Annotated in this window: 52 protein-coding genes, 1 tRNA gene and 1 pseudogene; 35 read left to right on the forward strand and 19 right to left on the reverse strand. The window is 70.1% G+C overall.

Going from position 1 to position 55,956, the window contains the following annotated elements:
• From scpA to VLI41_RS02205, 3 genes and pseudogenes are all read left to right on the forward strand, one after another.
• The coding region (scpA, locus tag VLI41_RS02195; RefSeq protein WP_325266420.1) for a methylmalonyl-CoA mutase at positions 1-2,098 on the forward strand (2,098 nt) is incomplete at its 5' end.
• A gap of 82 nt (positions 2,099-2,180) precedes the next feature.
• Positions 2,181-3,137, forward strand: a complete 957-nt coding sequence (locus VLI41_RS02200) for a hypothetical protein (RefSeq protein ID WP_325266421.1) — start codon at positions 2,181-2,183, stop codon at positions 3,135-3,137.
• Between the two features lie 144 nt (positions 3,138-3,281).
• Positions 3,282-3,581: pseudogene (locus VLI41_RS02205) on the forward strand (DUF3574 domain-containing protein); the annotation flags it as partial.
• Positions 3,582-3,639: 58 nt separating this feature from the next.
• Here the strand turns inward: VLI41_RS02205 and VLI41_RS02210 are convergent.
• A complete protein-coding gene (locus VLI41_RS02210) occupies positions 3,640-3,888 on the reverse strand; it encodes a hypothetical protein (protein ID WP_325266422.1) in 249 nt (82 codons plus the stop codon).
• 237 nt (positions 3,889-4,125) lie between these two features.
• Between VLI41_RS02210 and VLI41_RS02215 the strand changes: the two genes are divergently transcribed.
• From VLI41_RS02215 to VLI41_RS02225, 3 genes are all read left to right on the forward strand, one after another.
• Positions 4,126-4,809 (forward strand): superoxide dismutase, encoded by a 684-nt coding sequence (locus tag VLI41_RS02215; RefSeq protein WP_325266423.1) that lies wholly within the window; start codon positions 4,126-4,128, stop codon positions 4,807-4,809.
• 46 nt (positions 4,810-4,855) lie between these two features.
• The gene (locus tag VLI41_RS02220) at positions 4,856-6,862 is read left to right on the forward strand and encodes a protein-L-isoaspartate(D-aspartate) O-methyltransferase (protein ID WP_325266424.1); all 2,007 of its coding nucleotides are present in this window, start codon (positions 4,856-4,858) and stop codon (positions 6,860-6,862) included.
• Positions 6,863-6,946: 84 nt separating this feature from the next.
• Positions 6,947-7,384, forward strand: coding sequence for a CBS domain-containing protein (locus tag VLI41_RS02225; protein WP_325266425.1), 438 nt, complete (start codon positions 6,947-6,949; stop codon positions 7,382-7,384).
• Between the two features lie 19 nt (positions 7,385-7,403).
• On the opposite strand, the gene VLI41_RS02230 is transcribed toward VLI41_RS02225, so the two are convergent.
• A tRNA-Leu gene (locus VLI41_RS02230) sits at positions 7,404-7,489 on the reverse strand.
• A 133-nt stretch (positions 7,490-7,622) separates the two neighbouring features.
• Here VLI41_RS02230 and VLI41_RS02235 point away from each other — a divergent pair.
• The gene (locus VLI41_RS02235) at positions 7,623-9,149 is read left to right on the forward strand and encodes an FAD-dependent oxidoreductase (RefSeq protein WP_325266426.1); all 1,527 of its coding nucleotides are present in this window, start codon (positions 7,623-7,625) and stop codon (positions 9,147-9,149) included.
• Here VLI41_RS02235 and VLI41_RS02240 read toward each other — a convergent pair.
• Positions 9,146-9,898: a VOC family protein gene (locus VLI41_RS02240; RefSeq protein ID WP_325266427.1), complete on the reverse strand. Its 753-nt coding sequence runs from the start codon at positions 9,896-9,898 to the stop codon at positions 9,146-9,148. The two genes, VLI41_RS02235 and VLI41_RS02240, sit on opposite strands and share 4 nt — an antisense overlap.
• An 84-nt stretch (positions 9,899-9,982) precedes the next feature.
• Here VLI41_RS02240 and VLI41_RS02245 point away from each other — a divergent pair, with 84 nt between their 5' ends.
• Positions 9,983-10,804 carry an enoyl-CoA hydratase gene (locus tag VLI41_RS02245; protein ID WP_325266428.1) on the forward strand — a complete coding sequence of 274 codons (822 nt, stop codon included), beginning with the start codon at positions 9,983-9,985 and terminating at the stop codon, positions 10,802-10,804.
• 10 nt (positions 10,805-10,814) lie between these two features.
• Positions 10,815-11,873 (forward strand): amidohydrolase family protein, encoded by a 1,059-nt coding sequence (locus VLI41_RS02250; protein WP_325266429.1) that lies wholly within the window; start codon positions 10,815-10,817, stop codon positions 11,871-11,873.
• Here the strand turns inward: VLI41_RS02250 and VLI41_RS02255 are convergent.
• The 3 genes from VLI41_RS02255 to VLI41_RS02265 all read right to left on the reverse strand — a co-directional run bounded on the left by VLI41_RS02255 (position 11,870) and on the right by VLI41_RS02265 (position 16,267).
• On the reverse strand, positions 11,870-14,080 hold the full coding sequence (locus VLI41_RS02255) for a CaiB/BaiF CoA-transferase family protein (protein ID WP_325266430.1): 2,211 nt from the start codon (positions 14,078-14,080) through the stop codon (positions 11,870-11,872). The two genes, VLI41_RS02250 and VLI41_RS02255, sit on opposite strands and share 4 nt — an antisense overlap.
• Before the next feature lie 12 nt (positions 14,081-14,092).
• Positions 14,093-15,349: a TetR/AcrR family transcriptional regulator gene (locus tag VLI41_RS02260; RefSeq protein ID WP_325266431.1), complete on the reverse strand. Its 1,257-nt coding sequence runs from the start codon at positions 15,347-15,349 to the stop codon at positions 14,093-14,095.
• A gap of 150 nt (positions 15,350-15,499) precedes the next feature.
• A complete protein-coding gene (locus VLI41_RS02265) occupies positions 15,500-16,267 on the reverse strand; it encodes a competence/damage-inducible protein A (protein WP_325266478.1) in 768 nt (255 codons plus the stop codon).
• A 167-nt stretch (positions 16,268-16,434) separates the two neighbouring features.
• Here VLI41_RS02265 and VLI41_RS02270 point away from each other — a divergent pair, with 167 nt between their 5' ends.
• The 7 genes from VLI41_RS02270 (at position 16,435) to VLI41_RS02300 (ending at position 26,084) form a co-directional block, all read left to right on the forward strand.
• Complete coding sequence (locus VLI41_RS02270) at positions 16,435-18,489, forward strand: M13 family metallopeptidase (RefSeq protein WP_325266432.1); 2,055 nt, start codon at positions 16,435-16,437, stop codon at positions 18,487-18,489.
• Positions 18,490-18,505: 16 nt separating this feature from the next.
• On the forward strand, positions 18,506-19,216 hold the full coding sequence (gene sfsA, locus VLI41_RS02275) for a DNA/RNA nuclease SfsA (RefSeq protein ID WP_325266433.1): 711 nt from the start codon (positions 18,506-18,508) through the stop codon (positions 19,214-19,216).
• 82 nt (positions 19,217-19,298) lie between these two features.
• Positions 19,299-20,063, forward strand: a complete 765-nt coding sequence (locus tag VLI41_RS02280; RefSeq protein ID WP_325266434.1) for a GNAT family N-acetyltransferase — start codon at positions 19,299-19,301, stop codon at positions 20,061-20,063.
• A 68-nt stretch (positions 20,064-20,131) separates the two neighbouring features.
• The gene (gene map, locus VLI41_RS02285; protein WP_325266435.1) at positions 20,132-20,956 is read left to right on the forward strand and encodes a type I methionyl aminopeptidase; all 825 of its coding nucleotides are present in this window, start codon (positions 20,132-20,134) and stop codon (positions 20,954-20,956) included.
• 19 nt (positions 20,957-20,975) lie between these two features.
• The gene (locus VLI41_RS02290; RefSeq protein WP_325266436.1) at positions 20,976-21,506 is read left to right on the forward strand and encodes a hypothetical protein; all 531 of its coding nucleotides are present in this window, start codon (positions 20,976-20,978) and stop codon (positions 21,504-21,506) included.
• 87 nt (positions 21,507-21,593) lie between these two features.
• Positions 21,594-22,469 (forward strand): ABC transporter ATP-binding protein, encoded by an 876-nt coding sequence (locus VLI41_RS02295; protein WP_325266437.1) that lies wholly within the window; start codon positions 21,594-21,596, stop codon positions 22,467-22,469.
• Between the two features lie 15 nt (positions 22,470-22,484).
• Positions 22,485-26,084: an ABC transporter permease/M1 family aminopeptidase gene (locus VLI41_RS02300; protein WP_325266438.1), complete on the forward strand. Its 3,600-nt coding sequence runs from the start codon at positions 22,485-22,487 to the stop codon at positions 26,082-26,084.
• A gap of 13 nt (positions 26,085-26,097) precedes the next feature.
• Here VLI41_RS02300 and VLI41_RS02305 read toward each other — a convergent pair whose 3' ends face one another.
• Positions 26,098-26,472: a hypothetical protein gene (locus tag VLI41_RS02305; protein WP_325266439.1), complete on the reverse strand. Its 375-nt coding sequence runs from the start codon at positions 26,470-26,472 to the stop codon at positions 26,098-26,100.
• A 209-nt stretch (positions 26,473-26,681) separates the two neighbouring features.
• Here VLI41_RS02305 and radC point away from each other — a divergent pair, with 209 nt between their 5' ends.
• Positions 26,682-27,431 carry a RadC family protein gene (radC, locus tag VLI41_RS02310; protein ID WP_325266440.1) on the forward strand — a complete coding sequence of 250 codons (750 nt, stop codon included), beginning with the start codon at positions 26,682-26,684 and terminating at the stop codon, positions 27,429-27,431.
• A gap of 156 nt (positions 27,432-27,587) precedes the next feature.
• On the opposite strand, the gene VLI41_RS02315 is transcribed toward radC, so the two are convergent.
• Positions 27,588-28,493: a sugar kinase gene (locus VLI41_RS02315; protein WP_325266441.1), complete on the reverse strand. Its 906-nt coding sequence runs from the start codon at positions 28,491-28,493 to the stop codon at positions 27,588-27,590.
• 220 nt (positions 28,494-28,713) lie between these two features.
• Here VLI41_RS02315 and VLI41_RS02320 point away from each other — a divergent pair, with 220 nt between their 5' ends.
• Genes VLI41_RS02320 through VLI41_RS02330 form a run of 3 tightly spaced genes read left to right on the forward strand, consistent with a single transcriptional unit; the run spans position 28,714 to position 30,803 of the window.
• On the forward strand, positions 28,714-29,358 hold the full coding sequence (locus VLI41_RS02320) for a DUF47 domain-containing protein (protein ID WP_325266442.1): 645 nt from the start codon (positions 28,714-28,716) through the stop codon (positions 29,356-29,358).
• A gap of 10 nt (positions 29,359-29,368) precedes the next feature.
• On the forward strand, positions 29,369-30,385 hold the full coding sequence (locus VLI41_RS02325; protein WP_325266443.1) for an inorganic phosphate transporter: 1,017 nt from the start codon (positions 29,369-29,371) through the stop codon (positions 30,383-30,385).
• Position 30,386: 1 nt separating this feature from the next.
• On the forward strand, positions 30,387-30,803 hold the full coding sequence (locus VLI41_RS02330; RefSeq protein ID WP_325266444.1) for an NUDIX hydrolase: 417 nt from the start codon (positions 30,387-30,389) through the stop codon (positions 30,801-30,803).
• A 24-nt stretch (positions 30,804-30,827) separates the two neighbouring features.
• Here the strand turns inward: VLI41_RS02330 and VLI41_RS02335 are convergent, their stop codons facing one another.
• Positions 30,828-31,016 (reverse strand): hypothetical protein, encoded by a 189-nt coding sequence (locus tag VLI41_RS02335; protein ID WP_325266445.1) that lies wholly within the window; start codon positions 31,014-31,016, stop codon positions 30,828-30,830.
• 143 nt (positions 31,017-31,159) lie between these two features.
• Entirely contained in the window at positions 31,160-33,526 is a 2,367-nt protein-coding gene (locus VLI41_RS02340; protein ID WP_325266446.1) for a PAS domain S-box protein, read from the reverse strand.
• 143 nt (positions 33,527-33,669) lie between these two features.
• Here VLI41_RS02340 and VLI41_RS02345 point away from each other — a divergent pair, with 143 nt between their 5' ends.
• The 9 genes from VLI41_RS02345 (at position 33,670) to VLI41_RS02385 (ending at position 39,624) form a co-directional block, all read left to right on the forward strand.
• Positions 33,670-33,957 (forward strand): hypothetical protein, encoded by a 288-nt coding sequence (locus VLI41_RS02345; RefSeq protein ID WP_325266447.1) that lies wholly within the window; start codon positions 33,670-33,672, stop codon positions 33,955-33,957.
• Positions 33,958-33,973: 16 nt separating this feature from the next.
• Positions 33,974-34,213 (forward strand): hypothetical protein, encoded by a 240-nt coding sequence (locus tag VLI41_RS02350; protein ID WP_325266448.1) that lies wholly within the window; start codon positions 33,974-33,976, stop codon positions 34,211-34,213.
• Between the two features lie 177 nt (positions 34,214-34,390).
• Positions 34,391-34,822: a response regulator gene (locus VLI41_RS02355; protein WP_325266449.1), complete on the forward strand. Its 432-nt coding sequence runs from the start codon at positions 34,391-34,393 to the stop codon at positions 34,820-34,822.
• Positions 34,823-34,882: 60 nt separating this feature from the next.
• A complete protein-coding gene (locus VLI41_RS02360) occupies positions 34,883-35,659 on the forward strand; it encodes an alpha/beta fold hydrolase (protein ID WP_325266450.1) in 777 nt (258 codons plus the stop codon).
• A 7-nt stretch (positions 35,660-35,666) separates the two neighbouring features.
• Positions 35,667-36,662 (forward strand): nitronate monooxygenase, encoded by a 996-nt coding sequence (locus VLI41_RS02365; RefSeq protein WP_325266451.1) that lies wholly within the window; start codon positions 35,667-35,669, stop codon positions 36,660-36,662.
• Positions 36,663-36,899: 237 nt separating this feature from the next.
• The gene (locus VLI41_RS02370) at positions 36,900-37,091 is read left to right on the forward strand and encodes a hypothetical protein (protein ID WP_325266452.1); all 192 of its coding nucleotides are present in this window, start codon (positions 36,900-36,902) and stop codon (positions 37,089-37,091) included.
• An 8-nt stretch (positions 37,092-37,099) separates the two neighbouring features.
• Positions 37,100-37,291 carry a hypothetical protein gene (locus tag VLI41_RS02375; protein WP_325266453.1) on the forward strand — a complete coding sequence of 64 codons (192 nt, stop codon included), beginning with the start codon at positions 37,100-37,102 and terminating at the stop codon, positions 37,289-37,291.
• A gap of 135 nt (positions 37,292-37,426) precedes the next feature.
• A complete protein-coding gene (locus VLI41_RS02380; RefSeq protein ID WP_325266454.1) occupies positions 37,427-38,305 on the forward strand; it encodes an oxygenase MpaB family protein in 879 nt (292 codons plus the stop codon).
• Positions 38,306-38,418: 113 nt separating this feature from the next.
• Entirely contained in the window at positions 38,419-39,624 is a 1,206-nt protein-coding gene (locus VLI41_RS02385) for a cytochrome P450 (protein WP_325266455.1), read from the forward strand.
• A gap of 27 nt (positions 39,625-39,651) precedes the next feature.
• Here the strand turns inward: VLI41_RS02385 and VLI41_RS02390 are convergent, their stop codons facing one another.
• Both VLI41_RS02390 and VLI41_RS02395 read right to left on the reverse strand, forming a co-directional pair.
• Positions 39,652-40,002: a hypothetical protein gene (locus tag VLI41_RS02390; protein WP_325266456.1), complete on the reverse strand. Its 351-nt coding sequence runs from the start codon at positions 40,000-40,002 to the stop codon at positions 39,652-39,654.
• Between the two features lie 130 nt (positions 40,003-40,132).
• Positions 40,133-42,331, reverse strand: coding sequence for a M3 family metallopeptidase (locus VLI41_RS02395; protein ID WP_325266457.1), 2,199 nt, complete (start codon positions 42,329-42,331; stop codon positions 40,133-40,135).
• A 275-nt stretch (positions 42,332-42,606) separates the two neighbouring features.
• Between VLI41_RS02395 and VLI41_RS02400 the strand changes: the two genes are divergently transcribed.
• Positions 42,607-43,224: a glutathione S-transferase family protein gene (locus tag VLI41_RS02400; RefSeq protein ID WP_325266458.1), complete on the forward strand. Its 618-nt coding sequence runs from the start codon at positions 42,607-42,609 to the stop codon at positions 43,222-43,224.
• Positions 43,225-43,270: 46 nt separating this feature from the next.
• Here the strand turns inward: VLI41_RS02400 and VLI41_RS02405 are convergent, their stop codons facing one another.
• The 4 genes from VLI41_RS02405 to VLI41_RS02420 form a co-directional block, all read right to left on the reverse strand.
• Complete coding sequence (locus tag VLI41_RS02405; RefSeq protein WP_325266459.1) at positions 43,271-45,013, reverse strand: PAS domain-containing protein; 1,743 nt, start codon at positions 45,011-45,013, stop codon at positions 43,271-43,273.
• A gap of 28 nt (positions 45,014-45,041) precedes the next feature.
• Complete coding sequence (locus VLI41_RS02410; protein WP_325266460.1) at positions 45,042-45,338, reverse strand: hypothetical protein; 297 nt, start codon at positions 45,336-45,338, stop codon at positions 45,042-45,044.
• Positions 45,338-46,150, reverse strand: a complete 813-nt coding sequence (locus VLI41_RS02415; RefSeq protein ID WP_325266461.1) for a hypothetical protein — start codon at positions 46,148-46,150, stop codon at positions 45,338-45,340. Before VLI41_RS02415 ends, VLI41_RS02410 begins: the two co-directional genes overlap by 1 nt.
• Before the next feature lie 100 nt (positions 46,151-46,250).
• Positions 46,251-47,258 carry a sensor histidine kinase gene (locus VLI41_RS02420; RefSeq protein WP_325266462.1) on the reverse strand — a complete coding sequence of 336 codons (1,008 nt, stop codon included), beginning with the start codon at positions 47,256-47,258 and terminating at the stop codon, positions 46,251-46,253.
• Between the two features lie 163 nt (positions 47,259-47,421).
• Here VLI41_RS02420 and VLI41_RS02425 point away from each other — a divergent pair, with 163 nt between their 5' ends.
• The 4 genes from VLI41_RS02425 (at position 47,422) to VLI41_RS02440 (ending at position 52,028) form a co-directional block, all read left to right on the forward strand.
• Positions 47,422-48,423, forward strand: coding sequence for a hypothetical protein (locus VLI41_RS02425; protein WP_325266463.1), 1,002 nt, complete (start codon positions 47,422-47,424; stop codon positions 48,421-48,423).
• A gap of 49 nt (positions 48,424-48,472) precedes the next feature.
• Entirely contained in the window at positions 48,473-50,020 is a 1,548-nt protein-coding gene (locus VLI41_RS02430; RefSeq protein WP_325266464.1) for an MFS transporter, read from the forward strand.
• A 75-nt stretch (positions 50,021-50,095) separates the two neighbouring features.
• Positions 50,096-51,421 carry an adenylosuccinate lyase gene (purB, locus tag VLI41_RS02435; protein ID WP_325266465.1) on the forward strand — a complete coding sequence of 442 codons (1,326 nt, stop codon included), beginning with the start codon at positions 50,096-50,098 and terminating at the stop codon, positions 51,419-51,421.
• A 271-nt stretch (positions 51,422-51,692) separates the two neighbouring features.
• Complete coding sequence (locus VLI41_RS02440) at positions 51,693-52,028, forward strand: MmcQ/YjbR family DNA-binding protein (protein ID WP_325266466.1); 336 nt, start codon at positions 51,693-51,695, stop codon at positions 52,026-52,028.
• A gap of 227 nt (positions 52,029-52,255) precedes the next feature.
• Here the strand turns inward: VLI41_RS02440 and VLI41_RS02445 are convergent, their stop codons facing one another.
• The 3 genes from VLI41_RS02445 to VLI41_RS02455 form a co-directional block, all read right to left on the reverse strand.
• Complete coding sequence (locus tag VLI41_RS02445; RefSeq protein ID WP_325266467.1) at positions 52,256-52,819, reverse strand: hypothetical protein; 564 nt, start codon at positions 52,817-52,819, stop codon at positions 52,256-52,258.
• Between the two features lie 110 nt (positions 52,820-52,929).
• Positions 52,930-54,156 carry a DNA (cytosine-5-)-methyltransferase gene (locus tag VLI41_RS02450; protein WP_325266468.1) on the reverse strand — a complete coding sequence of 409 codons (1,227 nt, stop codon included), beginning with the start codon at positions 54,154-54,156 and terminating at the stop codon, positions 52,930-52,932.
• A 30-nt stretch (positions 54,157-54,186) separates the two neighbouring features.
• Positions 54,187-55,401, reverse strand: a complete 1,215-nt coding sequence (locus tag VLI41_RS02455; protein ID WP_325266469.1) for a hypothetical protein — start codon at positions 55,399-55,401, stop codon at positions 54,187-54,189.
• Positions 55,402-55,469: 68 nt separating this feature from the next.
• On the opposite strand from VLI41_RS02455, the gene VLI41_RS02460 reads away from it, so the two are divergent.
• On the forward strand, positions 55,470-55,934 hold the full coding sequence (locus tag VLI41_RS02460) for a very short patch repair endonuclease (protein ID WP_325266479.1): 465 nt from the start codon (positions 55,470-55,472) through the stop codon (positions 55,932-55,934).
• The last annotated feature ends 22 nt before the right edge of the window (positions 55,935-55,956 follow it).

Raw genomic sequence — 55,956 nt, forward strand, 5'->3', positions numbered from 1 at the left:
CGCCGCGAGCGATCCGTGGCTGACGCCCGAGGGCATCGCCATCCGCAGCGCCTACGGCCCCGAGGACATCGACGGCTTGCCGGCGATGGGCGGCTTCCCGGGCCTGGCCCCGTTCGTGCGCGGCCCCTACCCGACCATGTATCTGACCAATCCGTGGACAATCCGCCAGTATGCGGGCTTCTCCACGGCCGAGGACTCCAACGCCTTCTACCGCCGCAACCTGGCGTCCGGGCAGATGGGCCTCTCCATCGCCTTCGACCTGGCCACCCACCGCGGCTATGACAGCGACCATCCGCGGGTGCGCGGCGACGTCGGCATGGCCGGCGTGGCTATCGACTCGATCCTCGACATGCGGACCCTGTTCAGCGGCATCCCGCTCGACAAGATGAGCGTGTCGATGACCATGAACGGCGCCGTGCTGCCGATTCTGGCGCTCTACATCGTCGCCGCCGAGGAGCAGGGCGTGCCGCATGCGGCCCTGCAGGGGACCATCCAGAACGACATCCTCAAGGAGTTCCTGGTCCGCAACACCTACATCTACCCGCCCGACCCCTCGATGCGGATCGTCTCGGACATCTTCGCCTACACGTCGAAGGAAATGCCGAGGTTCAACTCGATCTCGATCAGCGGCTACCACATGCAGGAGGCCGGGGCGACGCTCGACCTGGAGCTCGCCTACACGCTGGCCGACGGCATCGACTACGTCCGCGCCGGCGTGGCCGCCGGCCTGCCGGTCGACAGCTTCGCGCCGCGCCTGTCGTTCTTCTGGAACGCCGGCATGAACGCCTTCATGGAGATCGCCAAGCAGCGGGCCGCGCGCCTCCTGTGGGCCAGGCTGATGAAGGAGACCTTCGACCCGAAGGACGCCCGCTCGCTCAGCCTGCGGGCGCACACCCAGACCTCCGGCTGGAGCCTCGCGGCGCACGACGTCTTCAACAACGTGGCGCGCACCGCCATAGAGGCCATGGCGGCGGTGGGCGGCCAGACCCAGAGCCTGCACACCAACTCGCTGGACGAAGCCCTGGCCCTGCCGACGGACTTCTCCGCCCGCATCTCGCGCAACACCCAGCTCTTCCTGCAGCTCGAGAGCGGCCAGACGCGGGTGATCGATCCCTGGGGCGGCGCCTATTACGTCGAGCGGCTGACCGCCGACCTCGCCGCCCGCGCCCTGACCCACATCGCCGAGGTGGAGGCGCTGGGCGGCATGGCCAGGGCGATCGAGGACGGCCTGCCCAAGCGCCGCATCGAGGAGGCTTCGGCCCGCACCCAGGCGCGCATCGATTCCGGCCAGCAGGCGGTGGTGGGCGTCAACCGCTATCGCTCGGCAGGCGCCGACGAGATCCCGGTCTTGAAGGTCGACAACAGCGCGGTGCGCGAACGGCAGCTCGCGAAGCTGAAGCAGCTCAAGTCGGAGCGCGATCCCGAGGCGGTCCGCGAGGCGCTGGAGCGGCTGACGCGCGGCGCCGCCGGGAACGGCAACCTCTTGGAGCTGTCGGTGAACGCCGCCCGCGCCAAGGCCACCGTCGGCGAGATCTCCGAGGCGCTGGAGCGGATGTTCGGCCGGCACAAGGCGCACGCCGATGCGGTGAAGGGCGTCTATCTGCGGGAATCCGGCGAGACCCCAGCGGCCAGCCGCGCCAGGCAGATGGTCAAGGCCTTCGAAGCCGCCGACGGCCGCAAGCCCAAGGTGCTGGTCGCCAAGATGGGCCAGGACGGCCACGACCGCGGCCAGAAGGTGGTCGCCTCGGGCATGGCCGATCTGGGCTTCGAGGTGGTCATCGGCGACCTCTTCCAGACGCCCGCGGAAACCGCCGCCCAGGCCGTGGCCGACAAGGTCCACGCGGTGGGCGCCTCCTCGCTCGCCGCCGGGCATCTCACCCTGGTGCCGGAGCTCAAGGCCGAGCTCGCCCGGCTCGGCCGCCCGGACATCATGGTCGTGGTGGGCGGGGTCATTCCGCCGGAGGACTTCAAGGCGCTGCAGGAGATGGGCGTGGCGGCGATCTTCACGCCGGGCGCGGTGATCCCGGAGAGCGCGATCGTCCTCTTGGAACGCCTCAACGAGCGCCTCGGCTACGCCCAGGACCAGGCGGCGCAGTAGCAACGCGCCGCGGCCGAACGTTGATCGGCGAGCCGGACGGCGCTAAGCTGCCCCGACGTCGCTCATGCCACGGGGGGCGCACATGATCACAAGACGGATCGCGTTCGCGGCCCTGGCGGCCGTGTCCGTCGCGCCTGCAGAGGCCGCCGCGCGGAGCGTCCGCGGCCGCCCGGCGGGGCCTCGCGACCTCCAAGGCTTCTGGACGAATCTCTCCGGCACGCCACTCGAACGGCCGCGCGAGTTTGCGACGCTGGCCATCGCCGAGGGCGAGGCCGCGCCCTACGACGCCCGTCGGCGGAAGGTCGTCATCGCCGTCCCGGGCGACGACGTCGGCCAGGACGGCGCGGAGTGGTTCACGCCGCCCGCTCCGCTGATGCGCATCGGCGGCCAGGCGCGTACGTCGGTCATCGTCGATCCGGCCGACGGCAAGCTGCCGTACAGTCCGGCCGGCCGGCGCGCGCTTGGGGCGGCGCTTCAGCAGATGTCCGACTTCAGCGGACCGGAGACCCGCACGAGCTTCGAGCGCTGCCTCATCGGATTTTCGACGCCCGCTGACGCCCCCATGCTGTATGCGGCCCAGACCTCGGGCGGGTACCAGTTCGTCCAGACTCAGGACCACCTGGTGATCCGCGCCGAGGCCAACCACGACGTTCGCATTGTGAGCCTCCAACCCGACTCCACCCCAATGGTCCTCCATCCCTGGATGGGCGTCTCCATCGGCGGGTGGGAAGGCGCCACCCTGGTGGTGGAGACCTCGCGCTTCAACGAGCAAGAGAGCCTGCGCTCGCTTCCCGAGCTGCTGTATCTCTCCGCCGGGGCCCGCGTCGTCGAGCGGTTCACCCGCACCTCGCCCGGAGAGATCCTCTACGACTTCACCGTCGACGACCCGGCCGCCTTCACGCGCCCCTGGCGCGGCGAGGCGGTGTTTCGTTCCGATCCGCAGCCGATCTACGAATACGCCTGCCACGAAGGGAACTATGCGCTGACCAACGAGCTCGCCGGCGCACGCCGGATCGAGCAGGACGCCGCCGCCAAGTGAGGACGATCCGGGCGATCCTCCTGCCGACCGCGCGGCTGGGCCTCACCGGCTGCATCGCCGTGGACGCGCGCGGCGGCCCGGTGCAGGGCTTCTCATGTCACGCCGACGACACCCGCCAGAACGTCGCCGAGATGGTTCGGCCGCAACATCGGCCAGCAGGTCGGGGTCAGCGACGCGGACTTCGCCCGCTTCCTCGAGGAGGTCGTGACGCCGCGGTTTCCCGATCGCGTGGCCGTCCAGGAATCTCATGGCCGCTGTCTCTTCAACGGCGTGCAGTATCGCGAGCCCGGCGAGATCGTGACCCTCATCCTGCGCCGCCCTGAAGATCGGGCGAAGCTCGCCGAGATCGCCGGCGCCTACGAGCGCCGCTTCCGCCAGGGCGCGGTGCTGATCATGGTCCATCCGGCCTGCGTCCAGGTCCACATGGCCAAGCCCGCGTCCTGACAAGACAGCGGCGGCGGAAGCGCCACCCGCCGCCGCTGCCCCGGCTACCCGAGCGCCGCTAGCGGCGGTCGTCCTTGTGCTGCTGTTCGTAGGTGCGGGTGTGGTGATGCACCTGGCCCTTGTCGTCGCGGTATTCGCGTTCCTTGAGGCTCTCCTGCTCGCTCTTCGAGGCGCTGCGGGATGCGCCGTCGCGCCCGTCGGCGGCGCGGTTCTCCTTGCCGTCGGACGAACTGCCCTTGGTGTGCGGCCAGGGCTCCTGAGAGTCCTTGTGGCCGTGCCGTCCCGTGCCTTGCTGACCGGTCGCCATGATGCATCTCCTGCTGTTGGGAAATGTGGCGTCGAGAACCGGAGACGGCGAGCCAAGTTCCAGCTAGAGAACTAAGAAATCCGTTGTTGCTCAGTTGGTTAGCTTGGCTTAGAAGATCGTTTCACGATCTAACGGCACAATCCGTCCCAGGGCCCGGAACAGGCGCCCCACGCCGCCGGTTGCAAGCTCGCGGCGGGGGCCGACAGCACAAGCGGTCATCAGTGAAGAGGTCCAGCGATGTTCATCCTTCCCGAGCTTCCCTACGGCTATGACGCGCTCGCGCCGACGATGTCGGCGGACACGCTCCGGTTCCACCACGACAAGCACCACAAGGCCTATGTGGAGAAGACCAACAAGCTCGCCGGCGAGGCGGGGCTGGAGGGACGCGCGCTGGAGGACGTGGTGCGAGAGGCGCGCCGGCGCAGCGATGCGGCGCTGTTCAACAATGCGGCCCAGGCCTGGAACCATGCCTTCTTCTGGACCTGCATGACCCCGCAGAGGGCCCGGCCGTCGGGCGCGCTCGCGCAAGCGATCGACCAGGCGTTCGGCGCCCTGGAGGCCTTCAAGACGGCGTTCGTCCAGGAAGGCGCCGGGCACTTCGGCTCCGGCTGGGTGTGGCTGGTGACCGGCTCGGACGGCCTGAAGGTGGTCGCCACCCACGACGCCGACGACATCCTGGTGCGCGAGGGGCTGTTCCCGCTGCTGGTCTGCGACCTCTGGGAGCACGCCTACTACCTCGACTACAAGAACGACCGGCCCGGATTCCTGAACCGCTGGTTCGACAACATCGCCAACTGGGCGTTCGCCGAGCGGCAGCTGGCCGCCGCCAACGGCCAGGGCCAGGGCTTCCGCTATCCGTCCGAAGCCGAGCCCGAAGGCCGCCGCAGTCCGGACATCGGGGAATCGCGACCGACGGCCTGATCGGCGCTAGAATGGGCCGCGTCGGGGCCTGAGCGGAGCCGTTCGGATGCTCGACTTCCCCTACGCCCGTCACCGGATGGTGGAGCGGCAGGTCGCCGCCCGCGGCGTCCACGACAGCCATGTCCTGGAGGCCATGGGCGCGGTGCCGCGCGAGGCCTTCGTGCCGAACGGCATGGAGGAGTTCGCCTATGAGGACACGCCGCTGCCCATCGAGGCGGGCCAGACCATCTCGCAGCCGTTCATCGTCGGCCTGATGGTCCAGGCGGCTCGCATCCGGCCCGGCGAGCGGGTGCTGGAGGTGGGCGCGGGCTCGGGCTACGCCGCCGCCGTGATGAGCCGCATCGCCGAGGCGGTCTATGCGATCGAGCGGCACGAGGCGCTCACCCGCCTGGCGCAGGGCCGGCTCGATCGGCTGGGCTACCACAACGTGCATCTGAAGACCGGCGACGGCACGCGCGGCTGGCCGGAGGCGGCCCCCTTCGACGCCATCCTGGCCGCCGCGGGCGGGCCCGCCGTCCCGCAGGCCCTGAAGGACCAGCTGGCGATCGGCGGGCGCCTGGTGATGCCGATCGGCCCCGAGCCGCGCCAGCAGCGGCTGATCAAGCTGACGCGGACCGGAGAAGACGCGTTTTCCGAGGAGGACCTCGGCGAGGTCGCCTTCGTGCCGCTGATCGGCGAGCAGGGCTGGCCCTCGGAGACGACCGCGCCGCCGCCCGCCCCGGAACCGCGCAGCTTTCGCGAGCCGGCTCGTCCGGCGTCTATTCCCGAGATGATCCGGCAGGCGGCGGAGCCCCTGCCCGATCCCGACGATCCCGCCTTCGGCGCGCTGTTCGACCGCTTCGCCGCCGCCCGGGTCGTGCTGCTCGGCGAGGCGAGCCACGGGACCTCGGAGTTCTACCGGGCGCGGGCCGCCATCACCCGCCGTCTGGTCGAGCGGCACGGCTTCCGGATCGTCGCCGTCGAGGCCGACTGGCCCGACGCCGCCCATCTCGACCGCTACGTCCGCGACCTGCCCGCCCGCACGCACGACGAGCCGCCGTTCCGCCGCTTCCCCACCTGGATGTGGCGCAACACCGACGTGGAGGTCTTCATCGGGTCACTGCGCGAATGGAACCTCAGGCAGCCGGCGCAGGACCGCTGCGGCTTCTACGGGCTCGACCTCTACAACCTCTCGGCCTCGATCCGGGCCGTGCTCGACTATCTGGACCGCGTGGATCCGGAGGCCGGCAAGATCGCGCGCGCCCGCTATGGCTGTCTGACGCCCTGGGCCAAGGAGCCGCAGACCTACGGCCGCCTCGCGCTCTCCTCGGGCTATCGCGCCTGCGAGGAGGGCGTCGTGAACACCCTGCGGGACCTGCTTCAGAAGAAGGGCGACTACGCCTTCGCCGATGGCGAGCGGTTCCTCGACGCGGCGGGCAATGCGCGGCTGGTGAAGAACGCCGAGGCCTACTACCGGGCCATGTACTACGGCTCGGCCGAGAGCTGGAACCTGCGCGACACCCACATGTTCGAGACGCTCTGCAGCCTGCTCGACGCCAAGGGCCCGAACGCCAAGGCGGTGGTCTGGGCGCACAACTCGCACATCGGCGACGCCTCCAAGACCGAGATGGGCATCGAGCGCGAGGAGTTGAACATCGGCCAGCTCTGCCGCGAGCGGTTCGGCCTCCAGGCCGCCCTGCTCGGCTTGGGGACGCATTCGGGCACGGTGGCCTGCGCGGACGACTGGGACGCCCCGATGCAGGTCAAGGCGGTGAACCCCTCGCTGGAGGCCTCCTACGAGCGCATGGCCCACGACGCCGGCGTGGGGCGGTTCCTGCTGGACCTGCGCGACGGCGTGCACGACCGGCTTCGCCATCGGCTGCTGAACCCGCGGCTGGAACGGTTCATCGGCGTGATCTACCGGCCGGAGACGGAGCGCTGGAGCCATTACGCGGCCTGCTCGCTGCCGCAGCAGTTCGACGCCTACGTCTGGTTCGACGAGACGAGCGCGGTGACGCCGCTGGTCACCAGACCGCGTGCGGGCGCCGAGGAGACCTATCCCTTCGGATTGTGACCCGCGCGGGCCGGAACCGCCCCCGTCGGGCTGCGGTTGAGGCGCCGAACGCCGGGGGACGCCATCAGCTCAACGGAGGCATAGATGAACATCTCGGAATGCATGACCCGCGACGTCGAGCTCGCCCGGCCGGACATGTCGCTGCGCGAAGCGGCGAAGCTGATGGCCGAGTGCGACTGCGGCGCCGTGCCGGTCGGCGACAACGACCGCCTGGTCGGCATGGTCACCGACCGCGACATGGCGATCCGTGGGCTCGCCCAGGGCAAGGGACCGGACACGCGGGTGAGCGAGGTCATGAGCCGGGAGATCCGCTACTGCTTCGATGACGACGACGCCGACGACGTGCTGGAGATGATGGGCGAGCAGCAGATCCGCCGCATGCCGGTGCTGAACCGCGACAAGCGCCTGGTCGGCATCGTCTCGCTCGGCGACCTCTCCCGCGAGCACGAGCCGCGGCGGGCCGGCGAAGCCCTGTCCGGCATCTCCCGCGAGGGCGGCCAGCACTCGCAGACCGCCCACTGAGCGCAGGCTCGCCGAGCGCTGGTGGGGACACCGGGACTCGAACCCGGACGGGCGTAGCCCGAGCGATTTTAAGTCGCTTGCGTCTGCCAGTTCCGCCATGTCCCCGCCGGCTCAAGGCTTATCCGCGCAAGCCCCCCGGGTCGAGGCCCGGCCGCGGGCTGCATTGGGCCTTGGAAGCTCGGCGGCGCGGGAACATGCTGCGCGCCCTCTCGTCTAAGGGATCGCGGAGAGCGAGATCATGGCGGCGCAAGCGGAAGTCAGTGGGCCGGACCTGGCGCAGGGCGTGGAAATCGGCCAGCTCGCCGAGGGCCAGCCGCTGCTCGGCCACGTCGGCGACGATCCGGTGATGGTCGTCCGGCAGGGCCGGGACATCTTCGCCGTCGACGCGACCTGCACCCATTACGGCGGACCCCTCGCCGAGGGGCTGGTGGTCGGCGACACCGTGCGCTGCCCCTGGCATCACGCCTGCTTCAGCCTGCGGACGGGGCAGATGCTGCGCGCCCCGGCGCTCAATCCGATCGGTTGCTGGGCGGTCGAGCGCGACGGCGATCTCGTCCGCGTCCGCGAGAAGCGCGAGCCCGCGCCCGCGCCGAGGCGGACGCCCGCCGGCGGCGAGCCGGATTCCATCGTGGTCGTGGGCGGCGGCGCGGCGGGCGCAGTTGCGGTGGAGACGCTCCGTCACGAAGGCTACGCCGGACGGATCACGCTGCTGAGCGCCGACGCCTCGGTTCCGGTGGATCGTCCGAACCTCTCGAAGGACTACCTTGCCGGCAGCGCGCCGGAAGACTGGATTCCGCTGCGCAGCAAGGACTTCTACGCCGAGATCGGGGTCGAGCTGCACCTCGAGACCCATGTGAGCTCCCTCGACACCAACGCCCGGACGCTCGAGACCCGCGACGGGCGCCGCTTCGCCTATGACGCCCTGCTGCTCGCCACGGGGGCCGAGCCGGTCCGCCTGCCGCTGCCCGGCGGCGACAGGCCCCAGGTGCATTACCTGCGCACTCTCGCCGACAGCCGCTCGATCATCCAGGCGGCCGAGACCGCCAGGAAGGCGGTCGTGCTGGGCGCCAGCTTCATCGGCCTCGAAGTCGCCGCCTCGCTGCGGACGCGCGGCCTGGAGGTGCACGTGGTCGCGCCCGAGACGATTCCCATGGAGCGGGTGCTCGGGCGGGATGTCGGCGAGTTCGTCCGCAAGCTGCACCAGGACAAGGGCGTGATCTTCCACCTCGGCAAGACCGCCCAGGAAATCCAGGACCAGCAGGTGCTGTTGCCGGATGCGGAGACCATCGCCGCCGACCTGGTGGTGATCGGCGTCGGCGTCCGGCCCGACGTGGCGCTGGCGGAGCGCGCCGGGCTCGCGCTCGATCGCGGCGTCGTCGTGGACGAATTCCTGCAGACCAGCGCGCCGGGGGTGTTCGCGGCCGGCGACCTCGCCCGCTGGCCGGACCCGCATACCGGCGAGCGCATCCGCGTCGAGCATTGGGTGGTCGCCGAGCGCCAGGGCCAGACCGCCGCGCGCAACATGCTGGGGCGCCGCGAACGCTTCGACGCCGTCCCGTTCTTCTGGAGCCAGCACTACGAGACGCCGATCAACTACGTCGGCCACGCCGAGCGCTGGGACGAAGTCCGCATCGACGGCGATCTCGCCGCGGGCGACTGCCGGATCGACTACCGCCTGGGCGGCCGCACGCTGGCGGTGGCCACCATCGGCCGCGACCTGGCGAACCTGGAGGCCGAGCTCGCTCTGGAAAGAGGTTCGATTTAAGCTCGAACCAGCCGAACCCGCGTCCCGCAGAGCACGACGTTCCCGTCGGCGTCCAGGCAGCCGCGCGCCTGGGCGCGGGCGCGCACGGCCTCGGGGTCGCGCACCGCGACGTCGAAGCATCCCAGCCCCTCGCCGCGGCCGTCCTCGAGCGGCGTGAAGCGGATCTCGCCGCCGTCCACGCCGATGCGCCAGCCGCCCTCCATCCGCTCGCGCGGCCGGTCCAGCACCGCAGCCCACTTCGCCGCGACCCCATCCGGGTCGGGCGACTGGATCTCGCAGCCGCGGATCTCGGCCGCCACGTCGGTCTTCACATGCTCGCGCCAGCTCGGGCCGCCCCACTCCCAGCGCGCCTGCGGCTCCATGGCGTCGATGGAGACGATCGCGCCCGGCACGTCCTTCGGATGCAGGTGGGTGAAGGAGGCGCCGTTGCGGTCCGCCTGGTCGGCGATCCGCACGCCCTCGGCGGCGATCCGCGCGCGGGCCCTGGCGAGGTCGTCGGTCTGGAAGATGGCCATGTAGCCGCCATCGCCGCCGCGCTTGTCCAGCAGCCGCCCGGCCGTGGTCCCCGCCTCCCTGGGCGAGACCACCTCCAGGAAGGTGTCGCCGATCGGCCAGACCTGGTTCTTGAGCCCGTACTTGCCGACGCCCGGATCGTCGTAGGCCTCGCCGAGACCCAGCACCGCGACGATATCCGCGCGGATCGCGTCGAGGTCCTGGCCGACGAGCGCGATCTGCCGAAGCCGCATCATGTCCGCTTCCCCTGCGTGAGCCCTTCTACGGGCCGAGCTTGCGGCCTATCACTCTAGAGGAGCAACGCCGCAAGGAAACCAGCCATGGGCAAGATCGACACCGGGACCAACGACCTGCTCGCCGACCTCGACGCCGGCGTGCTCACCCTCACCCTCAACCGCCCCGAGGCGCGCAACGCCATGAGCGGCGAAATGAACGACGCGCTCGCCGCCCGGCTCGCCTGGGCGGAGCTCGCGCCGGAGGTCAAGGTCGTGGTGCTGACCGGCGCCGGCAAGGGCTTCTGCGCCGGCGGCGACGTGAAGGGCATGGACAGCCGCAACACCGGCTCCGGCCAGCCGGTCTCCATCGACCAGGCGATCCACAACCAGCGGGTCAACCAGCGCGCCACGGCGGGCAAGCTGTTCAGCATGCCGAAGCCGACGCTGGCCGCCCTGCCGGGCGCGGCGGCCGGCGCGGGGCTGTCGCTGGCCCTCGCCTGCGACCTGCGGATCATGGCCTCCACCGCGATCATGACCACCGCCTTCGCCCGGGTCGGCTTCTCCGGCGACTACGGCGGGACCTATTTCCTCACCCAGCTGGTCGGCTCGGCGAAGGCGCGCGAGCTCTACTTCCTTTCGGAGCGGGTCAGCGCCGAGGAGGCGCTGCGGCTTGGGCTCGCCAACTGGGTCGTGGAGCCCGATGAGCTGCAGGCCAGGACGCGGGAGATCGCCGGCCGCCTGGCGGCCGGACCGACCGTCGCCTACCGCTACATGAAGGAGAACCTCAACCGGGCCATGGCCGGCGAGGTGGACGACTGCCTGGACCTCGAGGCCACCCACCACGTCCATTGCGGCCAGACCGCCGACCACAAGGAGGCCGCGCGCGCCTTCGTGGAGAAACGCGAGCCGGTGTTCGCCGGCCGCTAGGCGCTCGCGGGTGAGCGGCCTCGCCTTCGTCGGCTGCGACGGCGCGCCGGCGCGCGTGCGGACGGCCGCTGCGAGCCGTCCGAATCCGGCGCGCCTGGAGGGCGGCCCGCGACGCGTCATCGACGTCCACGCCCATTGCGCCTTCCCGGACGCCATGGCGCTGATGGGCCTCCGCTATCCGGCCCACGAGCACCCGGGCCTGCCGCAGGTTCTCAAGGTCCACGAGGACCAGATCCCCGCCCGGCTCACGGCGATGGACGCCCAGGGGATCGACATGCAGGTGCTGTCGATCAACCCGTTCTGGTACCGCGCCGAGCCGGATCTGGCGCGCCAGGTGGTGCGAACACAGAACGAGGGGCTCGCCGAGGTCGTGGCCCGCCACCCCGACCGCTTCGCCGCGCTCGCGAGTGTGGCTCTGCAGCATCCACAGCTCGCGGCCGAGCAGCTGGAGCACGCGGTCCGCACGCTCGGCCTGAAGGGCGCGATGATCGGCGGCAGCGTCGAGGGCCGCGAGCTCGCCGATCCGGCGTTCGATCCGTTGTGGGCCAAGGCGCAAGACCTCGGCGCGCTGGTCTTCATCCATCCGCAGGGCGTGCCCGAGCTCGCGAAGCGGCTCTCCGGCAGCGGCGGGCTCGGCAACGTGATCGGCAATCCGCTGGAGACCACCATCGCGCTGTCGCACCTGATCTTCGAGGGGACCCTCGACCGCTTCCCCGGCCTGAAGATCCTGGCGGCTCACGGCGGCGGGTACCTGCCCTCCTACGCCGCGCGCTCCGACGCCGGCATTCGCACCTTCCCCGGGACCTACGCCACGCCCCTGAAGAAGCCGCCGACCGCCTACCTGAGGGACCTCTATTACGACACCCTCGTCTTCACGCCGGAAGCGCTGCGCCACCTTGCCGCCGAGGTGGGGGCGGACCGGCTGATGCTGGGCACGGACTTCCCCTATCCGTGGACCGATCGGGCCGTGGAGCACATCTGCGAGACGCCGGGCCTCGCCGAGGCGGAACGGGCCTCCATGCTGGGCGACCTCGCCGCAAAGCTGCTGGGGATCGCGGTCGTTTCCTAGACCCGCAGGTCGACCTTCATCGGGCCCAGCACCTCGGCCGTGTGCTCGCCGAGCAGCGGGGCGGGCCGGCGGAGCGCCGGGCGGCGGCCGTCGTAGGTCCAGGGCGAATTGGCCATCAGGTGACGGCCCACGTAGCGGCGCTCCATGTGGTCCCAGAAGCCGCCCGCCAGGAGCTGCGGGTCGCGGGCGAGGCTGGAGGCGCGCTGCACCGGCGCGGCCGGCACGCCTTCCGCCTGCAGCCGGGCGGCGGCCTCCTGCGGCGTCTTCAGCACGGCCCAGGCGGCGATCTCGCCCTCGATCCGGTCGGCGAGCGCGGCGCGGCCGGGCAGCAGCGCGAGCCTGGGATCGGCCAGCCAGTCGTCGCGGCCGAGCGCCCGGCAGAGGCCATCCCACGCGTCTTCGCCATCCACCGCCAGCGAGACCCATTCGTCCTCGCCCTCGCAGCCCGCCACATAGACCGGCGACATGCGGGGGCGGCGGTTGCCGGTCCGCGGGACCGGGGCGCGCGAAAGCTGCTCGGCGACGATCGCGTCGGCGCCGAACTGGAACAGGCAGGCGGTCTGGGCGAGATCGATCTCCGCCCCGCCGAGCCGGCCGCGGGCGTGCAGGGCGGCCAGGATCGAGGCCGCCGCATAGAGCCCGGCCAGAGGGTCGCCGTAGGCCACGTGCTGCAGGCAGGGCGCCCAGCCTGCCTCGCCGTTCATGTAGGGCAGTCCCGAGGCCTGCTCGACCGTCGAGCCGTAGGCCCGAAGGCCCGAGAGCGGGCCGCCATTGCCGAACGCCGGCATGGAGACGCTGATCAGGCCGGGCTTCAGCCGGCGCTGCTCGGCCTGGCCCAGCCCCAGCTTGTCCATCACGCCGGCCGCGAAGTTCTCCAGCGTCACGTCGGCCTGCGCGACCAGCGCCTTGGCGGCGGCGAGCCCGTCCGGCTGCGTCAGGTCCAGCGCGATCCCGCGCTTGTTGACGTTGACGCAGAAGAAGTTGTGGCGAAGCTCGATGAGCGGCGGATCGCCGCCCTCGTCTGGCTCCCAGCCGCGCCACCAGTCGGGGTGGGTCTCGGACTCGACCTTGATGACGTCGGCGCCGAGGTCGGCCAGCGTTCGGCCGCAGATCGGCCCCGCCCAGCCCATGCCGAAATCGATCACCTTCAGGCCGGCCAGCGGCCCGTCCGCGCCGCCCGAGCGGACCGGCTGGGGCGCGCCGTCGAACGTCATCCGGAACGGCAGCGCAGGGCCCTCGACGCCGGTCTCGTCGAAGGCCGCGAAGCTGCCCCGCTCCCGCCAATGCGCCATCTGCGGCAGCTCGGAGGGGCGCGGCATGGGCGTGGTGGGCACGCGGGCCCTGTCGCCGAGCGCCACCCACTCATCGGTGGTCCGGGTCAGGAAGTCCGGGGCGATCAGCGCGTCCACCTCGTCGGCCAGCAGCAGCCGATCGATGGTGGTGGCGAAGCGCGGGTCCTCGGCGAGATCGGGCCGCCCGAGCATGTCGACGGTGAGCGCCCGCCATTGCGCGGGGATCAGGGCCGTCACCCCGACCCAGGCGTCCGCGGTGCGGTAGCTGGTGCAGGGATAGGTCGGCGCGAACCGGTTGACGCCCCAGCGGTGCGAGACGACGCCCTCGACGTTCGCGCTCATCGCCCCGGTCTCGGTGAAGCACATCGCGGCCTCGAAGACGTTGACCTCGATGCGCGACGGGCGGCGGGGTTTCGGCAGCAGCAGGGCGGCGGCCGCCGCGTTGAAGGCCGTGAGCCCCGCGGTGAGCTGCGGGCCGTGGCCCTGGGCCAGGACCGGCGGGCCATCCACCGGCCCAAAGGCGTAGGCCAGCCCGACGAGGGCGGAGACGATCTCGTCGGTCGCCCGCCATTCCGCATAGGGCCCCTGCGGCGCGAACCAGGTCAGGTTGAGACGGGTGGCGGGCTCCGGAAGCTCACCGACCCGCACCTCGGCCGCGGCCAGTCCGGCGCGGTCCTGGCCGCAAATCACCAGGTCGACAGCGCCATCCGGGCCGTCGGCGCGCCGCTTGCCGGCGTCCAGCCAGCGGCCGTAGGCCTCGCCCGCCGCGCCCGCATAGCCCAGGCGCACGTCGCCTGCGACGGGGATCAAGCTGGTCACCTCGGCCCCGAGCTGGGCGAACAGCCGGCCGCAGTAGCGGACCGCGACCTCGCCCGAAACCTCCAGGATGCGCAAACCTTGCAGCGGCGGCTCCATGCTCTCCTCGCCTCAATCGGCCGGCGCCAGCAGGCCCTGGAAGAACGGCCGCACGTAATGATCGGCGGCGGCCTGCGGCGTGAGCCCCGGGGCGAAGTCGTGCAGCTCGGCGGCGGCGTTGATCATGGCGGTGATCATCTGGGCGGCGACGTTGACATCGATGGGGCGGATCGAGCCGTCGCCGATGCCGTCGGAGATGATCGCGGCGAACCGGTGCGAGATGCGGTCGAACTTCGCCATGAGTTCGGGCTGCAGGGCTTCGGGCACGGTGGTGATGGCCGAGGTGCGCAGCAGGGGCGCGGCCCCGCACAGCTGGTATTCGACCAGGGCCGCGGACAGCGAGACCAGCACCTCCAGCGCCGAGCCGCCGGCCGCCTCCGCCGCCCGGATCGCCCGCCACATGATGTCGAAGGCCCGTTGGAAGCAGGCCATCACCAGTTCGTCCTTGGTCTCGTTGTGATGATAGAAGGCGCCCTTCGAGACCTTCAGGCGTGACGAGATCCGCTCCACCGAGGCGCCATGGTAGCCCTGGGCGTTGATCAGCTCGGTCGCCGCCCGCAGGAACAGCTCGGAGGAGGTCTCCGCCGAGGGATCGTCGGCGTGGGTGAGATCGAGCGGCCGGCGGCGCGGCCAGGGCTCGTCGCGGGCGGCCAGTCCGTCGCAGAGGATGGCCGTCATCCGCGCGGCGGCCCGCGGATAATCGGCGAGCTCGAAGTCCTTCAGCCAGGCCACCGCCCAGAACACTTCCGACAGCAGGAGGTGCGTGCGGGCGTTGCGGTGCAGCCGGGGCAGCGGCGCGCCGCCGGCGTCGCCCAGCAGCTCGCGCGTCCGGCGGAACATGGCCTCGTAGGGGCCGTTCACGGCCGCCGAGTTGAGCGCCCGGACGTCGTTGAAGACCGCGATCGTCTCGGCCTCGCCGGCCGCGCAGGCGCGCCTGAAGGCGAAGAAGGCGCCGACGAAGGCCGAGATCCGCCCGCGCGCCGTGCGTTCGGCGAGGCCGGCGGCGATCAGCGCCTCGTAGCGCGCGATCGCCTGCAGGAAGCAGGCCGCCGCCAGCTCCTCCTTGTTGCGGAAGTAGTAGATGACCCCGGTCGGCACGAGGTCGAGCCTGGCGGCCACCTCGCCCAGCGTCATGCCGCGCAGGCCCTTGCGGTTCAGCTCCTCCACGGCCGAGGCCAGGATCGCCTTGCGGCGCGCCTCGAAGCGCCGCGTCGGCGTGCGGACAGCCGCGGGCAGGCCCGTCGCCTCGCCATCGGCTGCTACGATCATCGAGCCTCCCAAGCTCCGGCGCCGCGCCGGCGCACCCGCCGGCACTCTAGAGCGAGGTTCTGCCGCTACGGAAGCCCTTGAGTCCGTCGGCCGCGCGCCGCCGTCGCGATTTGAGGCGCCGGTCTGGATCGGAAGCCGGGCGGCGGCGCCTCAGCTCGCCTCGACCTCGCGCACGTTGGCGATCCCGGCCGCCTTCAGGACGCCGACCAGCTCGGCGACCGTGGCCTCGATCTCCGCGGGGTCGCGGCCCCTGAGCACCAGGTTCGAACCGTAGCCCTCCTGGCCGTAGAACGGATAGCTGCCGAGCGACATGGCCGGATGCGCCCTGGCGACCGCCTCCAGGGGCGCGGCGATCGCGCCCTCGCCCGAGCCCTCCACCCGCACGGTGCGCGAGATGGTGACGGCGCCCGGCCGCATCCGGGGGCCCACGTCCTGCAGCATGCCACGCATGATCGCCGGCACGCCGGCCAGCACGAAGACGTTGCCGATGGTGAAGCCGGGCGGCCCCTGCACCGGGTTCTTGACCAGCGCGCCGCCCTTCGGCACCCGCGCCATGCGCCGCCGCGCGGGATTGAGCTCCCCCGCCCAGCGGGCCTGCATCATGGCCAGGATCTCCGGGTGCTCCTCCAGCTCGACCCCGAAAGCCGCCGCGACCGCATCGGCGGTGATGTCGTCGTGGGTGGGGCCGATGCCGCCGGTCGTGACGACGTAGTCGTAGCGGGCGCGCAGGGCGTTCAGCGCGTCCACGATCTCCGGCAGGATGTCGGGGACCACGCGGGCCTCGGCGAGGTCGATCCCGAAGGTTCCGAGGTAGCGGGCGATGTCGCGCAGGTTGGTGTCCTGGGTGCGCCCGGAGAGGATCTCGTCGCCGATGATCAGCACCGCGGCCGTGACCCGCTCAGCTGCGCCGCTCGCCATCCTCGCCGCCCTCGCCCAGGTCTGCCCGCTCACCCCGACCGAGTAACGCCGCACGCCGGCACTCTGCAACCGCCGCGCGGCCGATGAGCCCCCGGACTGCAAGTTGATGAAGACAAGCGCGGCCGCGCCCGGCATGGTCCGGCCGAGGATCGGACGTGGGGGAATGCATGCGCAGGTCGAGCTGGCTCGGGATGGCCTTGGCGGTGTCGCTGACGGCCGGGGGCGCCCAGGCGGCGAGCGCGCCGGAGATCGGAACGACGGGCATCGACCCCGGCAACATCGATCACAACGTGCGGCCCGGCGATGACTTCTGGGGCTATGTGAACGGCGGCTGGGCGCGGGCCCAGACCATCCCGCCCGATCGCTCCTACTGGGGCGACGCCGCGCGGCTGAGAGAGCAGAGCGCCGCACGCGTGCGGGAAATCCTCGAGGGCGCCAAGGCCGCCGCCACCCCCGAAGCCCGAAAGATGGGCGCATTCTACGCCGCCTACATGGACGAGGCCGCCGTAGAGGCGAAGGGAATCGCACCGCTGCGCCCGGATCTGGCGCGCATCGCGGCGCTGAAGACCCCAGCCGACATTGCGCGGTTCATGGCGGATTTCGAGCGGCGGCAGCCGCTGACCGCGGCGATCGGCAGCCAATCGGTGTTCCCGATCTCGCCGGGCGTCGGCGCCGACCTGAAGGACCCCACCCGCAACACCTTCGGCCTCGGCCAGGGTGGGCTCGGCCTGCCTGACCGAGAGTACTACCTCTCCGCCGACCCCAAGATGGCGACCGCGCGCGAGGCCTACCGCGTCTACCTGACCCGCCTGTTCACCCTGACCGGCTTCGCCCAGGCGGAGATGCGCGCCGATCGGGTGATGGCGTTCGAGACCGAGCTCGCCAAGGGTCACTGGACCCGGGCCGACCTGCGGGACTTCGACAAGACCTACAATCCGATGAGCGAGGCGCAGCTCGCGGCCATGGCGCCCGGCTTCGACTGGTCCGGCTACCTCCGGGGGCTGGGCGTGCCGGGGATCGATCCGATCATCGTCGGCCAGCCGACGGCGATGAGCGCCTTCGCCAAGCTGGCCTCGGCCACGCCAGTCCAGACCTGGCGCGATTATCTGGCCGCGCGCGTCGCGAACGCCGAGGCGCCGTATCTGACCAAGGCGTTCGTGGACGCGGACTTCGAGTTCCACGGCAAGGCGCTGTCCGGCGTGCCCGAGCTGCGCGCGCGCTGGAAGCGGGCGGTCGACCTGATGAACCTGTGCATGGGAGATGCGATCGGCCGCGAGTATGCCCGGCGTTATTTCCCGCCGCAGGCCAAAGCCCAGGTCGAGGCCATGATCGGCGAGATCAAGACGGCTTTCGCCCACCGGATCGACCAGCTCACCTGGATGGCGCCGGAGACCAAGCTTCGCGCCAAGGCCAAGCTGGCGGCTCTGAAGGTGGAGGTGGGCTATCCGGACACCTGGCGCAGCTACGCTGCGCTGAAGGTTCTGCGGGGGGACCTGTACGGCGACGTGAGCCGGTCGGGCGCCTTCGAAGAGGCTTACCAGTTCGACAAGCTGAAGCGGCCGGTGGACCGCTCCGAGTGGGGCTTCACGACCGAGCCGCAGACCGTCAACGCCTTCAACTACGGCAACCTCCTGAAGCTGGCCTTCCCGGCCGGCTATGTGGCGCCGCCCTATTTCGATCCCGCGGCCGACCCGGCCGTGAACTATGGCGGCATCGGCTCGACCATCGGCCACGAGATCAGCCACAGCTTCGACGACCAGGGCGCCAAGCTCGACGAGCGCGGGCGGCTGATCACCTGGTGGACGCCCGCCGACGCCCAGGCGTTCCAGGCCTCCACCACCGCGCTGGCCGACCAGTTCAGCGCCTACCAGCCCTTGGCCGGCGTGCACGAGAAGGGCCGTCTGACGCTGGGCGAGAACACCGGCGACCTCGGCGGGCTGGTGGCGGCGCTCGACGCCTATCACGCCTCGCTCAAGGGCCGAGCCGCGCCGGTGATCGACGGACTGACCGGGGACCAGCGGTTCTTCATCGCCTACGCCCAGGCGCACCGCTGGATCTATCGCGAGAACTTCCTGCGCCAGTTGCTCGCCACCGACCCACACGGCGCCGACCCCTACCGCGCCGACACCGTGCGCAACATCGACGCCTGGTACGCCGCATTCGACGTGAAGCCCGGGGACAAGCTCTACCTCGCACCCGATCGGCGCGTGCGGATCTGGTGAGCCGCCAGGCGGGCGCATGGAGTTCCCCTCGCCGCTGCTGCCCGGGCGCCTGCTGCGCCGCTACAAGCGCTTCTTCGCCGACGTCGTGCTGGAGGACGGGACGGCGCTCACCGCCCACTGCCCGAACCCCGGCGCGATGCTGGGGCTGAACGCACCCGGCCTCCCCTGCTGGATCTCGCGGTCGGACGATCCCAAGCGCAAGCTCGCCTACACCCTCGAGCTCGTGGAGGCCGACGGCGGGCTGGTCGGGATCAACACCCTGCACCCCAACCGGCTGGTCGCCGAGGCGCTGGCCGGGGGCGCGATCCCCGAGCTTGCCGGCTACCGGACGCATCGCCGCGAAGTCCGCCACGGGGCGAACTCCCGCGTCGATTTCCTGCTCGAAGCGCCCGGCCGGCCGCCCTGCTGGCTGGAGGTCAAGAACGTGCACCTGATGCGCACGCCACGGCTCGCCGAATTCCCCGATTGCGTGGCCGCGCGCTCGCTGAAGCATCTGCGCGAGCTGGCGGCCGTGGCGCGCGAGGGCGACCGCGCGGTCGTGCTGTTCGTGGTGCAGCGCACCGACTGCGACGCGTTCAGCGCCTGCCATGAGCTCGATCCCGCGTTCGCGCGCGGCCTCGAGCAGGCCGCCCGGGCCGGAGTCGAGGTGCTGGTCTGCGCCTGCGACGTCGCCCCGACGGGCGTTGCAATCCGCCGCCGGCTCGAATGGCGGCGGAGAGGCGGATGAACCCGCCGCGACGGCGCTCGCGGCGGAGAGCCGGCGTCCGTCAGGCCATGCTAGGCTCGCCGGACGTGCGGGGGCGAACGCGATGGATGAGACCGAGGAGCTGATCCAGCTTTGCGTGCGCGCCCTCGTCGCCCAGATGACCGCGGCGCCCGGGATCGAGCTGCACATGACGCGGAACTGCGTCCTGGGCCTCACCGACGAGCCCCTGGCCGACTTCAACAGGCTGATCCTGGGCGCCGACCCGGACGCCGAGGGCTTCCTCGTGCGGTCCATCGCGCGGGCCAAGGAACGCGATCGGCCGCTCACCGCCACGATGAGCCCCCGCGTGGCGGACGCCCTCGCGCCGGTGGCGACGCGGCTGGGTTTCACCGCCGTGGGCGCTGCGCCGCTCATGGTGCTGCGCCCGGACGTCCCCGTGCGGCCGAGCCGCCGCACGAACACCGTCCGCGCGCTCGGTCCCGAGCTGGTCGGCATCGCAGGCGATCTGATCGCCGCCGCCTTCGACACGCCGCGTGACGTGATCGCCAGGTGCATCGATGTCGTCATGACCGAGACCGCGGGCGTGGAGACCTACATCGCCTGGGGCGACCAGGGCCCGATGTGCACGGTCTCCGTGACCCCGACCGGCGCCACGGCGGCGATCTCGCTGATGGCGACGCCGCCCGAGCACCAGCGCAAGGGCATGGGCCGCGCCCTGCTGAGCCAGGTGATCGCCGACTACCGGCGCCGCGGAGTGAATCGCTTCCACCTCGGCGCGACCGACGCCGGCCGGCCGCTCTACGCAAGCCTCGGCTTCGAACGGGTCGCCGACCTCTCCGTCTGGGTCCTGGAGCCGCTGCGCCGTTGAACTCTTGGCCAGGCGTTGTCACATAGGCTTTCCGAATCAGCAGCGGGCGCGGGCCCGCGGAGCAGCTCATGGCTTCCACCGACCTCCTCGACGCCGATCACCGCACCGGCCGCATCAAGCTTCACAGGCCCGAGGACTTCGAGGGCATGCGGCGCGCCGGCCGGCTGGCGGCCGAGTGCCTCGACCTGCTGGTCGCGCACGTGGTTCCCGGCGCGGTCACCGACGACCTCGACCGCCTGGCCCGCGAGTTCATCCTGGACCACGGCGCGCTGCCGGCCTGCCTGGGGTACCGCGGCTACACCAAGACGCTGTGCATCAGCCCCAACCACATCGTCTGCCACGGCATCCCCGGCGAGCGGGTGCTGCGCGAAGGCGACATCGCCAACATCGACGTCACCGTCATCGTCGACGGCTGGCATGGCGACACCAGCCGGATGTACGGCGTCGGCCAGGTGGCGCCGCGCGCCAAGCGTCTGGTCGAGGTGACCTATGAGGCGCTGGAGCGCGGGCTGGCGGTCGTGAAGCCCGGCGCCACGACCGGCGACATCGGCCACGCCATCCAGGCCTATGTCGAGAGCATGCGCTGCTCGGTGGTGCGCGATTTCTGCGGCCACGGCGTCGGCCGGGTGTTCCACGACGCCCCCAACATCCTGCACTTCGGCCAGCCGGGCGCGGGCGAGGTGCTGAGACCGGGCATGTTCTTCACCATCGAGCCGATGGTGAACCTGGGCAAGCACCCGGTGAAGCTGCTCGCCGACGGCTGGACCGCCGTCACCCGCGACAAGTCGCTGTCCGCGCAGTGCGAGCATTCGGTGGGCGTGACCGAGACCGGCTACGAGGTCTTCACCGTCTCGCCCACGGGCCTCTTCAAGCCGCCGATCCAGAGCGCCTGAGACCGGCCGTCCCAGGCGCATGTTCGACCACTGGGACAGCTTCTACCTGCTGGTGGGCGGCGCCGCCGGCGCCCTCATCGGCCTGCTGTTCATCGTCGCCACCCTGAACAAGGGGCTCGACGCCGACAGCGCGCTGCGCGGCGCCAGCGTCTACATGACCCCCATCGTCGTCCACCTGGGGCTGGTGCTGACGATCAGCGGCCTGGCGGCGGCGCCCGGGTTGACCCGCCAGGCGGACGGCCTGGTTCTGGCGCTCGCCACCGTCGTGGGCGTGATTTCCGCGGGCCGCGTGATCCTCCACCTGGCCGTCACGCGATTGCTCCGCGCCGCCCATTGGACCGACGTCTGGTGCTATGGCGCCCTGCCGCTGGGCGCCTACCTGGCGCTCGGGGCCTCGACGGCGGCGATCTGGCTGCGGCCCGACTGGGCGGCGCGCGGGGTGGCCGTGAGCCTCCTGGCGGTGCTGCTGATCGCCATCCGCAACGCCTGGGACCTGGTGACCTGGATCTCCGCCAAGGCCCCCGCCGCGCCGGCCGGCGAGACCCGCTGAGCCCGTCTCGTCGCAGCTTACGCTTTCCTCACTTGCCAGTGTCGCGCGAACCGGCTCACCTCTCCGCGACCTGGGGTGGGGCGGCCAATGCTTTCAATTCGCGACCTGACGCACGTCTATGCCAACGGCACGCGCGCGCTCGATGCGGTGAGCCTGGAGATCGGGGCCGGCATGTTCGGCCTCCTGGGCCCGAACGGCGCGGGCAAGTCCACCCTGATGCGCGCCGTCGCCACCCTGCAGACCCCCACCTCGGGGCAGATCCGCTTCGGCGACATCGACGTGATCGCCGAGCCGGAGAAGCTTCGCCGCACGCTCGGCTACCTGCCGCAGGACTTCGGCGTCTATCCGCGGGTCTCGGCCTACGACCTGCTCGACCACATGGCGGTGCTGAAGGGCGTCGCCGCGCGCGGCGAACGCAAGGAGACGGTCGAATCCCTGCTGCAGCAGGTGAACCTCTGGAGCGTGCGCAAGAAGGCGGTGGCCGGCTACTCCGGGGGCATGCGCCAGAGGTTCGGCATCGCCCAGGCGCTGATCGGCCGCCCGAGCCTGATCATCGTCGACGAGCCCACGGCCGGGCTCGACCCGGAGGAGCGCAACCGGTTCCTGAACCTGCTCGCCGAGATCGGCGAGAACATCGTGGTGATCCTCTCGACGCACATCGTCGAGGACGTCTCTGACCTCTGTCCGCGCATGGCGATCATCGCCGACGGCAGGATCGTGCGCGAGGGCTCCCCGGCCGCGCTGATCGAATCCCTGCGCGGCCGGATCTGGACCAAGACCATCGACAAGGCGGAGCTGGCCCCCATGCGCGCGGCGCATCGGGTGATCTCGACCCGGCTGTTCGCCGGCCGCACCGTGGTCCACGTGCTCGCCGACAGCTCGCCAGGCCCGGGCTTCACCGCTGTCTCCGGCGGGCTGGAGGACGTCTACTTCTCGACGCTTTCCGCCCGCCAGGCGGCCTGAGGCGCGAGCTCGGCCATGTTCTTCAAGATCGCGGGCTTCGAGTTCCGCTACCAGACCCGCAACCCGGTGTTCTGGGTCGCCGTCGTGCTGTTCACGCTGCTCTCGTTCGGGGCGGTCGCCTCCGAGAACGTGCAGATCGGCAACACCGCCAACATCCACAAGAACGCGCCGTGGGTGATCGCCCAGACCAGCCTGATCTTCGCGGTGATCTACATGTTCGTGACCACCGCCTTCGTGGCCAATGTGGTGATCCGCGACGACGAGACCGGGTTCGGCCCGATGGTGCGCGCCACGCGGGTCACGAAGTTCGACTACCTGTTCGGCCGCTTCACCGGGGCCTACCTGGCCGCCACCCTCTCGTTCCTCGCCGTGCCGCTCGGCATGTGGCTGGGCTCGCTGATGCCCTGGGTGGACCGCGAGACCCTGGGGCCCACCCTGCCCGGCGCCTACCTCTACGCCTTCGCCTGGTCGGCCAGCGTGCTGTTCCTCTCCTCGGCGATCTTCTTCGCGCTGGCCACCGTCACGCGCTCGATGATGTGGACCTATGTCGGCGTGGTCGCCTTCATCGTGCTGCGCTCGATCTTCGGGCTCCTCCTTTCGCGCCAGGGCCTCGAACAGACCGCGGCGGTCTGGGAGCCGAACGGCGTCTCGGCGTTCGCACTGGCCACCCGCTACTGGACGGCCAGCGAGCGCAACAGCCTGCTTCCGGCGATCCAGGGACTGATCCTCTGGAACCGCGTGATGTGGACCGCCATCGGCTTCGGCTTCCTGGGCCTGAGCTACTTCCTGTTCCAGTTCGAGACCGGCCGCGCCTCGAAGCGCCAGCGACGGGAGGCGAAGCTCGCGGCCGGCGCGGCCGAGGCCGCCGGCACGCCCCCGGGCAAGCCCCTCCCCTCGCCGCGCTTCAACGCCGCCACCGGCTGGGCGCAGCTCTGGGCGCGGACCCGGCTCGACATGGGCCAGGTGTTCAAGAGCCCCGCCTATTTCGTGCTGCTGGCGCTAGCGGCGCTGCTCTCGACGGTCAACCTGTGGCTCTCCACCGACGTGAGCCTCTATGGCGGGCGAACCTATCCGGTGACGCGGGTGATGATCGCGGCGCTGGGCGGCATCTTCTCGGCGATGGTGCTGATCATCGCCATCTACTACGCGGGCGAGCTGGTCTGGCGCGAGCGCGAGCGGCGGACCGCAGAGATCATCGACGCGACGGCGACCCCGGACTGGGCCTTCGTCGCCCCCAAGACGCTGGCGATCTCGCTGGTGCTGATCTCGACATTCGCGATCAGCGTGGTGGTCGCGGTGGTCATCCAGCTGATCAAGGGCTTCGGCGACCTGCAGCTCGGCGAATACCTGCTCTGGTGGCTGGTCCCGCAGTCGATCGACGCGATCCTGCTCGCCGCCCTGGCGATCTTCATCCAGGCCCTCAGCCCCAACAAGTTCATCGGCTGGGGCGTGATGGTGGTCTTCCTGATCTCCACCGTCGTGATGACCAGCCTGGGGCTGGAGCACAATCTCTACACCTACGGCGGCGGGCCGAACGTGCCGCTCTCCGACATGAACGGCCAGGGCCGCTTCTGGCAGGGGGCCTACTGGTTCCGGCTCTACTGGGCGGCGTTCGCGCTGATCCTGCTGACCCTCGCCTACGGTCTCTGGCGACGTGGGGCCGAGGCCCGGCTCGGGCCGCGGCTGCGGCGGCTGCCGGCGAGGCTCAAGGGCGGCGCAGGGGTTGTGCTGGGCGCGGCCGTCCTGGTGTTCGCGGCGAGCGGCGTCTTCATCTTCATCAACACCAACGTCTGGAACCCGTACCGCACCCATCTGGACGCCGAGCGCTTCCAGGCCGACGCCGAGAAGGCCCTGTGGCGCTACGCCTCGACGCCCGAGCCGACGATCGCCGCGGTGAAGCTCGACGTGCAGCTCTTCCCGCGCGCTCCGAAAGTCGCGACGACGGGAAGCTATGTAATCGAGAACCGGACCGGCGCGCCGCTCAGCGAGGCGCACATCGGCTTCCGCGACCGCGACCTGGAGGTGAGGTCGCTCACGATCGAGGGCGCCCACGCGGTCAAGCAGGTGAAGCCCTTCAGCTTCTGGATCTTCGCCTTCGACCGGCCCATGCAGCCGGGCGAGCGGCGGACCGTGAGGTTCGCGACCGTGCGCGAGCAGCGCGGCTTTTCCAACAGCGCCAACCTGACCCGGATCGTCCGCAACGGCTCGTTCATCAACGACACCGAAGTGACGCCCGGCTTCGGGTTCGACCGCAACGCCGTGCTCACCGACCGCACCAAGCGGCGCAAGTACGGCCTGCCGCCCGAGCGGCGGATGCCGAAGCTGGGCGATCCCACGGCGAACCGCTTCAGCTTCATCCGCCACGATTCCGACTGGGTGAGCTCGGATATCACGCTGACCACCGACGCCGACCAGATCCCGATCGCGCCGGGCTACAAGGTCTCCGAGGCGACCGCGAACGGCCGCCGCACCGCCCGCTTCGTGACCGAGACGCCGATCCTGCACTTCTTCTCGCTGCAGTCGGCCCGCTACGCCGTGAAGACGGTGAACCACAAGGGCGTGGCGATCAGCGTCTATTACGACCCCAAGCACCCCTGGAACGTCGATCGGATGATCAAGACGGGCGAGGCCGGGCTCGACTATTACCAGGCGAATTTCAGCCCCTATCAGTTCCGCCAGCTCCGTTTCCTGGAGTTCCCGGCCTTCCAGGGCAGCTTCGCCCAGTCGTTCGCAGGCACCGTGCCGTGGTCGGAGGGGCTGGTGTTCATCGCCGACGCCCGCGATCTCGAGAAGATCGACATGGTGACCTACGTCGGCGCCCATGAGCTCGGCCACCAATGGTGGGCCCACCAGGTGATCGGGGCCGACGAGCAGGGTTCGACCATGCTCGACGAGACGCTGGCCCAGTACTCGGCGCTGATGGTCATGAAGCACATGTACGGGCCGGACATGATCCGGAAGTTCCTGAAGTACGAGCTCGACTCCTACCTGCGCGCCCGCGGCGGCGAGGCGGTCGAGGAGTTGCCGCTCGAGCGGGTGGAGAACCAGCCCTACATCCACTACCGCAAGGGCTCGCTGGTCATGTACCTGCTGCAGGACCGGATCGGCGAGGACGCCGTCAACCGCGCGTTGCGCAAGTTCATCCACGACCACGCGTTCAAGGCCGCGCCCTATCCCACCGCGGCCGAGCTGGTGGCGGACTTCCGCGCCGAGGCGCCGCCCGACAAGCAGCAACTGATCACCGACCTGTTCGAGCGGATCACGCTCTATGACCTGAAGGCCAAGTCGGCGAGCTACCGCAGGCGTCCCGACGGCCGCTACGACGTGACGCTGACGCTGCAGGCCAAGAAGATGTACGCCAACGGCCAGGGCAAGGAGACCGAGGCGCCCCTGCGGGACGAGGTGTTCGACCTGGGCGTCTTCACCGCCGAGCCCGGCAAGAAGGGTTTCACACCCAAGGCTGTGCTGGCGTTCCAGACCGTGCCTGTCCACACCGGCCAGCAGACGGTGACGCTCACGGTGGCCAGGCTCCCGAAGTTCGCCGGCGTCGACCCCTACAACAAGGAGATCGACCGAAACTCCGACGACAACGTGGTGAAGGTGACGGCCGGCTGAACGGCGCGCGAATTCACGCGCGCGCCATGAAGGCGCCGCTCGCGGTGTCGAGCACGCCGCCGAGGTGCTTCAACTGCCAGCGCATGAACAGCCGGCCGAGGTGCAGACCGAGCAGCACCAGCATCGCCGCGTTGCCGTATAGCGTGAGCCACAGGTGGTTCGGCAAGGTTCCGGCGCTGACATTCTCGGCGAAACTGGCGAAGTTCATCAGCGTCCCGCCGCCGAACAGCACGGCCTGACTGGCGATCTCGGCGCTGCTTTCGAGCCGGCGGAGCGGGGTTCCCGGCGCGCGGTTCCGCATCGCCCTCAGGCGTCGAGCCATCAGGTGAAAGGTCAGGCCGGCGCCGGCGAGGATGATCAGGAATCCCACCCAGCGCGTCACCTCCATCCAGGGCATTCGCCATTCTCCTTGGCGGGTGAGGGTTCGCGAGGGGTCGCGCATTTCGCTTAATTTTGTCGGACATTACATTGTAAACTGGCGTTAATTTCGACAGCCGTCGGCGGGCGCGGCGGATCGGCCCACCGAGCCTCGCAGCCCGGCGAAGCCGCGGATTTTGAACTGGACACGACAGAACGCATGGGGAACATTGTCCGCCCATGACCCATCGTCTCGCCGTCGAGGACGCCGCCGGCCAGCCCGAGCTGTGGGCCGGCGCCAGCCCTGCCCCGAAGCGCGCGGCCCACTACCTGGGTCATCGCGACCGGCTGCGCGAGCGGGCGCTGGCGGGCGGGCTTCCCGCGCTGCCGGACTACGAGGTCCTGGAGCTGCTGCTGTTCAGGGCGATCCCGCGCGGCGATGTGAAGCCGCTCGCCAAGGCGCTTCTCGCGCGGTTCGGCTCGCTGGCGGCCGTGCTCGGCGCGAGCGCGGAGGAGCTGAAGACGGTCAGCGGCATCGGCGAGGCCGCGGCGCTGGAGCTCAAGCTCGTCCAGGAGGCGGCGCTCCGGGCGGCCAGGGCGGCGGCCTCGAAGCGCCCGGTGATCTCCTCCTGGTCGGCGCTCCTCGCCTACGTGAAGCAGGCCCTGGCGCATGAGGCGCGCGAGCAGTTCCGGGTGCTGTTCCTGGACAAGAAGAACCAGCTGATCGCCGACGAGGTGATGAACCGCGGCACGGTCGACCACGCCCCGGTCTATCCGCGCGAGGTGGCGCGCCGGGCGCTCGAGCTTTCCGCCAGCGCCGTGATCCTGGTGCACAACCATCCCTCAGGCGATCCCACGCCCTCGGCGGCGGACGTCGACATGACCCGCCAGGTCGCCGAGGCGCTGAAAGCCCTCCGCATCGCCATCCACGACCATCTGGTGGCCGGCCGCGACGGCGTGGCGAGCTTCAAGGCGCTGGGCCTGCTGTGAGCCATCCGGCATCGCGGATCATTCGCTAAGGTCCGGAACCCGTCTGGGCGTCGACCGGTTGGTTGCGGTTCGCAGCCGGGCGCCCCCATCCGCGCTGCGAATGGACCGGCCCGACGACATGAGCCCCTCTCTCTCCAGCGGTTGGGCCGGTCCGCCTCAACTCGCCGGTGCAGGCATGGCCGAGCGGGGGATGATGGCCCCTTCGTGCGCGATCACCGCTTCGGCGAGCTTGCGGGCCGCCGCGACGGCGTAGGTCGCCGTCTCCCCGCGGATCCGGGCGGCCAGATAGGCCGCGTTGAAGGCGTCGCCGGCCCCGGTGGTGTCCACCGCGGCCGGCGGATTGGCCGTGGGCCGGATGTCCAGCACCCCATCCTCTGAGCGGACGCGGACCGTACGGTCGGCGAACCGTTCGACGACCTCGGCGGTCTCGGGCGCACGCCAGCCGCCGAGCTCGGCGTCGTCCTCCTCGCTCAGCGACACGAAGCGCGCGAACGCGGCGGCCCGGCTCAGCGCCGCGCGCGCGACCTCCGCCGACGGCCACAGCCGCGGCCGATAGTTGACGTCCAGGGCCACCGCCGCGCCCGCGTGCGTCGCCGCGGCCAGGAGCGCGAGCAGCTTGGCGCGACCGGCCTCGCCCACCACCGCCAGGCTCACGCCGGAGAGATAGACCAGGTTCGCCTGCCGCAGCGCCCGCAGCAGGGCCGGGGCGAGGCCCGCCTCGTCCGACAGGCGAAAGACGTCTCGCACCGGCGCCTGGCTGCGCCAGTAGTGGAACCGCCGCTCGCCCGCGGCGTCGCGGGAGATGGCGTAGAGGCCCGGCAACCGGCCCGGCGCCCGCGCCACCAGGGAGGCGTCGATCCCCTCCTCCGCCATCAGCCGCAGGATCGCCGCGCTGAACGGATCCTCAGCCCCCAGGGCCGTCGCATAGCTCACCGGCACGCCCAGCCGGCTCAGGTAGACTGCGGTATTGAAGGTGTCGCCCGCGAAGCCTATGGCCGCCTGCCGGGCGCCGCTCAGATTGAGCTCCACCATGCATTCGCCGATCGCCACGGCTCGCGTCATCTTGGAAGCCCCCCGGCCTCGGCGGCGCGCCCCATCCGGTCGCTCGGGGCCGGTCCCGGGCGATCCCTGGCTCCGTCTTCTCATCGGCTCCAACGTCCAAGCTTGGCCATTCCATCCATTTGCGGTCCCCGTGGCAGGCTGGCCGCAATGCCGGTTTACAGCCGCCGCCGCCCGCCCTACGCCTCGCCCTCACCGGATCGCGCGATCGGACCGAGTCGCCATGCTCAACTGGTTCCAGGCCCTCATGCCGAAGGAGGGGCGGTTCTTCGACCTGTTCGAGTCCCACGCCAAGACGCTTTGCGCGGGCGCAGGCGCACTGCGCGCGATGCTCGACGGAGGAGACGGGGTCCCGGAGCGCTGCGCCGAAATCGCCCGCCATGAGCACGAGGCCGACGACATCACCCGCGAGACCCTGCTGGCCGTGCGTCGGACTTTCATCACCCCGTTCGACCGCAGCGACATCATCGACCTGATCACCGCGATGGACGACGCCATCGACCAGATGCACAAGACGGCCAAGGCCGTGATCCTGTTCGAGCAGCGGCAGTTCCATCCCGACATGGTCAAGCTCGGTGACCTGATCGTCCAGTGCGCCGAGCTGACGGCGCAGGCCGTGCCTCTGCTCAGGTCGATGCGCGACAACGCCGGCGAGCTGAACCGCCTGGCCGAGGAGGTCACCCGGCTCGAGGACGAATCCGACAAGCTCTACGACGATGGACTGGCCGCGCTCTACCGCGGGCCCGCCAAGAAGGATCCGATGGCCTACATCGTGGGCTCGGAGATCTACGATCACCTCGAGAAGGTGGTCGACCGCTTCGAGGACGTCGCCAACCGGATCAGCGGCGTGCTGATCGAGCACCTCTGAAGGGCAGCGCATGGACCTGACCGGGTCGGGCCTGCTGCTGATCGCCCTGATCGCCGTGGCCCTCCTGTTCGACTTCCTGAACGGGCTGCACGATGCGGCGAACTCGATCGCCACCATCGTCTCCACGCGCGTGCTGCCGGCCCGCTACGCCGTGTTCTGGGCCGCGTTCTTCAACTTCGTGGCCTTCCTGGTGTTCGGGCTGCATGTCGCCAACACCGTGGGCAAAGGGATCGTCGATCCCAAGATCATCTCCGACGCGGTGATCTTCGGCGCCCTCGGCGGGGCGATCACCTGGAACATCGTCACCTGGCTGGGCGGCATCCCCTCGTCGTCCTCGCATGCGCTGATCGGCGGATTGCTGGGGGCGGGCATCGCCAAGGCGGGGCCGAAAACCATCGTGTTCGACGGCGTGAGCAAGACGATCGTGGGCATCGTCGCCTCGCCGTTGATGGGGTTCGCGCTCGCGCTGGCGCTGGTGCTCGCGGTCTCCTGGATATTCGTCAGGGCGAGGCCCGCCTTCGCCGACGCGATCTTCCGCCGCTTGCAGTTCGTCTCCGCCTCCTTCCTCTCGCTCAGCCACGGCGGCAACGACGCCCAGAAGACCATGGGGATCATCGCGGTGCTGCTGTACGCCCACGGCGAAGGCGGCGGGACCTTCCACGTGCCGCTGTGGGTCGTGCTCGCCTGCCAAGCGGCGATGGCGCTGGGCACCCTGGCCGGCGGCTGGCGCATCGTTCACACCATGGGTTCCAAGATCACCCGGCTCTCGCCGCAGCAGGGCTTCTGCGCCGAGACCGGCGGGGCCATCACCCTGTTCGCCGCGACCTATCTCGGCGTGCCGGTCTCCACCACCCACACCATCACCGGCGCCATCGTCGGCGTGGGCGCCGCGCGCCGCGTCTCGGCCGTGCGGTGGAACGTGGCCGGCGGCATCGTCTGGGCCTGGATCCTCACCATGCCGGCGTCGGCGTTGATCGCCGCGGCGTTCTACGGCCTCGCACGCCTGGCCGACCGCTGGACGGGCTGAGATGCCGCGAGCCCGCGATGCTCAGGTCGCCGCCCTGCCGTGGCGCCGCTCCGAAGCGGGCGCGGTGGAGGTGCTGCTGATCACCTCGCGCGAAACTCGCCGCTGGGTGATCCCCAAGGGCTGGCCGAAGAGCGGGGAGCCCGCCCCCGTCTCGGCGGCCCGCGAGGCCCTGGAGGAAGCCGGAATCGTCGGCGCCATCGCCGCGGCGCCGCTCGGGGCCTACGGCTATGGCAAGCGGCTGAAATCCGGCGAACTCCAGCCGGTGGAGGTGGAGGTCTACGCGCTGCAGGTGGTCGAGGAGCGCGAAACCTGGCCCGAAGTCGATCAGCGGGAGAAGCTGTGGATCGCGCCGGGCGAGGCGGCCGGTCTGGTGGATGAGCCTGAGCTGAAGGCGTTGATCGCGGCCTTTGCGCCCTGAGCGGTCCGCCGCGCGGATCCCCGTTCAGGTCCAGCGCAGGGCGCGCCGGACGTCCTCGGGGCTGGCGCGGGGGAACCTCGGCGCGTCCGCCAGTTCGCGCTCGGCTTCCGAGACGTGCGCCTCCGCTTCGCGTCCGTAGCGTTCCCTCAGCCGCCTGGCGGCATCCTCGGCCGCCTCGGCCGCCTGCAAGGCTCCAACCCAATACGTCCCCATGGCGATTCCCTCCTGAGGCCAGCGGGGGCGCCGGAGCCGTCCGCCCCGACGCCTGGCGCCAAGAATTCATGCCGCTCCAGGTTGTTCCGCCCTTTGGCGCACGCCGATCCTCGAGGCGATCAAAGGCGCGTGAGGACGCCCCCTCAGCCCGCCTTGTCCTGGCGCGCCGCGCGGGCCCGCCTCGCCCGATCCAGCGGCACGAGATTGTCGCCCGTCTGCGCGGCGTTGAGCAGGGAGCCCACCGCCCGGCCGAGCTCGGCCAGCTTGTAGGGCTTGCGCAGGATCGCGAACTCGTCGCCGATCCGTTCCGCCGCCTGGCTGTAGCCGGTGGCGAGCAGGACCGGAATCTGCGGCGCCTCGCTGGTCAGTCGCCTGGCGAGCGCCACGCCATCCATCTCGCCCGCCATCACGATGTCGCTGAACACCAGATCGGGGCGCGGATCCTGGTTCACGGCCTCCATCGCCGCCGCCGCGCTGGTCACCACGCGCACGCGATGGCCGAGCTGCTCGAGCATGCCGGCGGCGACCTCCGCCACCTCGGGATTGTCTTCGACGACGAGGACCTCGGCGCTGGGCGCCACATCGGAGGCGCTCTCGGCGGTCTCGGAGCGGGGCTGCCGGTCCGCCCGTGGCAGGTAGAGGGTGAAGCTGGCGCCGCGGCCAAGCTCGCTGTCCACCGTCACCCGCCCGCCCGACTGCTGGGCGAAGCCGTAGACCTGCGACAGCCCGAGCCCGGTGCCCTTGCTCACCTCCTTGGTGGTGAAGAAGGGATCGAAGATGCGCGGCAGGATATCGGGCGGAATGCCGACGCCCGTGTCGCTCACGGTCAGCGCCACCAACTGCCCCTCCGCCTCTCCCCCGGCGGCCTGCTCGGGCTCGGCGGTGTTTTCCGCGGTGATCGAGAGCACGCCGCCCGAAGGCATGGCGTCGCGCGCGTTGACGGCCAGGTTGAGCAGCGCCAGCTCGAACTCGCTGGCGTCCACCTGAACCGGCCACAACGTCTTCGGGACATCGACGATCAGCTGCACATCGGCCGGCAGGCTCGCGGAGAGCAGATCCTTCAGCCCGGGCAACCGCTCCTGCAGCGACAGAGGCGCAGGCTGCAGCCGCTGGCGTCTCGCGAAGGACAGCAGATGACGGGTCAGGTCCTCGCCCCGCCGCGCGGAGGCTTCGATGGCGTCCAGCGCGCGCAGCGCGCGAGCATCTCCCTCGAGGCCCTTGCGCAGCAGCTGGGCCTGACCGCTCACCACCATCAGAAGATTGTTGAAGTCGTGCGCCACGCCGCCGGTGAGCTGGCCGAGCGCTTCCATCTTCTGGGCCTGGGCGAGCTGGTCGTGGGCGCGCTGCAGCTCCAGCTGGGCGTTGCGCTTCTCGGTGATGTCGCGCGTGATCTTGGCGAAGCCGACGATCTCGCCCTGCTCGTTCCTGACCGCGTCCAGCACGGCGCTCGCCCAGATCAGCGAGCCATTCTTGCGCACCTGCCATCCCTCCGCCTCGTAGCGCCCCTGCTCGGCGGCGGTCTGCAGCGCCTTCATCGGCACGCCCGCGGCGCGGTCGGCGTCGGTGTAGAATCGAGAGATGTGCTGGCCCACGATCTCGTCGGCCGTGTAGCCGCTGATGCGCTGCGCGCCGGCGTTCCAGTTCGTCACGATGCCGTTCGGATCGAGCATGAACAGCGCGTAGTCCATGACGCTGGAGATCAGCAGCCGGAACTGGCTTTCGCTTTCGATCAGCGCCTCTTCGGCCGCCTTGCGCTCGCTGATGTCGCGAGTGATCTTGGCGAAGCCGATATGGCGGCCCTCGTCATTGTAGATCGGGTCGACCACCACGCTGGCCCAGAAGCGGGTGCCGTCCCGGCGCATCCGCCAGCCCTCCGCCTCGAAGCGCCCTTCCTTCAGCGCGGTGGCGAGCGTGCGGCCAGGCATCCCGGCCTGGCGATCCTCCGGCGGGTAGAAGATGCTGAAGTGCCGGCCGATGATCTCGTCGGCCTTGTAGCCCTTGATCCGCTCGGCGCCCTTGTTCCAGTTGGTGATGGTGCCGTTCACGTCGAGCAGATAGATCGCGTAGTCGATGACCCCCTCGACGAGCAGGCGGAAGCGCTCCTCGCTTTCGCTGAGCGCGACCTGCGCCTCCCGCTGAGGGGTCATGTCGCGGGTCACCTTGGCGAAGCCGATCAGCTGGCCATCCTCGCCGCGAACGGCGTGCACGGTGGCTTGCGACCAGAACCGGCTGCCGTCCTTGCGCACCCGCCAGCCCTCGCTCTCGGCGCGGCCCTCCTTCGCCGCCCGCGCCAGGATCTGCTCCGGCAGCCCGTTGCGCCGGTCCTCGAGCGTGAAGAAGCGGGCGAAGGCCTGGCCTTCGATCTCCTCACGGCTGTAGCCCTTCAGCCGCTCGGCGCCGGAGTTCCAGGTGATCACCCGACCCTCGGGGTCCATCATGTAGATGGCGTAGTCGGTGACCGCCTCGACGAGATAGTGAAGGGTGCGATCGTGGCTGGGGGGATCGCTCATGAAGTCCGACCGGAAACCGCGCGCCAGATGACGTCCCCTAACCTATTTAGCGGACGCGGAAATCTCTCACAACGATGGTGACGAGAATTGACTTCCGTCCGGCCGCTGGGGAAACTTCCAGGGCTCCGTGCGAGGGAGAGCGCATGTTCCTGGCCGCCCACGAGCTTCGTCCCCCCGACGAACCTTCCGATGAAGATCCGAAAACGCCTTCGCCGTATGGCGAGTTCCCCCAGGAAGGCGACGATCTCCCCTACAAGGTCGAGGTCTGGGACGAGGCGGGAGGGTACGTCGAGCAGGTGGTGGCGGTCAGCGTCAGCCCGGCGATCGGCTATGCCGCCTATTATGCGGCCACCCGCGAATACCCGGGCCGCGCCATCACCCTGCGCCACAGGTCCGCCGTGATCAGCCGGTGGACCGGCAAGGCCCACTAGCCGGACCGGGTGGCGAATGATCGAAGAGGGCGACGAGCCGAAGGTGGTTTCCCTGGGCCCTGCGGTCGCGGCCGCGACGCGGCTGCCCTACACGGTGGAACTCTGGGATTTGCCGCGGTATGCGCCCGAGCGGGTGATCGGCCGCGCCGCGAGCATCGGCCTGGCGCGCGCCATCTTCGTGGCGGCGCAAAGCGAGCATCTCGGCCGGCGCGTGCTGTTGCGCCGCGGCCGGCAGATCCTCGCGGAGAGCGGCTGAGCCCGCTTAACCCTGAACCCGACGGCTCTGCGTGGTCGCTCAAGGGGTCCCGGCATCCGTTAACGGCGGTTAGCCACGTCTGTCAGCCTTACCTTAGCGAGTTGGCGCCAGAGTAGGCTCTTCAAGGATGTGGCGTCGCCAATCCCGCTGACCGCCACGGGCTGGAGTAGCTTTCTCGTGTCTGAGTTGAACGCCAAGCCGGAACGGGCGCTGACCGTCCTCCATGTCGACGACGACCCCGTCAACCTGCGCGTCGTGGAGGAGATCCTCACCGCGTTCGGTCATCATGCGGTCAAGGCGCTAAGCGGACCCGAAGCCCTGGAGCAGATGGGCAAGCAGGCCTTCGACGTGGTCCTGATGGACATTCACATGCCCGAGATGAGCGGCATCGAGGTGCTCAAGCGCATCCGCAGCTCGCTCGGTCCCGAGCGGGACACCCCGGTGATCGCGCTCACCGCCGACATCCTGTCGCGCGAGCCCGCCGAATACCTGGCGCTCGGCTTCTCGGGCTTCGTGCCCAAGCCGGTGATGGTGCAGGGCCTGATCGCAGCGGTGACCCGCGCGGCGGGCGTCGCCCAGCCCATGCTTCGGCTTCGCCGGGCTAGCTGAACCCGCTCGCCTGCGGCATTCTGCCTCCCAAGGCCCGCCTGAGGCCAGGGAGGATCGGTGATGTCGAAGCTCAGCCGTGACGGCGTTTCGCTCTATTACGAGGTGCACGGCGAAGGTCCTGCGCTGCTCCTGACCCACGGCTTCTCGGCCACCTCACAGATGTGGAAGGGCCAGATCGACGCGCTCGCCCCGCACTTCACGGTCATCACCTGGGACATGCGCGGCCACGGCCAGAGCGACTATCCAGCCGATCCGTCGCAGTACTCCGAAGACGCCACCGTCGCCGATATGGCGGCGCTGCTCGACCAGGTCGGCGCCCGGCGCGCGGTGATCGGCGGCCTGTCGCTCGGCGGCTACATGAGCCTGGCCTTCCACCGGGCGCATCCGGACCGCACGCGCGCCCTGCTGATCATCGACACCGGCCCGGGCTACAAGAACGACCAGGCGCGGGCGGGCTGGAACGACAACGCCGTCCGCCGGGCCGAGCGCTACGAGACCGAGGGCCTGGGCGACCTCTCCCGCGCCTCGGCCGAGGTGCGCGCCTCCAGCCATCGCGACGCCACGGGCCTCGCCAAGGCGGCGCGCGGCATGCTCACCCAGCGCGATTCCCGGGTCATCGAGAGCCTGCCGGAAATCCAGGTTCCCGCCATCGTCATCGTCGGCGAGAACGACGCGCCGTTCCTGGCCGCTTCCGACTACATGGCCGCCAAGATCCCCGGGGCGACGCGGGTGACGATCCCCAACGCCGGCCATGCGGCCAACATCGACAATCCCGAGTCTTTCAACGAAGCGCTGACGGAGTTCCTGCAAGGCGCGCATCTCGCCGAGCCCGCCTGAGGGCCGCATGAAAACCGCGCTCTGCAGCCTGCTCGGCATCGAGCTGCCGATCGTCCAGGCGCCGATGGGCGGCGCGACGACGCCCGAACTCGCGGCCGCCGTCAGCAACGCCGGCGGCCTGGGGACCCTGGCGCTCTCCTGGCATCCCCCCGAGGCCGTGCGCGCCGTGATCCGCGCCACCCGCGCGCTGACCGAGCGGCCCTTCGCCGTCAACCTGGTGCTTGCCTTCCCGCAGGAACAGCGGCTGAAGGTCTGCCTGGAAGAAGGCGTTCCGGTCATCTCCTTCTTCTGGGGCGATCCGGAGCTGCACCTGCCGGCGGTCCGCGCGGCGGGCGCCAAGTCGCTGCTCACGGTGGCCAGCGCCGCCCAGGCGCGGCGCGCGGCCGACGCAGGCGTCGACGCGGTGGTCGCCCAGGGCTGGGAGGCGGGCGGCCACGTGCTGGGCGAGGTCGCCACCCTGCCGCTGGTCCGCGCCGTCGTCGACGAAGTCGCGCCGATGCCGGTGGTCGCGGCCGGCGGGATCAGCGACGGACGCGGTCTCCTCGCCGCCCTGGCGCTCGGCGCCGCCGGGGTCTGGATCGGCACCCGCTTCCTCACCGCGCCGGAGGCCGCCATCCACCCGGAATATCGCCGCCGGCTCATCGAGGCCGCCGAGACCGCGACGGTGCACACCCGGCTGTTCGACGGCGGCTGGCCGGATGCGCCGCACCGCGTGCTGCGCAACTCCACCTACGAGGCCTGGGAGGCCGCCGGACGCCCGGCGCCGGGCGCACGTCCGGGCGAGGGCGAGCCCGTCGCCAAGGGCGGCTTCGGCGAGGCGCCGCGCTACGCCGCCACCACGCCCGGCCGCGAAACCTCCGGCGACATCGAGGCGCTGTCGCTATGGTCGGGCCAGGGGGTCGCCCAGCTGAGGCGCGAGCAGCCGGCCGCGGAGATCGTCCGCGAGATCGCGGGCGAAGCCCGCGCGGTGCTGACCTCGCTACAGCGCGAGCTGCAGCTCTAGCCACTGGCCGTTCGGCAGGCTCGGTGCAGGTCGATCGCGGGCCGCCCGTAAGCGCCCTCGGGCGCCGCTGTTGCTCGGCACGCCGGGAACCTCCGAAACCGAATGGCGTCAGATGAAATACAAGTCTTGCTTCACACGCCGGACTCGGATTTGGTCAGTATAGAAGGCGCGTCGGCAGGAATTCACAACATAAATATTGTATAATACTTCAGTCACGTTCAGGGAGGGGCGTCGCCGATGAGTTACTGGGAGTTCGAGGACCTGCGCCGGGAAGCGGAATCCGCCGGCGATCGCTTCGGGGCCTCGCCGGAGGGCCAGGCGCGGGCGCTACGGCACCTCTGGTCGGCGGAGATCGCGGCCCGGCGGGAGGTTCGTTTCGCCCAGCAGCGCCAATGGATGAAAACGCTCATCCGCAGACACGCCACGTGAGCGGGGCGGTGAAGCGCTTCCGGGGGCTCATTCCCTACATTCTGCTCGGGCCGATCTCGGGTCCTCTGACGGCCGGCGTCGTGCGCAATTTTCGCGCCGGCCAGCGGTTCCTGGCGGGGCTCTACGCCCTCGCCATGCTCGAGGTCTGGATCGTGCTGCCGCTCGTCGCGCACAACTTCGCCGTGGCCGCAGCCCCTTAAAGGCCTGCGCGGCTGCAGTGGAGCCGAAGCGATCCGGCGCGCCTGATCTCGAACGGGCGCCAAAGCCCGCCTGCAGCGGCCCTTCGCGCGGGCTTGCGAGGGCCTATCTTAGGCTGCAGCCTTGCGGCGAGACCGATGCCCGACCTCCGCCAAGCCATCGCCGGCCAGATTCGTCAACTCGTGGGCGCGGGCAACCCCGGCCGCGAGCGGGTGCGGACCGATTTTGGCCTCTTCGGCCCAGGCTCCGCCTGCTGGAAGGTGCATGGCGATTTCACCAGCATGATGGTGGGCGGCATCGCCGCCCTGTTCCTGCAGATGCTGCATCCCGGCGCGCTGGCGGGCGTCTGGGACCACTCGAACTTCCGGCAGGACATGTCGGGGCGCCTGCGCCGCACGGCCCGCTTCATCGCCGGCACCACCTACGGCTCGACCGCCGAGGCCGAGGCCCTGATCGCCCACGTCGGCCAGATCCACGATCGCGTCGCAGGCGTGCTGCCGGATGGAACCGCCTATTCCGCCAACGATCCGGACCTGCTCACCTGGGTCCACGTCGCGGAGGTCTCGTGCTTCCTGGCCGCGTATCTGCGCTACAAGGACCCGGCCTTCCCGCCCGCCGAGCAGGACCGCTACTACGCCGAGGTCGCGATCGTCGCCGAGAAGCTCGGCGCCACGGACGTGCCGAAGAGCCGGGCGGCCGTGCAGGCCTATCTGCGCGCGATCCGGCCGCAGCTTCGGTACGACCACCGCACCCGCGAGGTGGCCCGCGCGCTCATCTCCCAGCGCGCGCCGAGCCCCGCGGCCGCGCCGTTCCTGGCCCTGATGTTCGAGGCCGCCCGAGACCTGCTGCCCGACTGGGCGCAGCGCCTGCACGGCTTCCGGGCGCCGCCGGCCGGCCGGCCGGCGGTCCGGCTCGGGGTCAAGGGCATCGGCCGGGTGTTCCGCTGGGCGCTGACCAACAGCGCCGAGGCGCGCGCCCGCCGCCGCGCCGCCGAGCTGGGAGCGCAGCGGGCGTGACCCCGAGCGCGGGCTGAGGCGCCCCCGGGGCTCGTCCGCGGGTCACCTTGCGACGGCGCTTGCCTGCCGTGCGGGAAATGCGGCCTGATGGCTCCGACCCGACGGAGGGCTCCATGCACATCGACCTGCTTTCCCCGGAGCGCTTCGTGGGCGGCCAGCCGCACGAGCAGTTCCGCTGGCTTCGCGAGCACGACCCGGTCCACTGGCACGACGAGCCGGACGGGCCGGGCTTCTGGGCGGTCACCCGCTACGCCGATGTCTGGAGCGTCGACCGCGACTTCCAGACCTATTCCTCCGAACCCACGATCATGATCCGCGACCCGCTCACCGAACAGCAGGGCTTCGGCGGCGCCAAGATGATGCTGATGATGGACCCGCCGGAGCACACGGCGTTCCGAAAGCTGATCCGCTCGGAGTTCACCCAGCCCGCCGCGCACCTGCGGGAAAGCCGCATCCAGGCTCTGGCGCGGCAGATCGTCGAAGCCGTGATCGATCGCGGCGAATGCGATTTCGTCGCCGATGTGGCCGGCGAGATGCCGTCCTTCGTCATCGCCGAGTTGATGGGCCTGCCGCTCGCCGACGGGCGCGAGCTCTACAAGCTGACCGAGATCATCCACACCGCGCCCGAGGCGCAGGCTCCCGGCGCGGGCGGCCAGGCGGTGATGAAGATGTTCGAGTACGGCTCGGGCGTGATCGCCGAAAAGCGCGCGCGGCCGGGCGAGGACCTCGCCTCCAAGCTGCTCGCCGCCGAGGTCGACGGCCGGCGGCTCACCGACACCGAGTTCCTGCTGTTCTTCCTCTTGCTGGTGGACGCCGGCGGCGACACCACCCGCAACCTGCTCTCCGGCGGGCTCCTGGCCCTGATGGAGCATCCGGATCAGTTCCGGTGGCTGATGGCCGACCTCGACGGCCGCCTGCCGAGCGCGCGCGAAGAGCTGCTGCGCTGGACGACGCCGGTGATCTACATGCGCCGCACGGCCAGGAAGGACGCCGAGCTCGCCGGCAAGCCGATCCGGCAAGGCGACAAGGTGGTCATGTACTTCGGCTCGGCGAACCGCGATCCGGCGAAGTTCGACCGCCCCGAGACGCTCGACCTTTCGCGCGCCCCCAACGAGCATAACGCCTTCGGCGTGGGGGCGCACGGCTGCCTCGGTCAGCACATCGCCCGGATCGAGATCGACGCCATGCTGCGCGAGGTGCTGACGCGCATGACCGACTTCCAGCTCGCAGGCGAGCCCGAGTGGCTGCCCTCCAACTTTATCTCCGGGCCGAAGGCGATGCCGCTCAGGTTCGAGGCCCGGGCGAAGGTGGCGGCCTAGCCGGAAGCCGGCCGCCACTCGCTCCGCTCAGTGCGGACTATGGGCCGATGGCGCCATCTGGCCGCGCGTCACCGGCAGGGGCGTCCTCAGCGTGCCGTTGCCCGGATTGGCGTTGAGGTTCGGCTGCGTGAAGTGGTGGGTGAGCAGGCTGCCTGTCTCCACCGCGGGCGTGGTGTGGTCCTCGCCGGAGAGCGGACTGCCCTGCCCGGGGACGAGCGTGCCCGGCCGCCCCGGATTGGTGGTCCCGTTCTGGAACGGCTGGCTCGAGGTCGTCAGTCCGCCCGCCCCGACGGCGGTGAACAGGTGGTCGGAGGCGAGGGCGGGACCGCCCAGCAGGGCCAGAGACGTGCTGATGGCCAGAATCGTTCGCGCTTGCATAACGGCTCCTTTTCGGTGCTGCCGCCGCCCAGCCCGAGGGCGGCCAGCTTCACAACGATGTGACCTTGTAAATTCACATACCGGCGTTCTCACATTCCCGTGAACGCAGGAAGGCGCGCGCCGCCTTCCCTCACCTGGCCTCGGTCTTGGCGGGGGTCACCGCGCTGTCGGCGCCCGCAAGCCCGCGGTGGACCAGCATCGGCCCGATGTCCGGATCCTTGCCGTAGAAGGCGCGGAACATGGGCCCGTAGTCCTCCGTGTGGCCCTTCGACAGGATCAGGTCGCGGAAGCGCTGCCCGTTCTCGCGGGTCAGGCCGCCGTGCTGCTCGAACCAGGCGAAGCTGTCGTCGGCCAGCATCTGCGTCCAGAGGTAGGCGTAGTAGCCGGCCGCGTAGCTGTTGGCCCAGATGTGCAGGAAGTAGCTCGAGCGGTAGCGCGGCGGCACGTTCGGGAAGTCCACATGCCCCGCCTTCAGGGCCTGGGCCTCGAAGGCGTCGACGTCCCGCTTCGGCGCGCTGGCCGGCTGCATGTGCCACTGCATGTCGAGCTCGGCCGCGGCGATCAGCTCGCCCATGGCGTAGCCCTGGTTGAACTTCGACGCGGCCTTGATCTTGTCGACCAGCGCCTGCGGGATCGGCTGGCTGGTCTGGTAGTGCACCGCGTAGTGCTTCAGGATCTTCGGATCGAGCGCCCAGTTCTCGTTGAACTGCGAGGGGAACTCCACGAAATCGCGGGCCACGCGGGTGCCCGAGAGCGACGGGTATTCCTGCGTCGCGAAGAACCCGTGCAGGGCGTGGCCGAACTCGTGGAACATGGTGGTGACGTCGTCGAAGGTGATCAGCGCCGGCTGCCCCGGGCCGGGGTGCGTGAAGTTGGCGACGTTGTAGATCACCGGCTTCGTGCCCAGGAGCTTCGACTGGCCGACCAGATTGCTCATCCAGGCGCCGCCGGACTTGTTGTCGCGCTTGAAGTAATCGAAGTACATCAGGCCGAGGAGCGAGCCGTCCTTGTCGTGCACCTCGAAGACCATCATCTCGGGGTTCCAGACCGGGATGTCCTTCCGTTCCTTGAAGGTCAGCCCATAGAGCTGGTTGGCTGCATAGAAGACGCCGTCCACCAGCACCCGCTTCAGCTCGAAATAGGGCTTCAGCTCGTCGTCTGAGAGGTCGTAGCGCGCCTTCCTCACCCGCTCGGCGTAGCGCTCCCAGTCCCATGGCTGGAGCTGGAAATGCTCGCCGCCCGCCTCGATCGCCTTCTGGATGTCGGCGGCCTCCGCCGCCGAGCGCGCGCGGGAGGCCGGGGCGAGCTGGCCGATGAAGCGCTGCACCGCCTCGGGAGTTTCGGCCATCTGGTTCGACAGCACATAGGCTGCGTAGTTCGGATAGCCGAGCAGCTTGGCCTTCTGCGCGCGCAGCACGGCCATGGTGGCGATCAGCTCGCGCGTGTCATTGGCGTCGCCCTTCTCGGCCCGTGTCCAGCCGGCGTTGAACAACCGCTCCCGCACGTCCCGATCGGCGAGGTCCTGCAGCAGCGGCTGCTGGGTGGTGTTCTGCAACGGGATCACCCACTTGCCCGCCAGGCCGCGTGTCTTCGCGGCCTGTTCGGCGGCGGCGACCTGCTGGTCCGACAGCCCCCTGAGCTTGGCGCGGTCGTCGACCACCAGCGCGCCCGCTTTGGCTGCGGCGAGCAGCTTCTGCTGGAACGAGGTGGAGAGGCTGGAGAGCTTCTCGTTGATCTGCTTCAGCTGCGTCTGGTCGGCCGGCGAGAGCTGGGCGCCCGAGCGGACGAACTGCTCGTAGGTCACCTTGACGAGCTGCCGGGCCTCTGGCGAAAGCTGCAGGCTCGCCCGGCGGTCGTAGACCGACTTCACGCGCGCGAACAGCTTGGGGTTGAGGTAGATCGCATCGTGGTGGGCGGCGAGCTGCGGGGAGGTCTCGGCGTCGATCCTTTCCAGGGTGTCGTTGGTGTCGGCCCCGGTGAGCGCGGAGAAGACGCGGGTCACCCGATCGAGCATGCGGCCCGAGCGTTCCATCGCCACGATGGTGTTCTCGAAGCTCGGCGGCGCCGGGTTGTCGGCGATCCTGGCGATCTCCGCCTTCTCCTGGCGCATGCCCTCCTCGATGGCCGGCAGGAAGTCGGCGTCATGGATCTTGTCGAACGGCGGCGCGTGCAGGAACAGCGGGCTTTCGTGGGCGAAGATCGCGCCGGGGCCGCTCATCGTCTTGTCTCCCTGGGCGTGGCGAACGGGATGATGCGGGGCGGCCTGGGCGCCGGCTGCGGTGAGCGCCACGGCGACGCAGCCTAGGAACAGCGTACGACATCTCGGCATCGGCTATCCTCGAAACCGGCGGCGACCCACGACGCCGCCGTCGCGCATCGCTAACGCATGCGGCAGCCGTTGGGGAAGGCCGATCGGGCGTTTTCGTGCCGATTCCCGCAGCGCTACGCAATTTTCGTCCGGGCGGAGGTCGTGGCGGGGTTGGAACTCGCTCACCCTTTCGAGACGCCGCCGACGCAGCTTTTTTGTTCCGGCGCGCCGGCCGGGGGTTCCTCGCGGCCGCTCGGCGACTTAAGTGCCGGAGCCTTGTGCAAGCGGAGGTCGTCATGGAGCTCGTGGTCGGCACCAAGAAATGGTCCACATGGTCCATGCGGCCGTGGCTGGCGCTGAAGCACACGGGCGCGCCGTTCCAGGAGACCCTGATCGAGCTGCGCCGCGACGAGGAGACCGCCGAGGCGATCGGCGCCCATTCGCCGTCCGGCCTGGTGCCGGTCCTGAAGGACGGGGATATCGTGGTCTGGGACTCTCTGGCCATCTGCGAATATCTCGCCGAGTCGCACCCCGGCCTCTGGCCCAAGGACACCGCCGCCCGCGCCCAGGCGCGCGCCGCCGCCGCGGAGATGCATTCCGGCTTCGCTTCGCTGCGCGGCGAGTGCCCGATGGATCTCACGGCCGAACCCCGCGCAGTCGAGCTCTCCGCAGCGACGCACACCGACGTGCGCCGGATCGTCAGCCTGTGGAGCGAGCTGCTGGCCCGCTTTGGCGGCCCGTTCCTCTGCGGCGAATGGTCGATCGCCGACGCGTTCTATACGCCGGTGGCGACGCGCTTCCGGACCTACGGCGTCAAGCTCTCCGACTTAGGCGACGCCGGCGGCTGTGGCGAGTATGCCGGGCGGCTCCTCGACAGCCCGGAGTTCAAGGCCTGGGAGGCAGGGGCCAGGTAGAGCCGCCTCGCCGTCCCGCTGCGGGAGACGAGCCCACGCCCACCATTTAAGGAGCGGCGGCCGGGGCCCGGATGCGGCAGATCAGGCCCTCGGGCTCGAACAGCAGCTCGGCCCTGGCCCCCAGCTCGGCCGCCAGGCCCTGGCCCAGCAGACGCGAGCCGAATCCCTTGCGCGCCGGGGCGACGACCTTCGGACCGCCCGTCTCCCGCCACTCAAGGGCGATGGTTTCGCCCGTCCTGCCCCAGCGGATCGCCACCCGGCCCGCGGCCTTGGAGAGCGCGCCATACTTCAGGGCGTTGGTGGCGAGCTCGTGCAGGGCCATGGAGAGCGCGAGCGCCGCGCCGGGCGCGATCCGCGCCTGCGGCCCCTCGAGCGTGATCCGCCGCGCCTTCACCTCGTCATAGGGCCGGATCGCCTCGGCGGCGATCTCCGCCAGGTCCGCGCTCTCCCAGTTCTCGCGGGTGAGCACGTTGTGCGCCGCCGAAAGCGCGAGAAGCCGCTCGGTCAGCCGTTCGCGCGCCTCGCGGCCCGCAACCGCTTCGCGCAGCGTCTGGTGGGCGATCGACTGGACCGTGGCCAGCGTGTTCTTCACGCGATGGTTCAGCTCGTTGATGAGAAGTCTCTGCCGCGTTTGCGCCGCCCGGGTGTCGGTGACGTCCATCGCCAGGCCCACATAGCCCTGGAATGCGCCGGCATCGTCGAACCGCGGCTTCGAGGAGACCTGCATCGTCCGCCAGACCCCGTCGGCGCGCCGGAAGCGGGCTTCATAGATGTAGGGTGCGAGGTCCCGGCGGGCCGCCGCGCGCGCCTCGACGATCTTCGGCAGATCCTCCGGATGCAGCAGGGAAAGCCAGGCGTCGCCCATCAGCTCTTCCCGCGGACGACCCACCCACTCGGCCATGGCCTGGTTCACGAACTCGATCGGCCCCGCGGCGCTGGTGACCCACGCCGGCGCGGGCGTGCAGTCGGCCATGATCCGGAAGCGCGCCTCGCTCTCGCGGGCCATCAGCTCCTGCGCCTTGCCGGCCGAGACGTCGCCGATCACGCCCAGCATGCCGGTGGGCCGGCCGTCCGGCGCGTAGAGCCCGTGGGCGCGGGCCATGACCCACACCTCCGCGCCGTCGCCGGCGCGGCGGATGCGGTACTCCACCTCGCAGGAGGTTCTCTGGGCGATCGCCTTGGCCACCGCCTCCAGCACCCGCGGCCGGTCGTCAGGATGCAGGCTCTCCTGGATCCTGGCCCAGGGCAGCGTCGTCCCGGGCGGCAGGCCGTGAACCGCGGCCGCCTTGGGCGAAAGGGTCATGAGGTCGCTCGCCGCATCCCAGCTCCAGTCGCCGAGCCCCGAGGCGGCCAGCACCAGCTCCAGGCGCTCGGCCTGCTCGCGCTCGCGCCGAGCCGCCGCGCGCGCCTCGGTCACGTCGCGGAAGGTGACGCAGATGCCGTCGGAGATCGGGAAGGCGCGGACCGCGAGCACCGCGCCCGGCTTCATCGCCGAGGGCGCATCGGCCTCGGCCGGCCTGCGGGTCGCCATCACCTCGCGAAGCAGAGACCCCAGCGTGCTGTCGGCGGCGGCGCGGGCGACCTCCCAGTAGATCTTGCCAAGCACCTCCTCGCTCCGGATCCCGGCGTGAGCCTCGGCGGCGCGATTGCAGTCTGTAAAGCGCCACTGGCCATCCAGGCTGAAGACGCCCTCCGCGACGCCGTCCAGGATCTCCTCGCGCCGGCGTGCAAGACCGCCCGACCCGGCCTCCTCAACAAGCGCCGTCCCGAACGACGCGTCCCCGGCCATTGTCACGCTCAACGCCACATCGCCTGTTTTACGTGGGCCGCGCCATGAAGCTCGGCGGATCCGACGCAGGGAAGCTCTCTTCGCTCGCCTCGTCGATACGGGCCTCGAGGTCGTCCTCCGCCAGGGCGCGCTTCTCCGCCAGCTGGTCGGGGCATTCCCCGTCGGCCAGCGGCTCGGCCGGGCGCGCATAGGGCGCCTCGATGGCGGCGTCCTCGCGCCTCGGTCGGCCCTCGACGGCGAAGTCGGCCGTGGCGCCTGACGAACCGTGCTCGAAGGCGCGAAGCTCGCGCGCCTCGCGCTCTTCGTCCTTGATTGGCCCTGCCATCAGCTGGTCCACTTCGGCGAAGAGACCTTCATCCAGCGGGTCATGTGCCGCATCTCGGCGATCAGTGTCCCCGTCTCGTCGCGAAGCTCGGAATCGAACCAGGCGAACTCGGTCTTGGGGCTCGCCCCGACGCAGACCACCCGCGCCGTCTTGCGGTAGGCGATGTCCGAGCGGATCGGCCCGGCCCGCAGGCAGACCTCCGTCGCGCCGAAGAAGCCGACCGCATCGGTCACCGTCACGCCGGGCGTATAGGGCTGCAGCGCGCGGTACATCATCTGCGGATCGCGCACCACGCCGTCGGGATCGGCGCCTTCCTTGACCACGTAGTCCGGCTTGTCGAGCAGCTCGAGGCCGGGGCTCATGTTGTCCAGGATGCGGATCTCGCCGGGCCCGGCGTCGACCAGCTCCAGCCCCCGGACATAGCCGACCCCCTCGGGGCGGCCCGCCGCGACCGTTCCGGTGCAGACCGTACGGCCCTCCGGCGTCTCGACCCAGGCCTTCAGCTGCACGTCGTCGCCCGCGCCGGGCGGCGGCCGCTCGACCACCGCGCGCACCTCCTCGCCGTCCAGAGTGGCGAAGGTGTAGAACATCGAGATCGAGCCCTGCGTGAGCCAGCGCTCGCCCCACAGCTCGTTCATCAGCGGCGCGAAGTGCGAGAGGTGCACGGTGCCGGGGATCGTGCCCCCGCGCATGCCGATCTTCTTGGCCACGGCGTCCGAATGGATCGAGTTGGGCGCGCCCTGCCATCGGTTGCGCGGCTTCACCCAGGCGCCCGCCAGCGTCTCGGTCCTGACCAGGGTCTCGCTCGCCATCTCCGCCATCTCCCTGCTGCCGGCGTCCGCGGGCGCCGCTGTTTACAAACCTACGCCCGTCGCAGGTGGACGCCTAGATGCGAGCGCGATCCCCGCGGGCTCAGAGCAGGGCCTGCTGGCGCGCGTCGTTGGCGGCGGTCGCCTTGGCCGGCGCGCTCACCTCGATCCGGCCACCGGGGCCGTCGAGGACCCGCACCCGGCCGCCGAGGCCTTCGGCAAGCGAGCGCACCGCGCGCAGCCCCAGGCCGGCGCCCAGCTCTGTCTGCTCGGGCGCAATGCCCGGGCCGTCGTCGCTGACCACCAGTCTGATGTCGCCGCCCGCGCGGCTCGCGGTCACCTCCACGTGCCCCTCCGCGCGACCGGCCAAGGCGTGCTTGGCGGCGTTGGTGACGAGCTCGTTGACGATCAGCCCCAGGCTCACGGCCTCCTTCACCGGCAGCCGGATCGCCTCGCAGCGCACGGAGATCCTCGCCTGATCGTCTTCGAACAGCGAGGCGGCCAGCCTGCGGCCGAGGTCTTCCAGGTAGGGGCAGAGCGCCACATCCTCGGAGCTCTTCTGCTGGTAGAGCGCCGCATGGAGATCGGCGATCGAGCGGATGCGGTCGACCGCCTTGGAGAGGTGCGCCCTGACCTCGTCGGAACTCGCGCGGGCCTGCAGCTCGAGGATCGAGGAGACCACGGCGAGGTTGTTCTTCACCCGGTGGTTCAGCTCCTCGAACAGTTCAGCCTGGCGGCGCTCGGCGGCCTTGCGTTCGCTGACGTCGACGAAGAACTGCCCGAACTCGACATCGGAGATCCGCGACATGTGCACGTCGTACCAGCGGCCGGAGAGCCGGTCGCGGAACTCGAAGCGCACGGCCTCGCCCGCCAGGGCGCGCGCGCAGGCGGCGAACCACGCCGCGCTGACGCCGGGCCGGATCTCCGTCTGCCGGCGGCCGATCATCGCAGCCCCGCCCGGCGCGCGCCTTCGGAACGCCGGGTTGGCGTCGCGCACGATGTAGTCGACGAGACGCCCCGCCTCGTCGCGCACGGCCTCGCAGAGCACGAAGCCTTCGGACATGTTGTTGAACAGCGCCTCGTAGCGCCCTTCAGGTGCGTACCCGTTCACGTTCCTGGATCGGCTCAGAGCCCGCGCCATCGGTCAGCCTCGAGCGCAATTAAGACCCCAAACGGAGCGGCGCGCGAGTCTTTCCGTGGGTCCGCCCGCCCGGCCGCCGCGCAATGCAACCGGCGCTTGCCGCGGCGCGATTCCCCCCACAGTCTGCACGGCCATGGATGACGGCCAAGCCCCGCCCGCAACCGCCCCGAAGCGCGCGGATCCGGGCGCGGCGCCGATGTGGCGGATCGCCCGCGCCTCGATCGAGATGATCATGGACATGATCGAGATCACCCGCGGCGCCGGGAGCGTGCTCGATCCGCTGATCGTCTCGACGGTGCTGGAAGGCAACCTCGCCCTGTTCAACCAGGATCCGGAGCTGCAGCGCAGGTACGCCGAGATCGATCGGCCGCCGCCGGACGAGCTGCGCCGGCCGATCTCCATCGCCGCGGTCGCCGGCTCGCTCAGCCTGCCCTACGAGACGGTGCGCCGGCGCGCCGGCCAGCTGGTCCGCTCGGGCGCGCTCGCCGCCACGCCGAAGGGGCTGACGGTCCCGGCCGCCGCCCTGGCCACGCCCGCCTACCTGGCCGCCGCCGTGGCCCGCTACGAGCGGCTGAAGCGGTTCTACTTGGAGCTCAAGCAGGCCGGCGTGACCGCGCCTGCGGCGAGCGCCGAGCCGCAGGACCCGGCGCTGAGCGGCCCCCCGGTGCGGCTGGTGAACCGCATCATCGGCGAGTACATGCTCCGGGTGAACGAGCAGCTGCTGCGGCGGGTGGGCGACGCGGTCTCCGGCATCCTGGTGCTGGAGCTGGGCCGCGCCAACGCCGAGCATCTGGATCACGAGGCGCGCCGCATCGAGGCGCCGTTGCCCGACGACCTGCGCCGGCCGGTGAGCATCCTGGCGCTCGCCCGCCGGCTGCGCCTGCCGCCCGAGACCGTGCGCCGCCACGTGCTGCGGCTGGAGGCCGAGGGCCTGGCGCGCAAGGTGCGCGGCGGCTGGCTGGCGGAGATCTCGGCCCTGCCGCGCGGCGGGGCGGCGGGCCCGCCGATCGCGCGCAACCTGGCCAACGTCGGACGGCTGCTCTCGCGCCTGGCGAGCCTGGGCGTCGTGGCCTACTGGGAGGCCGAGGCGCAGGCGGGCGGGCCTGCGTGGACAGCGGAGCCTCCGCCCGGCTAACCTCGCCGCAAGCGGCGCACGCCAACCGGCCGCAGGGGGAGCTCTCCGGATGACCGACCAGACCGCCACGGCCGGCGGCCGCGCCAGGCCCACGCCGGCCGCCGCCGCCCCCGCCAGGCCGCACTTCTCGGAACGCTACAAGCTGCTCGTGCTGGCGCTGCTGGTCACCGCCTACACCTTCAACTTCATCGACCGCACGATCATCGCCACCATCGGGCAGAAGATCAAAGAGGACCTGCGGATCACCGACACCCAGCTGGGCCTGCTGGGCGGGCTGTTCTTCGCGCTGCTCTACACCTTCCTGGGCATCCCGCTGGCCAGGCTCGCCGAGCGGGTCAGCCGGGTCAACATCATCGCCCTGGCGATCGTCGTCTGGTCGGGGTTCACGGCGCTCTGCGGCACGGCGGCCAACTTCGCGACGCTGGCCGCCTACCGGTTCGGGGTGGGCGTCGGCGAGGCCGGGCTGTCGCCCTCGGCGCATTCGCTGATCAGCGACTACTACGAGCCCAAGCGGCGGGCCTCGGCGCTGGCGGTCTACTCGTTCGGCATCCCGCTGGGCTCGATGCTGGGCGCCATCGTCGGCGGCCAGATCGTCGAGCACTTCAGCTGGCGCGCGGCGTTCATGGTGGTGGGCCTGCCGGGCCTGGCCATGGCCGCGGCCCTGAAGCTGCTGGTCAAGGAGCCGCCGCGCGGCCACTCCGAGCCGGAGCGGCCCGCCGCCCTGCCCGCCGGCGTGACCGCCGAGGCGCACGGCGCGCCGATGTCGCTCCGCCGCGAGCTCGCCGAGCTCGGCGCCGTCGTCGGCACCCTGTTCGGCAAGTGGCCGGTGTTCAACATGGTGATGGGCGTGACGCTGGTCTCCATGGCGGGCTACGGCGGCGGGCAGTTCTCGCCGCCCTACTTCCTGCGGGCCTTCCACCTGAGCTACGGCACCGTCGGGCTGGTCACCGGCCTGGTCGCCGGGATCGGCGCGGGCGCCGGCACCCTGATCGGCGGCTTCCTCACCGACCGGCTCGCGAAGCGCCACGCGCGCTGGTACGCCCTGGTGCCGGCGATCGGCATCGCGCTCTCCTACCCCTTCAACTGGGCGATCTACACGAGCCCGAGCTGGACCGTCGTGGTGGCGCTGCTCGTCCTGCCGGGGCTGTTCTCCTACACCTACCTGGGGCCGACCTTCGGGGTGATCCAGAACATGGTCTCGACGCGCCGGCGGGCGACGGCGACGGCGATCCTGTTCTTCTTCCTGAACCTGATCGGGCTGGGCGGCGGGCCGCCGCTGACCGGCTGGATGATCGACCACCTGGCGGCCTTCCACTTCGCGCGCCCCGACCTGCCCGGCCTGTGGCAGGGCCTGAGCGGCTTCTTCGCCGGCGACGTGAAGGCCTTCCAGGCCGCCTGCCCGGGCGGCGTGGCGCCCAGCGCGGCGGGCGCGGCCGCGGCGCAGGCCTGCCACGGGGCGCTGGTGCTCGGCACCCGGCAGGGCATCCTGATCGCCTACGCCATCGGCCTGTGGGGCGCGCTGCACTACCTGCTGGCCGCCCCCGGCCTGAAGGCCGCCATGGCGCGGGCCCGGGCCGAGCGGGGCGAAGCGGACTGAGGCCGCCGCGCGCCCCGCCGCGCCGTCCGCGGCCGAATTGACTTTCCGGGCCGCGCGCCGCACACCGCAGCGGCGATGATCCCCCGTTACGCGCGCAAGGAAGCCGCCGAGGTCTGGAGCGCCCAGACGCGGTTCGCCATCATGTTCGAGATCGAGGCGCACGCCGCCTCCGCCATGGCCGAGCTGGGCGTGATCCCCGCCGAGGCCGCCCGGGTGATCTGGGAGAAGGGCGAGGGCGCCGTCTGGGACGCCGGGCGCATCGAGGCCATCGAGGCCGAGGTCAAGCACGACGTCATCGCCTTCCTGACCCACGTCTCCGAGGTGGTCGGGCCCGAGGCGCGGTTCCTGCACCAGGGCATGACCTCCTCCGACGTCAACGACACGGCGCTGGCCGTGCAGCTGGCGCGCGCCACCGACCTCCTGCTCGAGGACACCGACCTGGTGCTGGCCGCGCTGAAGCGCCGCGCCTACGAGCACCGGCTGACCCCCACGGTGGGCCGCAGCCACGGCATCCACGCCGAGCCCACCACCTTCGGCGTCAAGCTGGCCGGCCACTACGCCGAGTTCGTCCGCGCGCGGCGGCGGCTGGTGACGGCGCGGGCCGAGATCGCCACCTGCGCCATCTCCGGCGCGGTCGGCACCTTCGCCAACGTCGCCCCCGAGGTGGAGGCCTATGTGGCGGAGAGGCTCGGCCTCACCCCCGAGCCGGTCTCGACCCAGGTGATCCCCAGGGACCGGCACGCCGCCTACTTCGCCGCGCTGGCGGTCGTCGCCTCCTCGGTCGAGCGGCTGGCCGTCGAGATCCGCCACCTGCAGCGCACCGAGGTGCTGGAGGCCGAGGAGCCGTTCGATCCCGGCCAGAAGGGCTCCTCGGCGATGCCGCACAAGCGCAACCCGATCCTCACCGAGAACCTGACGGGCCTCGCCCGCCTGGTGCGCTCGGCGGTCATCCCGGCGCTGGAGGACGTGGCGCTCTGGCACGAGCGCGACATCAGCCACTCCTCCGTCGAGCGGGCCATCGCGCCGGACGCCACCGTCCACCTGGACTTCGCGCTGCGCCGGCTGGCCGGCGTGGTCGAGCGGCTGGTGGTCTATCCGCAGACCATGGCCGCGAACCTCGAGCGGCTGGGCGGGCTCGTCCACTCCCAGCGGGTGCTGCTGGCGCTGACCCAGAAGGGGATGGCCCGCGAGGCGGCCTATGCGGCGGTGCAGAAGAACGCCATGAAGGTGTGGCGCGGCGAGGGGGCGTTCCTCGACCTCCTCAGGGCCGACCCGGAGGTGACGCTCACCGAGGCCGAGCTCGGCGAGCTGTTCGACAACGCCTACCACTTCAAGGCCGTCGACCGCATCTTCGGCCGCGTGTTCGGCGAGGACGCCCGGGCGGCGAAGGCCGCGGAGTAGGGTTTCGAACCACGAAAGACACGAAGCGCACGAAAGGCGTGCGGTGCGGCGGCGCCGTCCTTCAAGTGAACCGCGGAAAACGCGGAAAGACGCGGAAGGGGGGCGGCCCGGCCCGGGTCCGGCTTGCTGATCGCGCCGCCGGCGCGATCGATCTCTTGGCCCCATTGCTCGTGACGACTGCGGGTCTCTTTACGCGTCCTTCCGCGTTTTCCGCGGGTCCTCTCTTTCGTGGCCCTTCGTGTGTTTCGTGGACCGATGTTAGGCTCTCCGCATGGCGAGGCTTGAGGATCTGCGGCGGGTGGCGCTCTCGCTGCCGGGGGCGCACGAGGTCACCTACAAGGGCGACCCGTGGTTCAACGTCGGCAAGAAGAGCTTCGCGCTGCAGGTCGGCGGCCGCACCATCCTGAAGCTCGACCGCGGGCATCAGGAGTTGCTGTTCGAGGTGCGCCCCGAGACCTTCGCCAAGTGCAAGGTGGCGACCGTCCACTGGGCCTATGTCGAGCTGGACCACCTCGACCAAGCCGAGCTCGCCGAGCTGGTCACCGAAGCCTGGTCGCAGATCGCGCCGAAGAAGGTGAGCCGCCCGGTGCTGGCGGGCGGGCGGTAGAAACCACGAAAATCACCAAAGGCGCGAAAAGGCGCTTCGCGCCTGAAACCACGGAACACACGGAACACACGGAAGACGGGCTGTCGTCTCCGTGGATTGGGCCTGGTAGATCGCGCCGCCGGCGCGATCGGTTCGAGAACCCTGGGCCTCGGCCAACGCCCGGATTTCCGTGTGTTCCGTGGTTCCTCTTTTTCGTGTCCTTCGTGCTTTTCGTGGTTCCCAGCGGCCTAGGAGGAGTTGGGGGCCGGCGACCAGCCGAGGTCGGGCTGCTGGATGAGCCGCGGGGGCGCCGGCGGGACGGGCGCGTCGGGCGCCGGATCGTCGGGCGCCTCGGCGGCCTGGTCATCGGCCTCGTCGCAGGCCTCGTCGGGGCCCTCCAGCCCGAGGTCGCGGATGAGCAGCGCCACCAGCGCCTCGACCGTGAGGTCGTCGAAATGGCCGCGCACGTAGTCGTCAAGGCAATCCTCGATCTCGCCCATCATCTCGTCGCCGTCCTCGCGGCTGTCGCAGGCCTCGTAGACCTCCCGCCCGACCGCGAGCCGCACCCTAAGCTTGCGCTGGGCGACCTCCGCCTCGTGGGCCTTCGCGGCCTCGGCGGCGCCACGCTCGGCGGCCTTGGCCGCCTCGATCTCCAGGCGGGACTCCAGCAGCAGCGTCTGGCGCAGCCCGCGGTTCGCCCGCTGCAGCGCCAGCGCCGCGGCCTGCGCCGCCTCCGGCGTCTCGGCGGCCTCCAGCTTCACGGCGAGCGTGCGCATGGCGCCGAGCATGATCTCGGCCGCCTCCGCGAGCATCCGCCCCGCCCGCTCCGCCCTCGTCCCGCCATCCGCGCCCATGAGAACATAAAGAGAACACGGATGGGCGCGGGAGTCAAGGAATTGGTACATCTTCCAGGCTGGAGTTGCTACGCCGCTTTTGAGAGGCGCGTAGCGGCGCGGCGGCCCTTCCCCGTCCCAGGATGTGCGTGGTGGTCGCCTGCCAGGAACATGTATTTCTGCGGAACCGAGGCAACGGGTTCGGGGCGTGGACAAGCGGCTCGCCTTTGGGGGATCAGTGTGGGCGCTGATGGATATGCTTCCTCTCGGAACAACTGCCCGCGGATTTCTCGAGCGAGGACCTCGGCTAGCGCCGACGGCACGGCGTTGCCAATCAGACGCTGAGCGTCGGAACGGGTTTCCGGGTAGACCAGGCCGTCCGGGAACGTCTGCAGCCTACCCATCTCCGCTGCTGAGAGCCGACGGTTGCTCCAGTGGAATGGTCCGGTTGCAGGGCCAGGCTGAGCTTGAATGGTCCATGAAGGCTGATCTTTCGCCAGCTTCAATAGGAAGTTCCAGAAGCGAGTTCGCCAACCGAAGAGGGGCTGTCCGCCGCCGCGCGGCGTGTGCCACAAATAGTTCGACCCTTCTGGGATCGAAGGAAGGAGTTCAGACCACTTCCCTGTCATCTGAAGCGCGGGGTCGTTGAGGTTGGATGGAAGATCGCCGAGCGCATCCCAAGCGCTGCGAAACGGCTCCAGATGGAGCCCGACACTCTCATCCGCTGGCGCGTGCGTCCTAGTTGGAAAACGAAAGCGGCGCCCGTCCCGAAAGCCAATGATGAACACCCGTTCCCGCAACTGCGGGACGCCGAATTCCGCAGCATTGAGGGCTTGCACTGCAAAGCTGTACCGCGACCCGGTCACGGCATTGATGTGCGTAATGCCGCGACGAACGTGTTCCACGCCCTCGCTCTTGCCGCTGTAGGCAAGACCTAGAACGTTCTCCAGCAAGAACGCAGCCGGCTGCGTGTCTCGCAAGACGCGAAGGTACTGGTGCAGCGTGTTTGCGCGGGGATCCTCCAGCCTCTTCGCATCTCCAGTCGCCCAGTAGCCCGACTTGGAAAATGGCTGACAGGGCGGCCCGCCAATCAGGATGTCTGCCTCCCCAACAGCTAGCCCCCCCGTCCGCAATATCTCGTCGGAGGTGATCCGCGAAATGTCGCCCTCAATGATAGGCCAGTTCCGATTGAGTCGAAGTGATGCGCAGGCGGCCCCATCAAGATCCAGGGCAACGGCCGTTTCAAATCCAGCGGCTTCGAATCCGAAATCGAGACCCCCGATGCCGCTGTAGAGGGATATTGCTTTCAGTTGCACCCGGCCGCCCTCACCACTGGCTACGACTCGCTACGTCGAACATTTAGAGAACACCAAATCTGGCCGATCCGTAAAGAGGGGTTCAGCGACTGCGATCCCATTGGAGATTCGGCCTGGGCACGACTTGTGGGGCGGGAGCTCGCCCGTGACCGCGTATTGGAAATTCCACTCCCCAGTCACAGCGTGCAGGCATGCCGCAAGGACCTGGAAATCAGACGGCTGATAGTAGCGAGAACAGGGATCACCTTTCGAGGCCCGGGTGCGCTGAAAATCGACGCGGGCGTGTCCACGGGCATCGGTTTTCCTCAGTGTGTTCTTGCATTCCACAAGGATCGGAGGGCTACCCTGCCATCGCAAGCTTACGTCTGGCATGCCCTCACCTTCGAGACGCCTGCACTCGGTCACGCCAGGCGTTGTCCTTAGGTGATCGACTAGCTTCGCTTCCGCCACCCAGCCGCGAACGGCCATCTTCAGGCGGCTTGCGCCATCAATGAGATCGAAGAGCGCTTCGGGCGGAAGCTCCAGTTCGCGCAGCAGCGAGTGGGACGCGACGGAAGCACGGCCAAGCCCCTCCGCATTCCCAAGCTCGTCCGCGACGTGGTGGCGTTCGCCAGGGTCGAGCCCCCTTGCAATTCGCTCGAGCTGGATCAGGTCAAAGATTCGATCCCGGTGGCCACCGACCAAAACCTCGATCCGCGTGTCTTCGTCGATTTCCGCAGTAGGCCGTGTCTTCGTCTTGGGCTTGTGTCGGTCTCGCTCCCAAGCCACCCAGCCATCATGGGCAATCTCGTCTGCGTGCGATGCCTTGAACTCGATCGAGCGCGACATTGGAGTGGGGTTATGCATCAGTGGATCAGCAGCGACGAAAAGACCGCGGGCTGTGTCAATCCCAACTAGGATCGTCGTAATCAGCTCATGCGGATCGACCGCGATCTCGAGGACGCCCTTCAGTTCGCTTCCGTACTTGACCTGAAATCGATGCTCGTCTCGCGGACGGCCGCCCGTCTGCCGGGAATTGGCAAAGAACGCATAGGCCAGAACGCCTTGCCGCGATCCGGATGGCGTCTCGAAGACAATGTAGAATGGCGCCTTGTTCGGCTCTGTGGTCGAGAGTACCCGGCAGCCTCGCGCAACCAGCCCGTCGATGATGAATTTCAGCAATGGCGCGCGATCGGCAGCACGGACTGAGTATGTCTTCCAGTCCAATGCAGAAGCGGTTCCCGCCGCCGACTCAGGGAGATTCATGCCTCAGGTTATCCCGGCTGGTCTGAGCGGCGCATGGCATTATGCCTCGCCTGCGCAAGGCGGATCGAATGCCTCGGCGAGGAGATGACGCATGGCCGGATGTGCCGGAGATCCGTCGTCGGACGATGTCGGCTATTCGTGACAAGAACACCAAGCCCGAACTCGCTGTCCGCTCGTTGCTTCATCGACTTGGGTACCGATACCGCCTCCATGGAAGGCGATTGCCGGGCCGGCCAGACCTGGTCTTTGCCAGCCGCAGGAAAGTGATCTTCGTCCACGGCTGCTTTTGGCATGGCCACCCTGGCTGCCGATTGGCGAAGGCGCCGAAAACCCGTACCGAATATTGGGAACCCAAACTCAGTCGCAACAAGGCTCGCGATCTTGAGGTCAGACTTAAGCTGCGGGAGCTTGCATGGGATGAACTCGTGATCTGGGAGTGTGAAGTCGCGAAAGACCTAAATCTAGCGGAACGACTGATCAGCTTCTTGGGTCCACCTAGATTCCGCACTGGGTCCGCGCCGGCGCGGCGATGAGCGGAGGGGGCAGCGGGCGGGC

The sequence above is a fragment of the Phenylobacterium sp. genome, assembly GCF_035475775.1.
In the GTDB taxonomy this organism is placed as follows: Bacteria; Pseudomonadota; Alphaproteobacteria; order Caulobacterales; family Caulobacteraceae; genus Phenylobacterium.

Coding starts and splice junctions, on each gene's coding strand:
- VLI41_RS02200 (WP_325266421.1), top strand. CDS start 2,181: ATGATCACAAGACGGATCGCGTTCGCGGCCCTGGCGGCCGTGTCCGTC.
- VLI41_RS02210 (WP_325266422.1), bottom strand. CDS start 3,888: ATGGCGACCGGTCAGCAAGGCACGGGACGGCACGGCCACAAGGACTCT.
- VLI41_RS02215 (WP_325266423.1), top strand. CDS start 4,126: ATGTTCATCCTTCCCGAGCTTCCCTACGGCTATGACGCGCTCGCGCCG.
- VLI41_RS02220 (WP_325266424.1), top strand. CDS start 4,856: ATGCTCGACTTCCCCTACGCCCGTCACCGGATGGTGGAGCGGCAGGTC.
- VLI41_RS02225 (WP_325266425.1), top strand. CDS start 6,947: ATGAACATCTCGGAATGCATGACCCGCGACGTCGAGCTCGCCCGGCCG.
- VLI41_RS02235 (WP_325266426.1), top strand. CDS start 7,623: ATGGCGGCGCAAGCGGAAGTCAGTGGGCCGGACCTGGCGCAGGGCGTG.
- VLI41_RS02240 (WP_325266427.1), bottom strand. CDS start 9,898: ATGATGCGGCTTCGGCAGATCGCGCTCGTCGGCCAGGACCTCGACGCG.
- VLI41_RS02245 (WP_325266428.1), top strand. CDS start 9,983: ATGGGCAAGATCGACACCGGGACCAACGACCTGCTCGCCGACCTCGAC.
- VLI41_RS02255 (WP_325266430.1), bottom strand. CDS start 14,080: ATGGAGCCGCCGCTGCAAGGTTTGCGCATCCTGGAGGTTTCGGGCGAG.
- VLI41_RS02260 (WP_325266431.1), bottom strand. CDS start 15,349: ATGATCGTAGCAGCCGATGGCGAGGCGACGGGCCTGCCCGCGGCTGTC.
- VLI41_RS02265 (WP_325266478.1), bottom strand. CDS start 16,267: ATGGCGAGCGGCGCAGCTGAGCGGGTCACGGCCGCGGTGCTGATCATC.
- VLI41_RS02270 (WP_325266432.1), top strand. CDS start 16,435: ATGCGCAGGTCGAGCTGGCTCGGGATGGCCTTGGCGGTGTCGCTGACG.
- sfsA (WP_325266433.1), top strand. CDS start 18,506: ATGGAGTTCCCCTCGCCGCTGCTGCCCGGGCGCCTGCTGCGCCGCTAC.
- VLI41_RS02280 (WP_325266434.1), top strand. CDS start 19,299: ATGGATGAGACCGAGGAGCTGATCCAGCTTTGCGTGCGCGCCCTCGTC.
- map (WP_325266435.1), top strand. CDS start 20,132: ATGGCTTCCACCGACCTCCTCGACGCCGATCACCGCACCGGCCGCATC.
- VLI41_RS02290 (WP_325266436.1), top strand. CDS start 20,976: ATGTTCGACCACTGGGACAGCTTCTACCTGCTGGTGGGCGGCGCCGCC.
- VLI41_RS02295 (WP_325266437.1), top strand. CDS start 21,594: ATGCTTTCAATTCGCGACCTGACGCACGTCTATGCCAACGGCACGCGC.
- VLI41_RS02300 (WP_325266438.1), top strand. CDS start 22,485: ATGTTCTTCAAGATCGCGGGCTTCGAGTTCCGCTACCAGACCCGCAAC.
- VLI41_RS02305 (WP_325266439.1), bottom strand. CDS start 26,472: ATGGAGGTGACGCGCTGGGTGGGATTCCTGATCATCCTCGCCGGCGCC.
- radC (WP_325266440.1), top strand. CDS start 26,682: ATGACCCATCGTCTCGCCGTCGAGGACGCCGCCGGCCAGCCCGAGCTG.
- VLI41_RS02315 (WP_325266441.1), bottom strand. CDS start 28,493: ATGACGCGAGCCGTGGCGATCGGCGAATGCATGGTGGAGCTCAATCTG.
- VLI41_RS02320 (WP_325266442.1), top strand. CDS start 28,714: ATGCTCAACTGGTTCCAGGCCCTCATGCCGAAGGAGGGGCGGTTCTTC.
- VLI41_RS02325 (WP_325266443.1), top strand. CDS start 29,369: ATGGACCTGACCGGGTCGGGCCTGCTGCTGATCGCCCTGATCGCCGTG.
- VLI41_RS02330 (WP_325266444.1), top strand. CDS start 30,387: ATGCCGCGAGCCCGCGATGCTCAGGTCGCCGCCCTGCCGTGGCGCCGC.
- VLI41_RS02335 (WP_325266445.1), bottom strand. CDS start 31,016: ATGGGGACGTATTGGGTTGGAGCCTTGCAGGCGGCCGAGGCGGCCGAG.
- VLI41_RS02340 (WP_325266446.1), bottom strand. CDS start 33,526: ATGAGCGATCCCCCCAGCCACGATCGCACCCTTCACTATCTCGTCGAG.
- VLI41_RS02345 (WP_325266447.1), top strand. CDS start 33,670: ATGTTCCTGGCCGCCCACGAGCTTCGTCCCCCCGACGAACCTTCCGAT.
- VLI41_RS02350 (WP_325266448.1), top strand. CDS start 33,974: ATGATCGAAGAGGGCGACGAGCCGAAGGTGGTTTCCCTGGGCCCTGCG.
- VLI41_RS02360 (WP_325266450.1), top strand. CDS start 34,883: ATGTCGAAGCTCAGCCGTGACGGCGTTTCGCTCTATTACGAGGTGCAC.
- VLI41_RS02365 (WP_325266451.1), top strand. CDS start 35,667: ATGAAAACCGCGCTCTGCAGCCTGCTCGGCATCGAGCTGCCGATCGTC.
- VLI41_RS02370 (WP_325266452.1), top strand. CDS start 36,900: ATGAGTTACTGGGAGTTCGAGGACCTGCGCCGGGAAGCGGAATCCGCC.
- VLI41_RS02380 (WP_325266454.1), top strand. CDS start 37,427: ATGCCCGACCTCCGCCAAGCCATCGCCGGCCAGATTCGTCAACTCGTG.
- VLI41_RS02385 (WP_325266455.1), top strand. CDS start 38,419: ATGCACATCGACCTGCTTTCCCCGGAGCGCTTCGTGGGCGGCCAGCCG.
- VLI41_RS02390 (WP_325266456.1), bottom strand. CDS start 40,002: ATGCAAGCGCGAACGATTCTGGCCATCAGCACGTCTCTGGCCCTGCTG.
- VLI41_RS02395 (WP_325266457.1), bottom strand. CDS start 42,331: ATGCCGAGATGTCGTACGCTGTTCCTAGGCTGCGTCGCCGTGGCGCTC.
- VLI41_RS02400 (WP_325266458.1), top strand. CDS start 42,607: ATGGAGCTCGTGGTCGGCACCAAGAAATGGTCCACATGGTCCATGCGG.
- VLI41_RS02405 (WP_325266459.1), bottom strand. CDS start 45,013: ATGGCCGGGGACGCGTCGTTCGGGACGGCGCTTGTTGAGGAGGCCGGG.
- VLI41_RS02410 (WP_325266460.1), bottom strand. CDS start 45,338: ATGGCAGGGCCAATCAAGGACGAAGAGCGCGAGGCGCGCGAGCTTCGC.
- VLI41_RS02415 (WP_325266461.1), bottom strand. CDS start 46,150: ATGGCGAGCGAGACCCTGGTCAGGACCGAGACGCTGGCGGGCGCCTGG.
- VLI41_RS02425 (WP_325266463.1), top strand. CDS start 47,422: ATGGATGACGGCCAAGCCCCGCCCGCAACCGCCCCGAAGCGCGCGGAT.
- VLI41_RS02430 (WP_325266464.1), top strand. CDS start 48,473: ATGACCGACCAGACCGCCACGGCCGGCGGCCGCGCCAGGCCCACGCCG.
- purB (WP_325266465.1), top strand. CDS start 50,096: ATGATCCCCCGTTACGCGCGCAAGGAAGCCGCCGAGGTCTGGAGCGCC.
- VLI41_RS02440 (WP_325266466.1), top strand. CDS start 51,693: ATGGCGAGGCTTGAGGATCTGCGGCGGGTGGCGCTCTCGCTGCCGGGG.
- VLI41_RS02445 (WP_325266467.1), bottom strand. CDS start 52,819: ATGCTCGCGGAGGCGGCCGAGATCATGCTCGGCGCCATGCGCACGCTC.
- VLI41_RS02455 (WP_325266469.1), bottom strand. CDS start 55,401: ATGAATCTCCCTGAGTCGGCGGCGGGAACCGCTTCTGCATTGGACTGG.
- VLI41_RS02460 (WP_325266479.1), top strand. CDS start 55,470: ATGCCTCGGCGAGGAGATGACGCATGGCCGGATGTGCCGGAGATCCGT.